General features: G+C 66.7%; 61 protein-coding genes (2 of these 61 running past the window's edge). 27 read left to right on the top strand and 34 right to left on the bottom strand.

Annotated features, from left to right (window positions below):
• Both mshD and A5784_RS03020 read right to left on the bottom strand, forming a co-directional pair.
• Positions 1-107, bottom strand: the start of a protein-coding gene (gene mshD, locus A5784_RS03025; protein ID WP_064942186.1) for a mycothiol synthase. 838 nt of this gene lie to the left of the window's left edge; 107 of the gene's 945 nt are visible here — the first part of the coding sequence; it begins with the start codon at positions 105-107; its stop codon lies beyond the left edge, outside the window.
• Complete coding sequence (locus A5784_RS03020) at positions 104-883, bottom strand: winged helix-turn-helix transcriptional regulator (protein ID WP_197514622.1); 780 nt, start codon at positions 881-883, stop codon at positions 104-106. Before A5784_RS03020 ends, mshD begins: the two co-directional genes overlap by 4 nt.
• A gap of 175 nt (positions 884-1,058) precedes the next feature.
• On the opposite strand from A5784_RS03020, the gene lmeA reads away from it, so the two are divergent.
• The 9 genes from lmeA (at position 1,059) to A5784_RS37350 (ending at position 5,779) form a co-directional block, all read left to right on the top strand.
• Positions 1,059-1,862, top strand: coding sequence for a mannan chain length control protein LmeA (gene lmeA / locus A5784_RS03015; protein WP_064942374.1), 804 nt, complete (start codon positions 1,059-1,061; stop codon positions 1,860-1,862).
• Positions 1,859-2,284 (top strand): thioredoxin family protein, encoded by a 426-nt coding sequence (locus A5784_RS03010; RefSeq protein WP_064942184.1) that lies wholly within the window; start codon positions 1,859-1,861, stop codon positions 2,282-2,284. Before lmeA ends, A5784_RS03010 begins: the two co-directional genes overlap by 4 nt.
• A 29-nt stretch (positions 2,285-2,313) precedes the next feature.
• Positions 2,314-2,406, top strand: a complete 93-nt coding sequence (locus tag A5784_RS39775; RefSeq protein WP_353651897.1) for an Ms5788A family Cys-rich leader peptide — start codon at positions 2,314-2,316, stop codon at positions 2,404-2,406.
• Positions 2,407-2,497: 91 nt separating this feature from the next.
• Positions 2,498-2,965 carry a DUF4395 domain-containing protein gene (locus A5784_RS03005; RefSeq protein WP_064942182.1) on the top strand — a complete coding sequence of 156 codons (468 nt, stop codon included), beginning with the start codon at positions 2,498-2,500 and terminating at the stop codon, positions 2,963-2,965.
• A 37-nt stretch (positions 2,966-3,002) separates the two neighbouring features.
• Complete coding sequence (locus A5784_RS03000) at positions 3,003-3,839, top strand: sulfurtransferase (RefSeq protein ID WP_064942180.1); 837 nt, start codon at positions 3,003-3,005, stop codon at positions 3,837-3,839.
• Between the two features lies 1 nt (position 3,840).
• Positions 3,841-4,143: a DUF1416 domain-containing protein gene (locus A5784_RS02995; protein WP_029369850.1), complete on the top strand. Its 303-nt coding sequence runs from the start codon at positions 3,841-3,843 to the stop codon at positions 4,141-4,143.
• Positions 4,144-4,371: 228 nt separating this feature from the next.
• Entirely contained in the window at positions 4,372-5,049 is a 678-nt protein-coding gene (locus tag A5784_RS02990) for a heme-binding beta-barrel domain-containing protein (protein ID WP_064942179.1), read from the top strand.
• Positions 5,049-5,300: a hypothetical protein gene (locus A5784_RS02985; protein ID WP_064942177.1), complete on the top strand. Its 252-nt coding sequence runs from the start codon at positions 5,049-5,051 to the stop codon at positions 5,298-5,300. Before A5784_RS02990 ends, A5784_RS02985 begins: the two co-directional genes overlap by 1 nt.
• A gap of 68 nt (positions 5,301-5,368) precedes the next feature.
• Positions 5,369-5,779, top strand: coding sequence for a hypothetical protein (locus tag A5784_RS37350; protein WP_082944634.1), 411 nt, complete (start codon positions 5,369-5,371; stop codon positions 5,777-5,779).
• A 241-nt stretch (positions 5,780-6,020) separates the two neighbouring features.
• Here A5784_RS37350 and A5784_RS02980 read toward each other — a convergent pair whose 3' ends face one another.
• Positions 6,021-6,911, bottom strand: coding sequence for an aminodeoxychorismate lyase (locus tag A5784_RS02980; protein WP_064942175.1), 891 nt, complete (start codon positions 6,909-6,911; stop codon positions 6,021-6,023).
• Positions 6,912-6,943: 32 nt separating this feature from the next.
• Between A5784_RS02980 and ygfZ the strand changes: the two genes are divergently transcribed.
• Both ygfZ and A5784_RS37345 read left to right on the top strand, forming a co-directional pair.
• On the top strand, positions 6,944-8,029 hold the full coding sequence (gene ygfZ / locus A5784_RS02975; RefSeq protein ID WP_064942173.1) for a CAF17-like 4Fe-4S cluster assembly/insertion protein YgfZ: 1,086 nt from the start codon (positions 6,944-6,946) through the stop codon (positions 8,027-8,029).
• Positions 8,030-8,171: 142 nt separating this feature from the next.
• Positions 8,172-8,345, top strand: coding sequence for a DUF3073 domain-containing protein (locus A5784_RS37345; RefSeq protein ID WP_072278584.1), 174 nt, complete (start codon positions 8,172-8,174; stop codon positions 8,343-8,345).
• A gap of 78 nt (positions 8,346-8,423) precedes the next feature.
• On the opposite strand, the gene purM is transcribed toward A5784_RS37345, so the two are convergent.
• Positions 8,424-9,515 (bottom strand): phosphoribosylformylglycinamidine cyclo-ligase, encoded by a 1,092-nt coding sequence (purM, locus tag A5784_RS02970; protein WP_064942171.1) that lies wholly within the window; start codon positions 9,513-9,515, stop codon positions 8,424-8,426.
• A gap of 62 nt (positions 9,516-9,577) precedes the next feature.
• Positions 9,578-11,110 (bottom strand): amidophosphoribosyltransferase, encoded by a 1,533-nt coding sequence (gene purF / locus A5784_RS02965; RefSeq protein ID WP_064942169.1) that lies wholly within the window; start codon positions 11,108-11,110, stop codon positions 9,578-9,580.
• 210 nt (positions 11,111-11,320) lie between these two features.
• Between purF and A5784_RS02960 the strand changes: the two genes are divergently transcribed.
• Complete coding sequence (locus A5784_RS02960; RefSeq protein WP_232005920.1) at positions 11,321-12,673, top strand: DoxX family protein; 1,353 nt, start codon at positions 11,321-11,323, stop codon at positions 12,671-12,673.
• Positions 12,674-12,676: 3 nt separating this feature from the next.
• On the opposite strand, the gene A5784_RS02955 is transcribed toward A5784_RS02960, so the two are convergent.
• Positions 12,677-13,057 (bottom strand): sterol carrier family protein, encoded by a 381-nt coding sequence (locus tag A5784_RS02955; RefSeq protein WP_064942167.1) that lies wholly within the window; start codon positions 13,055-13,057, stop codon positions 12,677-12,679.
• Between the two features lie 16 nt (positions 13,058-13,073).
• Between A5784_RS02955 and A5784_RS02950 the strand changes: the two genes are divergently transcribed.
• Genes A5784_RS02950 through A5784_RS02940 form a run of 3 tightly spaced genes read left to right on the top strand, consistent with a single transcriptional unit; the run spans position 13,074 to position 16,035 of the window.
• Positions 13,074-14,282: an MCE family protein gene (locus A5784_RS02950; protein WP_064942165.1), complete on the top strand. Its 1,209-nt coding sequence runs from the start codon at positions 13,074-13,076 to the stop codon at positions 14,280-14,282.
• 45 nt (positions 14,283-14,327) lie between these two features.
• Positions 14,328-14,750 carry a PPOX class F420-dependent oxidoreductase gene (locus tag A5784_RS02945; RefSeq protein ID WP_064942163.1) on the top strand — a complete coding sequence of 141 codons (423 nt, stop codon included), beginning with the start codon at positions 14,328-14,330 and terminating at the stop codon, positions 14,748-14,750.
• Between the two features lie 19 nt (positions 14,751-14,769).
• Positions 14,770-16,035 carry an APC family permease gene (locus A5784_RS02940; RefSeq protein WP_064942161.1) on the top strand — a complete coding sequence of 422 codons (1,266 nt, stop codon included), beginning with the start codon at positions 14,770-14,772 and terminating at the stop codon, positions 16,033-16,035.
• Here the strand turns inward: A5784_RS02940 and A5784_RS02935 are convergent.
• Genes A5784_RS02935 through purL form a run of 3 tightly spaced genes read right to left on the bottom strand, consistent with a single transcriptional unit; the run spans position 15,989 to position 20,624 of the window.
• A complete protein-coding gene (locus tag A5784_RS02935) occupies positions 15,989-16,606 on the bottom strand; it encodes an Rv0804 family intramembrane glutamic endopeptidase (RefSeq protein ID WP_064942159.1) in 618 nt (205 codons plus the stop codon). The genes A5784_RS02940 and A5784_RS02935 overlap by 47 nt on opposite strands.
• Complete coding sequence (locus A5784_RS02930) at positions 16,606-18,330, bottom strand: alpha/beta hydrolase (protein ID WP_064942157.1); 1,725 nt, start codon at positions 18,328-18,330, stop codon at positions 16,606-16,608. Before A5784_RS02930 ends, A5784_RS02935 begins: the two co-directional genes overlap by 1 nt.
• Complete coding sequence (gene purL, locus A5784_RS02925; protein ID WP_064942155.1) at positions 18,327-20,624, bottom strand: phosphoribosylformylglycinamidine synthase subunit PurL; 2,298 nt, start codon at positions 20,622-20,624, stop codon at positions 18,327-18,329. The genes A5784_RS02930 and purL overlap by 4 nt, the downstream gene beginning before the upstream one ends.
• 66 nt (positions 20,625-20,690) lie before the next feature.
• On the opposite strand from purL, the gene A5784_RS02920 reads away from it, so the two are divergent.
• Positions 20,691-21,668: a hypothetical protein gene (locus A5784_RS02920; protein ID WP_064942153.1), complete on the top strand. Its 978-nt coding sequence runs from the start codon at positions 20,691-20,693 to the stop codon at positions 21,666-21,668.
• A 9-nt stretch (positions 21,669-21,677) separates the two neighbouring features.
• On the opposite strand, the gene A5784_RS02915 is transcribed toward A5784_RS02920, so the two are convergent.
• The 3 genes from A5784_RS02915 to A5784_RS02905 are packed head-to-tail and all read right to left on the bottom strand — an operon-like array spanning position 21,678 to position 24,536.
• Complete coding sequence (locus A5784_RS02915) at positions 21,678-22,886, bottom strand: cation:proton antiporter domain-containing protein (protein WP_064942152.1); 1,209 nt, start codon at positions 22,884-22,886, stop codon at positions 21,678-21,680.
• 27 nt (positions 22,887-22,913) lie between these two features.
• Positions 22,914-23,261, bottom strand: coding sequence for a VOC family protein (locus A5784_RS02910; RefSeq protein WP_064942150.1), 348 nt, complete (start codon positions 23,259-23,261; stop codon positions 22,914-22,916).
• A gap of 15 nt (positions 23,262-23,276) precedes the next feature.
• Complete coding sequence (locus A5784_RS02905) at positions 23,277-24,536, bottom strand: M18 family aminopeptidase (protein ID WP_064942148.1); 1,260 nt, start codon at positions 24,534-24,536, stop codon at positions 23,277-23,279.
• Positions 24,537-24,585: 49 nt separating this feature from the next.
• Here A5784_RS02905 and A5784_RS02900 point away from each other — a divergent pair, with 49 nt between their 5' ends.
• Both A5784_RS02900 and A5784_RS02895 read left to right on the top strand, forming a co-directional pair.
• Entirely contained in the window at positions 24,586-25,623 is a 1,038-nt protein-coding gene (locus A5784_RS02900; RefSeq protein ID WP_064942146.1) for a Dyp-type peroxidase, read from the top strand.
• On the top strand, positions 25,620-26,417 hold the full coding sequence (locus A5784_RS02895) for a family 1 encapsulin nanocompartment shell protein (protein ID WP_029369870.1): 798 nt from the start codon (positions 25,620-25,622) through the stop codon (positions 26,415-26,417). The genes A5784_RS02900 and A5784_RS02895 overlap by 4 nt, the downstream gene beginning before the upstream one ends.
• Before the next feature lie 210 nt (positions 26,418-26,627).
• On the opposite strand, the gene purQ is transcribed toward A5784_RS02895, so the two are convergent.
• From purQ to A5784_RS02880, 3 genes are read right to left on the bottom strand one after another with little or no spacing between them, the layout of a single operon-like run.
• Positions 26,628-27,302, bottom strand: coding sequence for a phosphoribosylformylglycinamidine synthase subunit PurQ (purQ, locus tag A5784_RS02890; RefSeq protein ID WP_064942144.1), 675 nt, complete (start codon positions 27,300-27,302; stop codon positions 26,628-26,630).
• Positions 27,299-27,538 carry a phosphoribosylformylglycinamidine synthase subunit PurS gene (gene purS, locus A5784_RS02885; RefSeq protein ID WP_019970485.1) on the bottom strand — a complete coding sequence of 80 codons (240 nt, stop codon included), beginning with the start codon at positions 27,536-27,538 and terminating at the stop codon, positions 27,299-27,301. The genes purQ and purS overlap by 4 nt, the downstream gene beginning before the upstream one ends.
• Positions 27,539-27,548: 10 nt before the next feature.
• Entirely contained in the window at positions 27,549-28,223 is a 675-nt protein-coding gene (locus A5784_RS02880) for an ATPase (protein ID WP_353651896.1), read from the bottom strand.
• A gap of 19 nt (positions 28,224-28,242) precedes the next feature.
• On the opposite strand from A5784_RS02880, the gene A5784_RS02875 reads away from it, so the two are divergent.
• Positions 28,243-28,881, top strand: coding sequence for an MBL fold metallo-hydrolase (locus tag A5784_RS02875; protein WP_064942370.1), 639 nt, complete (start codon positions 28,243-28,245; stop codon positions 28,879-28,881).
• On the opposite strand, the gene A5784_RS02870 is transcribed toward A5784_RS02875, so the two are convergent.
• From A5784_RS02870 to A5784_RS02855, 4 genes are all read right to left on the bottom strand, one after another.
• Positions 28,878-30,521, bottom strand: a complete 1,644-nt coding sequence (locus A5784_RS02870; protein ID WP_064942141.1) for an FAD-binding dehydrogenase — start codon at positions 30,519-30,521, stop codon at positions 28,878-28,880. The two genes, A5784_RS02875 and A5784_RS02870, sit on opposite strands and share 4 nt — an antisense overlap.
• A 21-nt stretch (positions 30,522-30,542) precedes the next feature.
• On the bottom strand, positions 30,543-31,247 hold the full coding sequence (locus A5784_RS02865; RefSeq protein ID WP_064942139.1) for a DUF2334 domain-containing protein: 705 nt from the start codon (positions 31,245-31,247) through the stop codon (positions 30,543-30,545).
• A 69-nt stretch (positions 31,248-31,316) separates the two neighbouring features.
• Complete coding sequence (locus A5784_RS02860; protein WP_502687486.1) at positions 31,317-31,799, bottom strand: glutathione peroxidase; 483 nt, start codon at positions 31,797-31,799, stop codon at positions 31,317-31,319.
• A gap of 24 nt (positions 31,800-31,823) precedes the next feature.
• Positions 31,824-32,369: a TetR/AcrR family transcriptional regulator gene (locus tag A5784_RS02855; protein WP_064942135.1), complete on the bottom strand. Its 546-nt coding sequence runs from the start codon at positions 32,367-32,369 to the stop codon at positions 31,824-31,826.
• Positions 32,370-32,452: 83 nt separating this feature from the next.
• Here A5784_RS02855 and A5784_RS02850 point away from each other — a divergent pair, with 83 nt between their 5' ends.
• Positions 32,453-32,902: a DoxX family protein gene (locus A5784_RS02850; RefSeq protein ID WP_064942133.1), complete on the top strand. Its 450-nt coding sequence runs from the start codon at positions 32,453-32,455 to the stop codon at positions 32,900-32,902.
• Here A5784_RS02850 and A5784_RS02845 read toward each other — a convergent pair.
• The gene (locus A5784_RS02845; RefSeq protein ID WP_064942131.1) at positions 32,828-35,017 is read right to left on the bottom strand and encodes a S9 family peptidase; all 2,190 of its coding nucleotides are present in this window, start codon (positions 35,015-35,017) and stop codon (positions 32,828-32,830) included. The genes A5784_RS02850 and A5784_RS02845 overlap by 75 nt on opposite strands.
• On the bottom strand, positions 35,014-35,901 hold the full coding sequence (locus A5784_RS02840; protein WP_064942129.1) for a phosphoribosylaminoimidazolesuccinocarboxamide synthase: 888 nt from the start codon (positions 35,899-35,901) through the stop codon (positions 35,014-35,016). The genes A5784_RS02845 and A5784_RS02840 overlap by 4 nt, the downstream gene beginning before the upstream one ends.
• A gap of 30 nt (positions 35,902-35,931) precedes the next feature.
• Between A5784_RS02840 and A5784_RS02835 the strand changes: the two genes are divergently transcribed.
• Together A5784_RS02835 and A5784_RS02830 are read left to right on the top strand one after the other, a co-directional pair.
• The gene (locus A5784_RS02835; RefSeq protein WP_064942127.1) at positions 35,932-36,555 is read left to right on the top strand and encodes a hypothetical protein; all 624 of its coding nucleotides are present in this window, start codon (positions 35,932-35,934) and stop codon (positions 36,553-36,555) included.
• Positions 36,556-36,656: 101 nt separating this feature from the next.
• Complete coding sequence (locus tag A5784_RS02830) at positions 36,657-37,556, top strand: type IV toxin-antitoxin system AbiEi family antitoxin domain-containing protein (RefSeq protein WP_064942125.1); 900 nt, start codon at positions 36,657-36,659, stop codon at positions 37,554-37,556.
• On the opposite strand, the gene A5784_RS02825 is transcribed toward A5784_RS02830, so the two are convergent.
• Genes A5784_RS02825 through purB form a run of 4 tightly spaced genes read right to left on the bottom strand, consistent with a single transcriptional unit; the run spans position 37,501 to position 41,609 of the window.
• Positions 37,501-38,082 carry a DUF1707 SHOCT-like domain-containing protein gene (locus A5784_RS02825; protein WP_064942123.1) on the bottom strand — a complete coding sequence of 194 codons (582 nt, stop codon included), beginning with the start codon at positions 38,080-38,082 and terminating at the stop codon, positions 37,501-37,503. The genes A5784_RS02830 and A5784_RS02825 overlap by 56 nt on opposite strands.
• Complete coding sequence (locus A5784_RS02820) at positions 38,063-38,977, bottom strand: tellurite resistance/C4-dicarboxylate transporter family protein (RefSeq protein ID WP_156750343.1); 915 nt, start codon at positions 38,975-38,977, stop codon at positions 38,063-38,065. The genes A5784_RS02825 and A5784_RS02820 overlap by 20 nt, the downstream gene beginning before the upstream one ends.
• Entirely contained in the window at positions 38,974-40,194 is a 1,221-nt protein-coding gene (locus A5784_RS02815; RefSeq protein WP_064942119.1) for a cytochrome P450, read from the bottom strand. The genes A5784_RS02820 and A5784_RS02815 overlap by 4 nt, the downstream gene beginning before the upstream one ends.
• Positions 40,191-41,609: an adenylosuccinate lyase gene (purB, locus tag A5784_RS02810; protein ID WP_064942368.1), complete on the bottom strand. Its 1,419-nt coding sequence runs from the start codon at positions 41,607-41,609 to the stop codon at positions 40,191-40,193. The genes A5784_RS02815 and purB overlap by 4 nt, the downstream gene beginning before the upstream one ends.
• Positions 41,610-41,659: 50 nt before the next feature.
• Here purB and relZ point away from each other — a divergent pair, with 50 nt between their 5' ends.
• Entirely contained in the window at positions 41,660-43,387 is a 1,728-nt protein-coding gene (relZ, locus tag A5784_RS02805; RefSeq protein WP_064942117.1) for a bifunctional ribonuclease/(p)ppGpp synthase, read from the top strand.
• Here relZ and A5784_RS02800 read toward each other — a convergent pair.
• Complete coding sequence (locus A5784_RS02800) at positions 43,384-44,013, bottom strand: TetR/AcrR family transcriptional regulator (protein ID WP_064942366.1); 630 nt, start codon at positions 44,011-44,013, stop codon at positions 43,384-43,386. The two genes, relZ and A5784_RS02800, sit on opposite strands and share 4 nt — an antisense overlap.
• Before the next feature lie 109 nt (positions 44,014-44,122).
• Between A5784_RS02800 and A5784_RS02795 the strand changes: the two genes are divergently transcribed.
• Complete coding sequence (locus A5784_RS02795; RefSeq protein WP_064942115.1) at positions 44,123-44,956, top strand: alpha/beta hydrolase; 834 nt, start codon at positions 44,123-44,125, stop codon at positions 44,954-44,956.
• 111 nt (positions 44,957-45,067) lie between these two features.
• Here the strand turns inward: A5784_RS02795 and purD are convergent, their stop codons facing one another.
• Positions 45,068-46,336: a phosphoribosylamine--glycine ligase gene (purD, locus tag A5784_RS02790; RefSeq protein ID WP_064942113.1), complete on the bottom strand. Its 1,269-nt coding sequence runs from the start codon at positions 46,334-46,336 to the stop codon at positions 45,068-45,070.
• A gap of 92 nt (positions 46,337-46,428) precedes the next feature.
• Between purD and A5784_RS02785 the strand changes: the two genes are divergently transcribed.
• Genes A5784_RS02785 through A5784_RS39020 form a run of 3 tightly spaced genes read left to right on the top strand, consistent with a single transcriptional unit; the run spans position 46,429 to position 49,326 of the window.
• Positions 46,429-47,679 carry a cytochrome P450 gene (locus A5784_RS02785; RefSeq protein ID WP_064942111.1) on the top strand — a complete coding sequence of 417 codons (1,251 nt, stop codon included), beginning with the start codon at positions 46,429-46,431 and terminating at the stop codon, positions 47,677-47,679.
• Between the two features lie 17 nt (positions 47,680-47,696).
• On the top strand, positions 47,697-48,311 hold the full coding sequence (locus A5784_RS02780) for a TetR/AcrR family transcriptional regulator (RefSeq protein WP_064942110.1): 615 nt from the start codon (positions 47,697-47,699) through the stop codon (positions 48,309-48,311).
• Between the two features lie 4 nt (positions 48,312-48,315).
• Complete coding sequence (locus tag A5784_RS39020; RefSeq protein WP_232005919.1) at positions 48,316-49,326, top strand: EspA/EspE family type VII secretion system effector; 1,011 nt, start codon at positions 48,316-48,318, stop codon at positions 49,324-49,326.
• Positions 49,327-49,401: 75 nt separating this feature from the next.
• Here the strand turns inward: A5784_RS39020 and A5784_RS38095 are convergent, their stop codons facing one another.
• The 7 genes from A5784_RS38095 to A5784_RS02740 form a co-directional block, all read right to left on the bottom strand.
• On the bottom strand, positions 49,402-50,115 hold the full coding sequence (locus A5784_RS38095; RefSeq protein ID WP_156750342.1) for a DUF5642 family protein: 714 nt from the start codon (positions 50,113-50,115) through the stop codon (positions 49,402-49,404).
• Between the two features lie 316 nt (positions 50,116-50,431).
• Positions 50,432-51,115, bottom strand: coding sequence for a DUF5642 family protein (locus A5784_RS02765; RefSeq protein ID WP_064942106.1), 684 nt, complete (start codon positions 51,113-51,115; stop codon positions 50,432-50,434).
• Between the two features lie 260 nt (positions 51,116-51,375).
• The gene (locus tag A5784_RS02760; RefSeq protein ID WP_064942364.1) at positions 51,376-52,602 is read right to left on the bottom strand and encodes a hypothetical protein; all 1,227 of its coding nucleotides are present in this window, start codon (positions 52,600-52,602) and stop codon (positions 51,376-51,378) included.
• Positions 52,592-53,035, bottom strand: coding sequence for a carboxymuconolactone decarboxylase family protein (locus A5784_RS02755; RefSeq protein WP_064942105.1), 444 nt, complete (start codon positions 53,033-53,035; stop codon positions 52,592-52,594). The genes A5784_RS02760 and A5784_RS02755 overlap by 11 nt, the downstream gene beginning before the upstream one ends.
• A gap of 11 nt (positions 53,036-53,046) precedes the next feature.
• The gene (locus A5784_RS02750) at positions 53,047-53,895 is read right to left on the bottom strand and encodes an NAD(P)-dependent oxidoreductase (protein WP_064942103.1); all 849 of its coding nucleotides are present in this window, start codon (positions 53,893-53,895) and stop codon (positions 53,047-53,049) included.
• On the bottom strand, positions 53,892-54,644 hold the full coding sequence (locus tag A5784_RS02745) for an SDR family oxidoreductase (RefSeq protein ID WP_064942101.1): 753 nt from the start codon (positions 54,642-54,644) through the stop codon (positions 53,892-53,894). The genes A5784_RS02750 and A5784_RS02745 overlap by 4 nt, the downstream gene beginning before the upstream one ends.
• Positions 54,645-54,727: 83 nt before the next feature.
• Positions 54,728-55,331: the final stretch of an aldehyde dehydrogenase gene (locus tag A5784_RS02740; RefSeq protein ID WP_064942099.1), read on the bottom strand. Its footprint extends 866 nt past the window's final position; 604 of the gene's 1,470 nt are visible here — the last part of the coding sequence; the start codon falls outside the window, past its right edge — the gene reads right to left on this strand; its stop codon occupies positions 54,728-54,730.

Here is a 55,331-nt window from a genome sequence, read left to right as displayed (position 1 = left end):
TCACCGACCGGCGCGATCCCGTCGTGCTCCGTCGCCGCTGTGATCAGCGCACGGATCTGCTGTTGATCGGCGCCGGACAACGACGTGCGCCAGTTGATCTCGGTCACTGGCTGGGCAGCCGATCGGCCAGCGGGCCGTTGGCGACCGGCGGCGAGTAGTCGTCGTCATCGTCACTGTCGTCGGCTGTCTGTCCCACGGCCGGCGCGCGTCCGCGGGACGGGCGGACCGCCTTGTAGCCGACGTTGCGCACGGTGCCGATCAGCGACTCGTACTCGGGCCCCAGCTTGGCGCGCAGGCGACGCACGTGCACGTCGACCGTGCGGGTGCCGCCGAAGAAGTCGTAGCCCCACACCTCCTGCAGCAACTGGGCACGGGTGAACACCCGGCCCGCGTGCTGTGCGAGGTACTTCAGCAGCTCGAATTCCTTGTACGTGAGGTCGAGCGGACGGCCGCGCAGCCGCGCGGTGTACGTGCCCTCGTCGATGACCAGCTCGCCTAGCGAGATCTTGCCGGCGTTCTCCTGGCTGGCCGCGCCGCCGCGGCGCCCCACCAGCAGCCGCAGCCTCGCGTCGATCTCGGCGGGGCCGGTGCCCGGCAACAGAATCTCGTCCAGGCCCCATTCGTGGGTCACGGCGACGAGTCCGCCTTCGTTGAGCACGGCGACCACCGGAACCGATGTCCCGGTCGTGCCCAGCAGTCGACACAGACCACGGGCGGCGGCCAGATCCACCCGCGCATCGACGATCGCCACGTCGGCGTTGCCCGCCTCCAACAGGGACGACACCTCGGTCGGCGCTGTCCGCACGCTGTGTGCCAGCAGCGACAGGGAGGGCAGGACAGACTCCGGATGCGGGTCGAGGGTGAGTAGCAGCAGATCCAACAGGTCCTCCGGCGCACCGGGAATCACTTTGGAACCGCCCGGACGCCGATGTCGGAGGTGGTTACCCGGATTCATGGCTGACACGTGGCCGTTACCGGCCATTTGTCTACTAACGATAACGCCTTGCCTGCGGATCGGCCGCGCCGCGAGAAACGTCCGCCCGGACGTGGGCAACAATATGCCGGTGCGGAAACTGGTGATCGGCTTCGTCGCGACCGTGCTCGCACTCGTCGTGGCGGCCGTCGGCGTCGACTTCGGCGCCGCCATCTACGCCGAATACCGGCTGGCTCGCACGCTGCGCACGGTCGCCGCCCTGAACTGGGACCCCACCGCAGCGATCCTCGGATTCCCGTTCATCACCCAGGCCCGTAGGCACCAGTACAACGAGGTGGAACTGCGGGCGATCGGTGTGGACCACCCCGTGGTCGGCAAGGCGTCGCTGGAAGCCACGATGCACCACATCAACCTGACCGAGGCTTCGTGGCTCATCCGGCCGAACGCGCCCATGCACATCGGCAAGCTGGAGAGCCGCATCATCATCGATTCCACCCATGTCGGACGGTTCATGGGGATCGACGACCTGCTGGTGGAGGCCCCGTCCCGGGAGACCAACGACCCCACCGGCGGCACCACCGAATCGGGCATATCGAGCAACCAGGGCCTGGTCTTCACCGGCACCCCACGGGCCGCGGGCATCGACAAGCGCGTCAGCGTCACCGTGGATCTGTCCATCGCCGGCGAGGACCACAGCACGCTGGTGATGACCGCTACCGGGGTACTCACCGGTGCAGGCACCGCCGACCAGCCCGTTCCCGAGGACAAGACCGCCGCGGTGCTCGCTGAGTTCAGCAGCACCATCACCGGGCAGAAGCTGCCCTTCGGCATTACGCCGACCAGTGAGGGTGCCCGAGGATCGGACATCATCATCGAGGGCATCGCCGAGGGAGTAACCGTCGAGCTGAGCGAGTTCAGACAGACATGAGCGCTTCCATGATCACCGTGGTCGCGGTACTGATCGCCGCGCTGGGCGTGGCGTACGTGATCGGCAGGCTGGTGACGCTGCGCGCCGGAATGCTGCGGGCCGCCGACGAGGCCGCCGCGCAGCTGGACACCTCAGACCTCGGGCTGTCCACCACCGGGCCGACCATCCTGCATTTCAGCGCGGAGTGGTGCGGACCGTGCGCCGGGGTGCGCCGCGTGGTCGACCAGGTGTGCGCCGAGCTGCCCGCGGTGGCGCACGTGGAGATCGACATGGACGCGAATCCGGCGGCGGCGCGGCGTCTTTCGGTTTTGTCCCTGCCGACGACGTTCATCTTCGACGCCGAAGGGCATCAGCGGTACCGCACCAGCGGGGTACCCAAGGCTGCTGACCTGCGCACAGCGCTCGAACCGCTGTTGGCCTGAGTCGGCGGTTATTGGGTAAGCTGTCGCTCGTGTCCGCCCGCATTGAGCTTGTGCTCACCAAGCGCCGCGCAGTCGATCTGTGCCGCGTCGCGGGCTGCTGCTGTTGTTGTTGTTGCTGCTGAGCGCTTCCGCGCGTCTTGACGTGCCCGCTCGGAGTCTTGCCCTCCGGCCTGCTCACCTCCAGCCTTCCAACAACAACAGGAGCTTGTTCACATGTCAGGTCCTCACCTCGAGACCACCGGTCAGGTCGACGTACGCGGCCCCCGATTCGCCGCCTGGGTCACCACCGGTGCGCTGATCCTCACCCTGCTGATCTCCGGGGTCAGCAGCGTCGCGGCGGCCATACTGCTCGGCCTGCAGGCGGTGGTGTTCGCCATCGGTGCCGTCGGCGGTCCCCGCAGGCATCCGTACGGCCGGGTGTTCGCCACGCTCGTGGCGCCACGCCTTGGCCCCGTCACCGAACGTGAACCGGTTGCTCCGCTGAAATTCGCTCAACTGGTCGGCTTTGTGTTCGCCGTCGTCGGTACCGTCGGCTTCGCGCTCGGCGTCCCCGCGCTCGGCTTGGCCGCCACCGCGCTGGCCTTGGTGGCAGCGTTCCTCAATGCCGCGTTCGGCATCTGCCTCGGCTGCCAGATCTATCCGCTGGTGGCCCGTTTCCGTCGCACGCCAAGCCCCGCCTAACACCGCCAAAAACCAAGCAACCGAAAGGATCTCGTCTATGGCACGCTCCGACGTCCTGGTCTCCACCGAATGGGCCGGGAACAATCTCGAAACTCCTGGCGTGGTATTCGTCGAGGTCGACGAGAACACCAGCGCTTATGACGACGAGGGCCACATCCCCGGCGCCGTCAAGCTGGACTGGAAAGACGACCTGCAGGACGCCGTCAAGCGTGACTTCGTCGACCAGCAGCAGTTCTCGAAGCTGTTGAGCGACAAGGGCATCAGCAATGACGACACCGTAGTTCTGTACGGCGGCAACAACAACTGGTTCGCGGCCTACGCCTACTGGTACTTCAAGCTGTACGGCCACGCCGACGTCAAGCTGCTCGACGGCGGCCGCAAGCGCTGGCAGCTCGACGGCCGCCCGCTGGTCAAGGACGCGGTCAGCCGCCCGGAGACGTCGTACTCGGCCAAGCCGCAGGACCACAGCATCCGCGCCTTCCGCGACGACGTGATCGCCGCGATCAACGTCAAGAACCTGGTCGACGTGCGTTCGCCCGACGAATTCTCCGGCAAGATCCTGGCCCCCGCACACCTCCCGCAGGAGCAGAGCCAGCGGCCCGGACACATCCCCGGAGCCATCAACGTTCCGTGGAGCAAGGCCGCCAACGAGGACGGCACCTTCAAGTCCGACGAGGAACTCGCTGCGCTGTACGCCGCGGCAGGCCTGGACGGCGAGAAGGAAACCATCGCCTACTGCCGGATCGGTGAGCGCTCGTCGCACACCTGGTTCGTGCTGCAGGAACTGCTGGGACACCAGAACGTGAAGAACTACGACGGCAGTTGGACGGAATACGGCTCCCTGGTGGGCGCCCCGATCGAGTTGGGAAGTTGATATGTGCTCTGCACCCAAGCAAGGACAGACGTTGCCGGCCGGCGTCGACCTGGAGAAGGAAACCGTGATCACGGGACGCGTGGTCGACGGCTCCGGCCAGGCAGTCGGCGGGGCGTTCGTACGCCTGCTCGACTCCTCCGACGAGTTCACCGCTGAGGTGGTGGCGTCGGCGACCGGCGACTTCCGCTTCTTCGCGGCGCCGGGCACCTGGACCCTGCGCGCGCTGTCGCCCGCCGGCAACGGTGACGCCAGCGTCGCCCCGACCGGTGCCGGGATCCACGAGGTCGACGTCAAGGTCGCTTAGTGCTCTTCGCTCGAACGTGAGCTTGTGCGCGAGGATTCGCCCGTATTTCGCACACAAGCTCACGTTCGGCGAGTGACCGCCGGCACACCACCCGGGGCCACGAGACGTCTGCCGAGGAACTAGACTCATCGGCGTGGTGCTCTTCTTCGAGATCATGCTTGTCGCGGCTGTCGTGGTCATCACGTGGTTTGCGCTGTACACCCTTTACCGGCTCGTCACTGACGAGTCGTGACGTCCGAGCAGGACGTTCCAGCCGACGGTCCTGAGCTGGTCGTACCGGGCTCCGGTGACCGGGCGGTCGCCGCGGCTGCCGAACGGGCCAAGGCCACGGCAGCGCGCAACATCCCGGCCTTCCAGGACCTACCGCTTCCCGCCGATACCGCGAATCTGCGCGACGGCGTGGGCCTCAACGACGCTCTGCTGGCGCTGCTGCCGCTGGTGGGCGTCTGGCGCGGCGAGGGCGAAGGCCGCGACGCGGACGGCGACTACCGGTTCGGCCAACAGATCGTGGTATCCCACGACGGCTCTGACTACCTGAACTGGGAATCCCGGTCTTGGCGGCTCAACGCGGCCGGGGACTACGACTCCCCCGCCCTGCGGGAAACCGGCTACTGGCGCTTCGTCGACGATCCGTCGGATCCGTCCGAGGCCCAGGCCATCGAATTGCTTCTCGCGCACTCCGCAGGCTACGTCGAGTTGTTCTACGGCCAGCCGCTCAATCAGTCGTCGTGGGAGCTGGCCACCGATGCGTTGGCCCGCAGCCGCTCCGGTGTGCTGGTGGGCGGTGCCAAGCGGCTCTACGGCATCATCGAGGGCGGCGACCTGGCGTATGTGGAGGAACGCGTCGACGCCGACGGCGGACTCGTTCCGCATCTGTCGGCCCGGCTGAGCAGGTTCGTCGGCTAGTGCGCCGCCTCGGATATGCGGTGGCCGCGCTGGCCGCCGCGGCAACCCTGGCGTCCTGCTCGACCGACAGTGCTCCGCAACCGGCACCGACATCGACGCCCCCCGAACACGGCTCGTTCGCGCACTGCCTCACCGAGCATGGTGTGCCCGCAGCACCAGGCCCCGTCGCGGGACCGCCTCAAGGGGTCGACCCGGGTACCTGGCAGAAGGCCATGACAGCGTGCTCGGACCTGGCTCCCGGGCCGCGCTAACCGCTCACACAGCGGGCACATAGCTTTCCGATAACCCGCGCCCAGCACGCCCGCATAGCGTCACCGCCATGAGACGGACGATCTTGAAAACGGTTTTGACCGGGGTGGCGGCCGCCGCGCTCATCGGTGGTGTTGCCGCCTGCTCGTCGAACCAACCGCAGACCGGGCAAACCAACTCGGCGTCCGCTGCTGCGTCAGCGGCACCGGAATCGGCGGCACCCGACGCCTACGGCCAGTGCATGCAAGATCACGGTATGCCCGCCCCTCCCGGAGGGTTCGGTCAGCGGCCGCCGGGGCATCCTGACGGCCCGCCGCCCGACGGTGCAACACCTCCCGAGGGAGCGCCTCCTGCCGGGCCGCCACCGGGGCACCACGGTGCCGGTGCGACACCGCCACCTCCGCCGGGAGTAGACCAAGACGCCTGGGACAACGCGTTGCAGGCGTGCGCCTCGTTGGCGCCCACACCGCCTGTCCGGTAACGAGAATTCCGCGCTGGATATGGAGCGGCCCCCGAGCCTTGGTTCCTGGGTTGGACTGACCGAGGGGCTCGGGGGCCGGGTGGCTGCGGGGAATTCGCCAGCGCGCGCAGGCAATTCACCCCGCGCTGCTAGCGGGCAGCCACCTCACATGTCCATAAATCAATCAATTTTTCGGACCACCTCCTTCCCTGTGTACGAGCGACCGTACCCCCGTATCTGCACCGCGACAAGCGATTTAATCTCAGCGATCGCTGACGATGGCCGCGTCCACCAAACCTGCCAGTTCGTCGTGCAGCGGGGCGTCGGGCAGGCGGTGTCCGTCCAGGGTGTGCACGCGCGCGGCGAGCGTGATGCTCGATACCAGCCAAACCCCTTGTGCAGCAATGAGATCTGCTGGTGTGAGTTGGCGGTAATCGCAGTCGTAGCCCTTGTTGCGGGCGACCTCGAAGAGCGCCTGCTGCGTCGTTCCGCGCAGGATCGGGTACCACGGCGGCGGCGTGAGCAGCAGCGGCGCCCCGGATTCGTCCGGGGTCGCGATGACCACCGTGGACCGCGGCCCCTCCAGCAGATACCCGTCGGAGCTGACGAAGATCACGTCACCGGCGCCATGGCGCGCGGCGTGGCGTAGCGCGGCCATGTTGACCGCGTAGGACAGCGTCTTGGCGCCTGCGACCAACCACGGCATGTCGGCGGCGCCGAGTGGCAGTCCCCGATCCAGCGTTATCGCCGCGACCCCGTCCCGCCGGGCACCGGCTACCCGGTCGGCCAGCGCGCCGATGGTCGCGAACGCCGTCGGCGGCCCGCCGCTTTCGCGGCCCCGGCTGTACACCAGGCGCAACACCCCGTCGCCGGCCTGATCGGACGAGTGTTCGGCCACCCAGCGCTGCGCACCGATGCCCACCGCGTTGCGCCAGGCCGGCAGATCGGGCTCGGGCAGGTCGAGCATCCGGGCGGACTGGCTCAGCCGCATCAGATGCGACTCCAGCAGGCACGGTCTGCCGTCGCGGATCAGCAGCGTCTCGAAGACCCCGTCGCCGCGCACCGCAGCCAGGTCGTCAGCGTGCAGTAGAGGTGCCGTCGGATCGTGGAGTTGCCCGTCCAGGGTGACCACCACGGCTGGTTGACTCGCCATGGGGCCTCACCCTAGCGCCGTAGAGTTGGACCATGTCAGAAGTACCGACTGCGGTTCCCGCACCCGACAGCAGCCCTGATGCCGGTGCCGTGTGGCATTACGGCGATCCCCTCGGTGAACAGCGGGCCGCGGCCCGGGGTGCCGTCGTGGTCGACCGCTCCCACCGCGCAGCGCTCACCCTCACCGGGAAAGACCGCCAGAGCTGGCTGCACAGCATCTCGACGCAGCATGTGAGCGCGCTGCCCGACGGCGCCGTGACGGAGAACCTCAGCTTGGATCTGCAGGGCCGGGTCGAGGATCACTGGATTCAGACCGAACTCGGCGGCACCACCTATCTCGACACCGAGTCGTGGCGGGCCGAACCGCTGCTCAGCTATCTGCGCAAGATGGTGTTCTGGGCCGACGTCCAGATCGAGCCGGCCGAGCTCGCGGTGCTCTCGCTACTGGGCCCGGCGCTTGCCGACTCGGCGGTGCTGACCGCGCTGGGCCTCGATGTCCTGCCCGCCGAGCTGTCGGCGGTCCCGCTGGCAGACGGCGGATTCGTCCGCCGCATGCCTGCCGACACGCTCGAACTCGATCTCGTGGTGCCCCGCGATCAGGTCGACGCGTGGAAGCAGCGGCTGGCGGCGGCCGGGGTGCAGCCCGCCGGGGTCTGGGCCTACGAAGCACACCGGGTCGCGGCACGTCGGCCGCGTCTGGGGGTCGACACCGACGAACGCACCATCCCGCATGAGGTTGGCTGGATCGGGTCCGCGGTCCATCTGGACAAGGGCTGCTACCGGGGCCAGGAGACCGTCGCGCGCGTACACAACCTGGGCAAACCACCGCGCATCCTGGTTCTGCTGCAGCTCGACGGATCCTCCGAACGCCCGTCGCCCGGTGACCCGGTGACCGCGGGCGGCCGCACAGTCGGCCGGCTGGGCACCGTTGTCGATCACGTCGACGAAGGCCCGATCGCGCTCGCGCTGCTCAAACGCGGAATTCCGGTCGAGACCGAGCTGCTCACCGGCGGCGAGGTAGCCGTGGCGGCCGTCATCGACCCGGACTCGATGCCTGCCGCGGACACCAGCGCGGGCGCCGGACGAGCTGCGGTGGATCGGCTGCGCAGCGGGACATGACGGCACTCACGCCCCCTCGGAGGCAGGGCCTGCCAGCACTTCGCCGCCGGGCACGGTAAAGTGTTGGCAGGACAATAAAGACACACAGATCGGAGCCGCCTAGCAAATGGGCCGCTCCGTTATTGCGCGAGGGGGTCCCCCCATGGGCCGCGGCCGGGCTAAGGCAAAGCAGACCAAGGTTGCACGTGAGCTCAAGTACAGCTCACCGCAGACCGATTTCTCCCAGCTCCAACGTGAGCTGTCGGGTGCTCCCGATTCCGAGGATGCAAACGACGACGCCGACGAGTGGGCTAACGAGGACGACTGGCGGCGCTGAGCTGACCGGCATTCCGGCCCCACGGCACCTTGTCCGCAGGGCCGGATTCCTCTATCCGCGAGAAGAACCCTTTCCGGGTTAGAAGCGCGGGTGCTGACCGACGAGTTGGGCGCGCAAACTGTCCTTCCCGCCCTTCTCGACGGTTCCCAGCGTCCAGCAGTTCAGGTGCCGCGCAGTCAGGATCGCCAGCGCACGGTCGGTGTCCTCCGGCGCGACGACGGCGACCATGCCGACGCCCATGTTGAACGTCTTCTCCATCTCGACGCGTTCGATGCGGCCACGCTGGGCGATCATCTGGAACACCGGAGCGGGCGTCCACGTGCCGCGATCCAGTGTCGCGGTCAGGCCGTGTGGGATGACCCGTTCCAGGTTGCCGGCCAGGCCGCCGCCGGTGACGTGGCAGAACGTGCGGACCTGTGTTTCGGCCGCCAGTGCCAGGCAGTCCTTGGCGTAGATGCGCGTCGGCTCCAGCAGCTCTTCACCGAGGGTTCTGCCGAACTCCTCGACGTGGCCGGCCAGGTTCATGCGGTCGATCTCCAGCAGCACCTTGCGGGCCAGTGAGTAGCCGTTGGAGTGCAGGCCACTGGCCGCCATGGCGATGATCACGTCGCCAGGCTTGACCCGATCAGGCCCCAGCACATCGTCTGCCTCGACGATGCCGACGCCCGTCGCGGAGATGTCGTAGTGGTCGGGCTCCATCAGGCCCGGGTGCTCGGCCGTCTCGCCGCCGAGCAGCGCGCAGCCGGCCAGCACACACCCGTCGGCGATGCCGGACACGATGGCGCTGACGCGTTCCGGGACGGTGCGCCCGACGGCGATGTAGTCCTGCAGGAACAGTGGCTCGGCCCCGCACACGACGAGATCGTCGACGACCATCGCGACCAGGTCCAGTCCGACGGTGTCGTGCTTGTCCATGGCTTGGGCCACCGCCAGTTTGGTGCCCACTCCGTCGGTCGACGAGGCCAGGACCGGCTCGCGGTAACCGCCGCGCAGTGCGAACAGTCCGGCGAAGCCACCCAGACCACCCCGGACCTCGGGACGGGTTGCTTTGGCAGCGAGCGGTTTGAAGAGTTCTACAGCGCGGTCACCGGCTTCGATGTCCACCCCGGCCGATGCGTAGGAAATGCCCTGCTGATCGGCGATGCCGTGCTGTGCGGCGCCTTTAGTCATCGCAAATAAGGCTACCGCCCCGGAGATCGGCGCGATACAGCGCCAGCGCGCTGACGGTCTCCTCAGGGCCTGCGCAGCGCCGAGACGTTGTCGTTCTCGGCGCTCACCGGGATGCCGCTACGCGCCGCGGTGGCCAGCATGTGCTCGACGACGTTCTTGCCGAGCGCGGCCTCACCAGGCAGTTCGATCGGGTAGTTGCCGTCGAAGCAGGCCGAGCACAACCGGGTGGCGGGCTGCTCGGTGGCCGCGATCATCCCCTGCTGGGAGATGTAGCCCAAGGTGTCGGCGCCGATGGCGTGGCGCACGGCCTCCAGCATCTCACCCTCGTGTTCCTTGGGCGCGGCGTTGGCGATCAGTTCCGCCGGGGTGGCGAAGTCGATGCCATAGAAGCAGGGCCATTTGACCGGCGGGGACGCGATCCGGACGTGCACCTCGACGGCGCCGGCTTCCCGCAGCATGCGGACCAGGGCGCGCTGGGTGTTGCCGCGGACGATCGAATCGTCGACGACGATCAGCCGCTTGCCCCGGATCACCTCTTTGAGCGGGTTGAGCTTGAGCCGGATGCCCAGCTGGCGGATGGTCTGCGACGGCTGGATGAACGTGCGGCCCACGTAGGCGTTCTTCATCAGGCCCTGCCCATACGGGATGCCCGATTCCTGCGCGTACCCGACCGCCGCCGGGGTGCCCGATTCGGGCACACCGATCACCAGGTCGGCGTCGATGGGGTGCTCGCGGGCCAACCGCCGGCCGATGTCGACGCGCGTGGCGTGCACCGAACGGCCGACAAGCGTGCTGTCGGGGCGGGCCAGGTAGACGTATTCGAAGACGCAGCCCTTGGGTTCCGGGTTGGCGAAGCGGGTGGAGCGCACCCCGTCGGCGTCGATGGCCAGCAGTTCTCCTGGCTCGATGTCACGGACGAACGAGGCGCCCACGATGTCGAGGGCCGCGGTCTCGGAGGCGACCACCCAGCCGCGGTCCAGCCGGCCCAGCGACAGCGGCCGCACCCCGTGCGGGTCGCGGGCGGCGTAGAGGGTCGTCTCGTCCATGAAGGTCAGGCAGAACGCGCCGCGCACGGTCGGCAGCAGGTCGAGGGCGGCCTGCTCCAGCGTGGCGTCAGCGGCGCCGTGGGCCAGCAGTGCGCCCAGGATGTCGGAGTCCGTCGTGGCCGCCGGGGCACCCTTCATGTCGATGAGGCCCGCTTCGCGCGCCCGGCGGGCGAGTTCGGCGGTGTTCACCAGGTTGCCGTTGTGCCCGAGCGCCACGCCCGTGCCTGCGGCGGTGTTGCGGAAGACGGGTTGGGCGTTCTCCCACGTGGTGGAGCCGGTGGTCGAGTAGCGGCAGTGGCCGACGGCGACGTGGCCCGGCATGGCGGCCAGGGTCTGCTCATCGAACACCTGGCTGACCAGGCCCAGATCCTTGAACACAAGGATCTGTGAACCGTCGGTGACCGCGATACCCGCGGCTTCCTGACCACGGTGCTGCAGCGCGTACAAGCCGTAGTAGGTGAGCTTCGCGACGTCTTCTCCCGGGGCCCAGACCCCGAATACACCACACTCTTCGCGCGGTTCGTTGTCGTCGAGTTCCTGACCAGTCACGATAGGGCTGCTCCCGGGGCGGCGGTTGGAGACATCACAGAGTCTACGGTCCAGATGGGCCTGAAAAAGAATCGAATGGCCGCTTCTGGTATCGGGAACGTTCAACAACGGACGCCGCGGCCGCATTTCCGGCCCACTCCGGTGGTGTGGACAACCCCACCCCGATCCGTCGGGATAACCCCATCGATTCGCCACTGGCCAACGGCAAGGATGACTTTCGTGACCAGTCAACTCTCGGAGAAGCCAGATACCGGTCCTGCCGATTCCGTCGGCGAAGCTCAACGGCACCCGTGGTCCAACGTGACGAAGACCTCATTTCGATTCTGCTTCATCTACTTCGGCCTGTTCTGTCTGCTGTTCGCGCAGATCACGTTCGCCTTCCTCGGCATCGTCGGCCGGTGGTTGCCGGAATCGGCCGTGATGTGGCAGATGACGGTGCTCGGCCCGGTGTTGAGCTGGGTCGGCAGGAATGTCTTCGGTGTCGAGGCGGTGTTGCATCGGGATTCGGGCAGCGGCGATCAGGCCGCCATTTGGGTAATGGTGTTCTGCCTGCTGGTCATCGCCGTCGTCGGCACCGCGGTGTGGTCGCTGGTCGACCGGGACCGCCGCGACTACTCGCGACTGTGGGCGTGGTTTCTGACGTTCGTGCGGTTGTGCGTCGCGGGCCAGATGCTGTTCTACGGGTTCGCCAAACTCATCCCGACACAGATGCCGAGCCCGCCGTTGACCGCGTTGCTGCAGCCCTACGGCAACTTCAGCCCCGCGTCGGTGCTGTGGCTGCAGGTGGGCACGTCGCAGCCCTACGAGATGGCGTTGGGCGCCGCGGAGGTGCTGGCCGGGGTGCTGCTGTTCCTGCCGCGCACCGCGACGCTGGGCGCGTTGGTCGGCCTGGTGAGCATGGCGCAGGTGTTCCTGTTGAACATGACGTTCGACGTGCCGGTCAAGATCCTGTCCGGCCACCTCCTGCTGATGAGCCTGGTCGTGCTCGCCCCGCAGCTGCGCCGGTTGACGAACCTGTTTGTGCTGCAACGCCCGTCGGAGCCGGTCAGCCAGCCCGAGCTGTTCGGCACCGAGCGCGCCAATCGGAGAATCGGCACGGCTCAAGCAGTGCTCGGCGTCTGGGTGGCGATCGGCTGCGTCTGGACCGGTTGGCAGGCCTGGCACCAATACGGTGGCGGTAGCGCCAAACCCGAGCTGTACGGCATCTGGTCGGTCGGCGAGTTCAGCGTCGACGGCACGCCGCTGCCGCCACTGACCACCGACCAGACCCGTTGGCAACGTGTGGTTTTCGACAAGCCCGGCGCGATGACCTACCAGCGGATGAACGGCGACCTGGTGGACGCGACCGCTGAGATCAGTGCGGACACCATCCGGGCCTCGGAACCGGGCGGCCACGTGCTGGCCGAACTGACCGTGTCACGCCCGACTGCGCAGCAGCTGCACCTGGTAGGCACCGTGCAGGGCCGTCCCGTTGCGATGACGCTCAACCAGGTCGACCTGACCGGATTCACCCTGCGCAACAGAGGTTTTCACTGGGTTCAGGACTATCCGTTCTTCCGCTGAACGCTATAGCGCGACCAGTGGTAGCCACCGCGCGACCTCGGTGGCGCGCGAACCCGACAGCTGCACGACGCCCGTGGCGTCGTCGAGCGACAACAGCCCCGTGGCAAGCAGCAGCCAGGTGCGGGCGTCGGTTTCGACGACGTTCGGCGGCGTGCCGCGGGTGTGGCGCGGCCCCTGGATGCACTGCACCGCCACGAACGGGGGTACCCGCACCTCGACGCTCGCGCCTGGTGCAACCGCGGCCAGCGTGCGCGCCGTGAGCCGTACCGCGTCGGCAAGCTCGGCCCGACTTGGCTCTGGGGCGCCTGCGTCGCGCAACCAGTCGGCTACCGCCGACACGGCGACCCGGGTCTTCACCGGATCTGCACTACCGCGCGCTGCCATACCTTAGTGTCTCAAAGTGTTTGCCGATCGCCACAATCCGCCGTACAAGACGGCCGGAGCCGCTCTCCTTGCGGTCGTGGCGCTTCTGCTGATGCTGATCGCGCTGCAGTTCCGCGGGGCTTTCCAGCCGAAAGCCCAGCTGACCCTGTTGTCCTCACGCGCCGGCCTGGTGCTGGACCCGGGATCCAAGGTCACCTACAACGGTGTCCCGATCGGCCGGGTCGCGGGTGTCAGCACAGTCAACGGCGATGACCTCAAAGCGCGGGTCATGCTCGACATCGACCCGCGTTATCTGAACCTGTTACCTGCCAACGTGGAAACCTCGATCCAGGCCACCACCGTGTTCGGCAACAAGTACGTCGCCTTCCGCTCGCCGCAAAAGCCAAGTGCAGAGCGGGTTTCCACCACCACGCCGGTCGAAGTGTCCGCGGTGACCACCGAGTTCAACACGCTCTTCGAAACCATCACGGCCATCTCCGAGCAGGCCGACCCGATCAAGCTCAACCAGACCCTGTCAGCCACCGCGCAGGCGCTGTCCGGTCTCGGCGACAAGTTCGGCCGTTCGCTGGTCGACGGGAACGCCATCCTCGACGACCTGAACCCGCGGATGCCGCAGTTGCGCCACGACATCAGCGCGTTGGCCGATCTCGGCGATGTGTACACCGATGCGGCGCCGGACCTGTTCGACGGGTTGACCAGCGCGACCCGCACCGCAGCCACGTTCAATGCCGAGCGCGAGAACATCGATTCGGCACTGATGGCGGCGATCGGGTTCGCCGGGACCGGGGCCGACATCCTGGAACGCGGCGGACCGTACCTGCAGCGCGGCGCGCAGGACCTGATTCCGACGTCGAAGCTGCTCGACGAGTATCAAGGCGAAATCCTGTGCATGATCCGCAACTATCACGACGTCGCGCCGGAGCTGAACCTGGCGCTCGGCGGAGACAACGGCTATTCGCTGGCGTCCTCCGGCACGCTGTACAGCATCGGTTCGGCCAATGCCTTCGTCTATCCGGACAACCTGCCGCGCGTGAACGCCCACGGCGGTCCCGAGGGCAAGCCGGGCTGCTGGCAGAAGATCACGCGCGACCTGTGGCCCGCTCCGTATCTCGTGATGGACACCGGGCTGTCGATCGCGCCGTACAACCACCTCGAGCTCGGCTCACCGATGTTCACCGACTACGTATGGGGCCGTCAGATCGGGGAACCGACCATCAACCCGTGACGCAGGCGTTGACATCAACTTTCGTTGAGGTTCTACCGTGACGACATGTTGTTCAAACCGCACGAGATCGCATTTCTGCGCGATGCCGACCTGGGTAGGTTGGCCACCATCCAACCCGACGGCACGCCGCAGAACAGCCCGGTGGGCTTCACGTACAACGAGCAGCTCGGCACGATCGACATCGCCGGTTACCGCATGTCGCACAGCCAGAAATTCCGCAACATCGCCGGCAATCAGAAAGTCGCATTCGTGGTCGACGACATCGCCTCCCGCAACCCGTGGCGCGTTCGCTGCCTGGAGATCCGCGGCACCGCCGAGCAGGCCCAGGTGCCTGCCGCCCGCGGGGCCGCGGGCGATGAGTTGGACACCGCCATAATCCGGGTGACGCCGCGCAAGATCATCAGCTTCGGCATCGACGATCAGGAAACCGAACCGCACCAACTGATTCCTGACGTCAGGACGATGTAGGCGGCCTTACCATCGAACGATGCCGAAGCGGACGGTGTCCGAGACCGACGATATCGGCTACTTCGTGCCCGGGGTTTTGCCGATGTGGCGAGCGGCCGGCCTGTCGCTCGCAGTAGCCGGAAGCGCTGTGTTCAACGGAATCGGCGCTCTCGGTGCCGTACTGATCGCCGCGGTGGTGGTCTACGCGCTCGAGCGGTTGCATCGTCAGGCACCGCAAGCGCCCTCGACCGGCGATCTGGTCGGATCCACGCTCGGTCCGTCGGCCGCGCGATTCACCGGCATGATCCAACTGGCGGCCTACGCCGTCATGGCCGCAGGCGTCGCGGTGTCGCTGGGCGGCCTGTCGTTCTATCACTCGGCGGACCCGGCGTCAGCGATGGCCAGCTGGTGGTGGCCGACGTTGTCACTGGCCTTCGTCGGCCTGGCCGCAACCCTGGTTGCCGTGCTGCCGACCCGGACCATCGGCGCGGCTGCCGCGGCGCTCGCGGCTGTGGGTCTGTTGGTGTACTTCTACGTCGGCCTGGCCATCATCGCCAAGATGCTCAGCGGCACCGCGCCGCTCGACATCGGCCCGCAACGCTTTCCGTCAGCGCTGGTCACGTTGGCCACCGTGATTCCACTTGGTCTGGGACTGGCCGGGTTTGAAGTGGCCAGCGCCGCCAACGGCAGGCTGCGCTCGGTGGGCCGGCCCCTCGGCGTGGTGTTGGCCGCCGTCGCCGTCTGCACGGTCACGCTGCTGGTGGCGGTGAACCTCGCTACGGCAAGCGGTTTCCAGTACCAGGCCAGTTCGTTCTCGTCGATCGCGATCGAAATCTTCGGTGAGCCAAGTCGTCTCTGGCTGCTCGCGGGTCCGGTACCGCTGTCATGTGCGGCCGTCCTTGCGCTGCTGTGGGCAGCGACGCGGGTCGCCGGCCGGCTGTTCGGCGGCGGGGTCGCGACCTCCTGCCTGGTAGCGGCGGGCACCGCCGTCGTTGCCGTGGCGCTCTGCCGCTATCAGCGCGATATCGGCGGCCTGCTGTCCATCGTGGCGGCACTGCTGCTGCTCGCGGTGTACGTCCTTGTCGCCGAAGCAAACTCGCGCGTATCGGGGACACCCGCCGCGATGCAGGGGCCGCGGGTCGTGATGTTGGCGACGGCAGCTGCGGTGGTGTTCATCCCGCTGCGGGCCAGGGACTTCACGATTGCGGCATGGTGGCCGCTGGGCGTCACGGTCCTGATCGTCGGTGTTGCAGCGCTGCTCAGCGGCGTCGGACGAACAGGACGGCCAGCGCCCCAGCCTCGTTGAGTGCCAGATGCGTCAACATCGACGCGGCCAGACCACCGGAGCGGTCGGCGAGCCATCCGAACACCCAGCCCGCGCCGCCGGTCACCAGCACGGTGCCGATGACCGGTGCCCCTGTCGCCCGGGCATCGGCGATGTGCGACAAGCCGAATGCCACCGCCTGCAGCAGCCGCCCGCCACGCGGACCGAATGCACCGGAACCCAGGTTCGCGAGCGCCGCGCGGTAGGTCGTCTCCTCCGCCCACACCGTGCCGATCGGAATCCGCAGCGCCAGCCATCCGACCGGATCGGAGGGAAGTTCCCGCCGACGCATCGCGGCGCGGACCGCGGGCACCGCCGTCGTCGCCGCAGTCCCGGCGGTGACCGCGACGGCGGCGGCCCCGCCCCAGCGCAGGCCGGGCCGGGCCCGGGCGGGCTGTAGGCCGGTCGGGGCGCGAGTGAGCGCGACCAGGCCGGTCCCCAAAGCCGCCCGCAGCACGGGCTGCCAGCGCGCCGGCAGCCGGGGATCGACCAGGGTGCTCCAGGCCACCAGCCCACCGGCCAGCAGCAGTGCCCGTAACTTGTTCGCGGGCATCAGTTTTCGGGGCCGTCCTCGGCCATCGTCTTCTGCAGCGCGATCCGGATCCGCTCGGTGTCATGCGGTGTCCAGCCGGCGGGCGGCGCGACCGCCGCCCAGCCGTCCAATACCGATTCGCCGTAGTTGTGCCCGTGCCCGGCCGGCACCCCGGAGGCGTTGGTGATGTCCGCTGCGACCTGCCAGAACGTGATGATCGGATACCAGCGCATCGATGCCGTGCGGTCCCGGCCCGGTGGCTCGACGAGCCAATCCGGCCGGGAGAACAGCAGATCCGTCGACCACCAGACGATGGGGTCCGATGGATGCTGCAGGAACAGCACCCGCGTCCCCTCCCAGGGTCCTGCCGTGTCGGCGGCGATCTCGCCGGGATCGACAGCCTCGGAGAACCGGACCGTGCGACCGTTGTCGTAGCGCGGTCTGACCGCCGGGCTTCCCGGATCGCGTCGCACCAACAGGCCGTGCCACAGCGTGCTGGCGTTCGGTGGGCCCACCCACAACACCGCGGAGAAACCCATTCTCGCGATGTCGGGCAGCCAGCTGAATGCTCCCTGCCCCGCCAGCGAACCCAAGCTCTCGCCGTAGAGCACCAGTTCGGGCCGGTGGTCCGCGGGCAGTTGGGCCCAGCGCTCCTGGATGGCATCGATCATGGTCCGCCCGGAATCCACCGATTTCTCCCGGTCCGCCATGAACGAAATCCAGCTCGGCAGATAGGAATACTGCATACCGACCATCGCGGTGTCGCCGTTGTACATCATCTCCAGCGCCCGCGCGGCGACCGGGTTGACCCAGCCGGTGCCCGTGGTCGGGACGATCACCAGCAGCTTGCGGTCGAACGCGTGGGTGCGCTCAAGTTCGCTGAGCACCACCGAAATCCGCTCCTCATCGCTGTCGCCGGTCTGCAATCCGGCGTAGACGCGGATGGGCTCCTTGGCAGGCCTTCCGTTGAGCTTGGTGAGCTCGTCGGCGTGCGGTCCGGTGGCGACGAAGTTGCGCCCCTGGAAGCCAAGTGTGTTCCATTGCGCGAAAGAGCTTGGGCTTCCCGACCTTTCAGGTTCATCGGGCTGACTGACGCCTTCGCGGGTGGTGGTGTTCTGCGGCTGGAACACCTGGCTGGCCCCGGCCAGGAACCCGCGGTAGAGCACACCGTTGACCAGCGTGATCACCAGCACCACCACGATCGCGGTCCCGATGAACTGGGCGACCTCACGGTGCAGATGCCAACGGCGGATGAACAGCCGGGCCAGCAGGCGCACGGCGTCGCGCAGAACCCGTGCAGTGGAGATCAACGCCGTCCCGACGGCGACGGCGATGATCAACGTGCGCAGATAGCCTGCAGTACCCGGCCCTTCCATGCCCATCACCGCCGACACCTGCCGTTGCCAGGCGGCAGCCGGGATCAGCATCAGAATGCATGCCGTGATCGCGCCGGCGACGACGACGACCTTGAGGCCGTAGAGCACCCGCTTGCCCGGGGGCCACCACGTTCTGCGTCGCAAAAGCAAGCGGTACAGCACTTTTCCCAGTACGACGCCGATGCCGTAGCCGATCGCGGCGTTGATCCCGCCGATCAGCCCGGCGAACAACCAATCCCTGGGCAGCAGCGACGGGGTCAGCGACAGACAGAAAAACAGGGCGCCGACGGCGATGCCTGCGAAATCGAGCCGGACCAGATTCCAGGCCCAGACCAGTAACGGATGTCGGTTTGTGGTCTGTTCAATCACCCGAACAACCCGGGTAGCACGCCCTCCGACGTGCTCCGCAGCTCGGACAAGGTGACGCTGAACTGGCCCTGCACTTCGACCGAATCACTCCCCTGGTCGACCACGCCGATGCGGGTTACCGGCAGGCCGCGTGCCTCGCACATCGACCGGAACCGGCTCTCCTCGGTGCGCGGCACGGCCACCAGGACGCGGCCCGCCGACTCGGAGAACAACGTCACGAAGGGATCGTCTCCTTCGGGAAGGATTACCCGGCAACCGGTTTCGCCCGCGAGCGCCGATTCGACGACGGCTTGGATCAGGCCACCCTCGGACAGGTCGTGGGCGGCGGAGATCAGCCCGTCGCGCGACGCCGCCACCAGCACCTCGGCCAGCAGCTTCTCGCGGTCGAGGTCGACCTTCGGCGGCACCCCACCCAGGTGGTCGCCGGTGACCTGTGCCCAGATCGACCCGTCGAACTCGTCGCGGGTATCACCGAGCAGCATCAGGGTCTCGCCGGGCTCGGTGCCCAGGCCGGTGGGGATGCGGCGCTTGACGTCGTCGATCACGCCGAGCACACCGACCACGGGGGTCGGCAGGATCGCGGTGGTCCCGGTCTGGTTGTAGAAGCTGACGTTACCGCCGGTCACCGGAATGCCAAGGGTCGCACAGCCATCGGCGAGGCCGCGGACAGCCTGGCTGAACTGCCACATGACGCCGGGGTCCTCGGGGGACCCGAAGTTGAGGCAGTTGGTCACCGCGACCGGTGTGGCACCGGTGACAGCGACGTTGCGGTAAGCCTCGGCGAGCGCAAGCTGCGCGCCGGTGTAGGGATCCAGCTGGGTGTAGCGCCCGGAGGCGTCGGTGGACAACGCGATGCCGCGGCCGGTGGACTCGTCGATGCGCAGCACGCCGCCGTCGGCATGCTCGGCGAGCACGGTGTTACCCCGCACGTACCGGTCGTACTGCTCGGTGATGAACGCCCGGCTGCACAGGTGCGGGCTCCCGACCATCGTCAGCAGGGTCTCGCGCAGCTCGTCGCCGGTCGTGGGTCGCGGCAGCTTGGCCGAGGTGTCGGCGATCAGCGCGTCCTGGCTGTCGGGGCGCGCCACCGGACGCTGGTAGACCGGGCCCTCGTGGGCGACCGTGCGAGGCGGCACGTCGACGACGGTCTCGCCGTTCCAGGTGATCTGCAGCCGATCGCCGTCGGTGACCTCACCGATGACGGTGGCCAGCACGTCCCACTTGCGGCAGACGGCCATGAACGCGTCGACGTTCTCCGGCGCCACGACGGCGCACATGCGCTCCTGCGACTCGCTCGACAGGATCTCGGCAGGCGTCATGTTGGCCGCGCGCTGCGGTACCCGCTCCAGCTCCACCCGCATGCCGCCGTCGCCTGCGGAGGCCAGTTCGGATGTGGCGCAGGACAATCCGGCGCCGCCGAGATCCTGGATACCGACCACGAGGCCTGCGGCGTAAAGCTCAAGACAGCACTCGATGAGCACCTTCTCGGTGAACGGGTCACCGACCTGTACCGCGGGCAGCTTCTTGCGGCCGGGTCCGGACCCTTCGTCGCCGCCGAAGGTCTCCGACGCGAGCACCGACACACCGCCGATGCCGTCGAGGCCGGTGCGAGCACCGAACAGGATGATCTTGTTGCCCGTGCCGGACGCGAAGGCCAGGTGCAGGTCTTCTTTGCGCAGTACGCCGACACACAGCGCGTTCACCAGAGGGTTGCCCGCGTAGGACGCGTCGAAGACGGTCTCGCCGCCGATGTTGGGCAGGCCCAGCGAGTTGCCATAGCCGCCCACACCGCGCACCACGCCGTCGAGCACCCGGCGGGTGTCGGGGGCGTCGGCCGCACCGAAGCGGAGCTGGTCCATCACCGCGACCGGGCGGGCACCCATGGCCATGATGTCGCGGACGATGCCGCCGACACCGGTGGCCGCGCCCTGGTAGGGCTCGACGTAGGACGGGTGGTTGTGGGACTCGACCTTGAAGGTGACGGCCCAGCCGTCGCCGATGTCGACGACGCCGGCGTTCTCGCCGATACCGGCCAACATGCCTGCGCGCATCTCGTCGGTGGTGGTCTCACCGAAATAGCGCAGGTGCACCTTGGAGGACTTGTAGGAGCAGTGCTCACTCCACATCACCGAATACATGGCCAGTTCAGCGTCGGTGGGACGCCTGCCGAGGATTTCCCGGATCCGCTGGTACTCGTCGTCCTTGAGGCCGAGTTCGCGGTAGGGCTGGGGGTGATCGGGGGTGGCGGCTGCCCGCTCCACCGAGTCGATGTCGTGGGTGAGCTCAGACGTCACGCTCAGAGTGTATCGTTGCCGGCCCTGCGGCTCTGACCCCGAGCAGGTCAGCGGCATACTCGGCGGATGCGCAAGCTCGGGTCCAGGGGGCGGCTCGTCGTTGTCGTCGTGGTGTTGGTGCTCGTCGCCACCTGTTACCAGTTCAGGGGGTCGTGGTCGGCTGGCCTGATCGACACCGTGTTGCGACGGCAACCGGGTGTGACGTTCGTGACTCACACCGTCTCGAGCAACGACGGATTCGGGGTCCGCACCGCCAGCTTCAACGTGCACGTCAGCCCCGATGCGACCGCCGACCAGTTGTCAGCGTTGGGCCACACCCTCGCCACGCAGATCCACGATTCCTGGGTGTACGGCGGGCTGGGAGCCAGCTTCGTTGTCATGCGCAGCGCGCAGTCCTACCCCGCCCAGTCAGGTTCGACGATGTATGTCCGCTTCGAACCGTCGCGTTCCACCCCGGAAGCGCCGTGGGCGGACTGGCTCACCCTGTCCAAGGGCGACTATGCCTACGACATCACCGGGTCGGCCTCACCCGACAGCACCAGCCTCGACGTCGGACTGCGCAGCATCGAACATTGGCAAGACCCTCTTAGTGCTTCGGAGTTCGCGACGTCGGTCCGGCGGCTCGCCACGGACTTCCCCGATTCGACCGTCGCCTGGACCGTCTTCGACGCCGACACCAACAAGGCACCGCGCATCCGGTCCAACCACGGCCTGCCCAACCGGGCTCAACTGGCTCTGTGGGAGGCACTCGATCAGATTGCGCCGATCGACGGCGCGTTCAATCTCGACCAGGACGACCAGAACGCCTTCACTCTGGATGCCCTGCCCCCGGGTCCAGCGTCAGACGTGGATCGCGTTGTCGTTGCTCAACTTCAGCTCATCAAGGACTCGGGGCTGCCCGCGGCGTACGACGTCGAGGACGCACAGATCACGGTGCGGCCCGGGGGTTGTTCGAAGGACGTCCGAGAACCTCAGCCACGGACACCGGCGGATTTGGAACTGCAAGCCAGGCTGCGCGCGCAGTTCGAGCAGTGCCGTGGCTGAGCCCGGCCGTCATGTGACCACCTTCGTTTGTGAGCGCTGATAGGCGCGAGCGGCCGCCGGTGCGCTCGCCCCGTGCACGATGACGCTGCCCAGCACCGCGATCACCAGCACCTGTACGACGGTGTCCTCGGCCACGCCCTCGAGGGCATTGAACGCCAGCAGCCCGAACACGATCGAGCTGGTGCCGCGCGGTCCCAACCAGCCGAGCAGCAACCGTTCCGGCCACCCGACCGATGAGCCGAGCATTGCCAGCAGCACCGTGACGACGCGCACCACCGTGAGCACCAGCAGGCAGAACACAACCATCCCCCACGGCACGCCGAAGCCGAGCGCCAGCACTGCGGTGAGGCCGAAGACGAACCACATGCCGGAAGCCAGCAGGAACCCGACATCGTCGACGAGCTCCAGTTCGGTGGTGAACGTCGGCGAGTTCCGGAAGTAGTTGAATGCCATGCCGCAGACGAAGGCCGAGACGAAGCCGTTGCCGCCGATGCCGAGGCTGGCGCCGAACGACAACAGGGGCGCGGTCACCAGGATCACGCGTTTGGCCTGGCCGGTCATCAGACCACGGCGTTCGGCCGCGTTGGTCGCCACCGCCAAGACGGCGCCGACGACAGCGCCGATCAGCAGCGCTTTGCCTGCCTCGGGGATGGCCCGGCCCAGGGCGTCCAGCGGAGTCTCGGCGTGGGTCCGGTCGGAGGCCAATACGACGGCGAAGATGAAGACCGGCGAGACGATGCCGTCGTTGTAGCCTGCCTCGACGTTGAGCAGGCCACGGACCCGTTCGGGAATCCGGTCATCCCGCAGCAGCGAGGATGCCGGCGCGAAGTCGGTCGGCACCACCACGCAGGCGATGACCAGCAGCACGGCCCACGGCAGGCCCGGCAATAACCACAGGCCCAGTAGCACCGACGCGGCCATGCCGAGGGGCATCGCGATGAACAGCAACCGCAGTGCCGAACGCGGGTCAGCACCGAGATACCCGCCGCGCACATCGGTGGCATCGACGAAAAGCAGTACGGCAAGGATGATTTCGACCACGTGCTGGGCGGCTACGGCATTCAGCGTCGACGCCAGCGCATCCTTGGTGGTGAAACCGGTCGCGATCCCGGCCAGCACAAGCACCATGGGTGACGTGAGCCGCAGTCGCTCGAAGCCACGCGAGAAGAGCGACCAGCAGGCCAGCACCACCGAGACCGAGACGAGCGACAACAGCATGGCCGGAATCCTGCCAGCTGACGGCTGCTACTGACCGGCGATGCAGAACGCGTTGCCCGCCGGGTCGGCGAGCACCACCCAGGAGAACGCGTCGCCGAAACTGTGCCGCCCGGTTTCGCTGGCACCCAGCCCGACAAGCCGCGCCACCTCGGCTTCCATGTCGGCGGCATGGAAGTCGAGGTGGACCCGGTTCTTGCCCGGCGTCGGATCCTCGACGTGCTGGAATCCCAGCTTGGGGCCGTCTGGCGACTCGACAATGATGAATTCGCCTGGCATCGCGGCGTTTACCGTGCCGCCGAGGGCCTGTGCCCACCACTGGGCCAGCGACTCGGGTTCGGCACAGTCGACGGTGACCATCTCCACATGCAGCGTCATGCGGCCGACGATAGATCAGGCCGGTGACAAAAACGCCTGCAGCGCCGCCGAGTAGGCCGCGACGTCGTGGGCGCCCATGAACTCCCGCGCGGAATGCATCGCCAGCTGCGCCGCACCGACGTCGACGGTGGGGATACCTGTGCGGGCCGAAGTCATCGGTCCGATCGTCGATCCACAGGGCAGATCGGCCCGGTGCTCATACCGTTGCAGCGGCACGCCTGCCTGCTCGCACGCGAGCGCGAAGGCTGCCGCGGTGCGGCCGTCAGTGGCGTAGCGCAGATTCGGTTGCACTTTGAGCACCGGCCCGGCGTTGACCGCGATCTGGTGGGACGGCTCGTGACGCTCGGGATAGTTCGGGTGGGTCGCGTGCGCCATGTCGCCCGACGCCACCATCGATCCGGCCACCCGGCGTAGATAGTCCTCCCGGCTGCCCCCTGCGGCCAGGGTGATGCGTTCCAGCACGGTGGGCAACAACTCGGACTGGGCGCCGTGGTCGGAGGTGGAGCCCACCTCCTCGTGATCGAACAGCGCCAACACCGGGACGTGATCGGAGTCGGCCGCGGCGAGGAAGGCCTCCAACCCGGCGTAGCACGTCACCTGGTTGTCCAGCCGTGGCGCACTGACGAACTCGTCGTCGACGCCGGTGACGGCCGACGGGTTCGTGTCGTGCGTCATCAGGTCGAACCCCAGCACATCAGCCTCGGCGACACCGGCTCGCTCGGCCACGAAGCCGAGAAACGACCCCGGCCGCTCCCCCAACCCCCACACCGCGTTCACGTGTCGCTGCGGGTCGGGGCTGACGCCTTTGCGGTCGTCGGACAGGTGGATCGCCAGCTGCGGCACCCGCAGGATGGGGTCGTCGACGCAGACCAGGCGGTGTTCGACGCGGTTCCCGACGCGGACCGCCAGCCGGCCGCTGATGCCGAGGTCACGGTCCAGCCAGGAGTTCAGCCAGGCACCGCCGTAGGGCTGCAGCGCCACCACCTGCCAGCCGGCCACCACGCGGTCGGGATATTGCTTGACCCGCAGATTCGGGCTGTCGGTATGCCCGCCGACGATGCGAAACGGCCTCACCGCGCCGGGCCCGTCGGCCCGCCACGCCACCAGCGAACCGGCCCGCACCGTGAAGTAGCGCCCGCCGGCGGGCCACGCGTCGGTTTCGGCCAGCTCTGTGAAACCTGCTGCGGTCAGCCGTTGTGCGGCGTGAGCGCACACATGAAACGGAGACGGCGAGGCATCGATGAACTCACACAGACCATGGGGGCTAGCTGCCATATCTCTATCTTGGCCTGGATTTCGCGGCGGTCCACGCTAGGGTCCTGATGTGCCCGCACCACAACCCCAGCCGGTTCTGGCCCCGCTGACACCGGCTGCCGTGTTCATGGTCTCGACGATCGACGAAGGTCAAGAAGCGGTAGTCCACGACGCTCTTGCCGACATCTCAGGCCTGGTCCGCGCAATCGGATTCCGCGATCCCGCCAAACATTTGTCGGCGATCGTGTCGATCGGGTCCGAGGCCTGGGACCGACTGTTCTCCGGCCCACGCCCTGTCGAACTACATCCCTTTGTCCCCCTCGACGGTCCGCGCCACCACGCCCCGGCGACTCCCGGAGACCTGCTGTTCCACCTGCGGGCCGAGTCCATGGACGTATGTTTCGAACTCGCAACCAAACTCGTCGATGCGATGGCGGGGGCCATCACCATCGTCGACGAGGTGCACGGCTTCAAGTTCTTCGACAACCGGGATCTGCTCGGATTCGTCGACGGCACCGAGAACCCGAACGGGCCGGTGGCCAGCAACGCCAGCCAAATCGGCGACGAGGACCCCGCTTTCGCGGGCGGCTGCTACGTGCACGTACAGAAATACCTGCACGACATGACGTCGTGGAACTCGTTGTCCGTCGAGGAACAGGAGCGGGTGATCGGCCGCACGAAACTCGACGACATCGAGATGCCCGATGCGGTCAAGCCACCCAATTCGCATGTCGCCCTCAACGTCATCGAAGACGCCGAAGGCAATGAGCTGAAGATCATCCGCCACAACATGCCGTTCGGCGAGATCGGCAAGGGCGAATTCGGTACGTACTACATCGGATATTCCCGCACACCGAACGTGACCGAGCGGATGCTGCGCAACATGTTCATCGGTGATCCCCCGGGCAACACCGACCGCATCCTCGACTTCTCCACAGCCGTCACAGGCGGCTTGTTCTTCAGTCCCACCATCGACTTCCTGGACGATCCACCGCCTCTTCCGGCGGACCGGGCAGAAGAACCGCAACCGGTTTCGGTCGACGAGCCGGCGGCGAGCAGCAATGACACCTCACTTGCGATCGGCAGCCTGAAAGGAACACCGCAATGAACAATCTCTACCGCGAACTAGCTCCGATCACCGAGTCCGCCTGGGGCGAGATCGAAACCGAGGCAACTCGGACGTTCAAGCGCCACATCGCCGGGCGGCGCGTCGTCGATGTGACGGGGTCTGGCAGTCCGGTCGAGGCGGCGGTGAGCACCGGTCATCTGCTCGACGTGGAAGCGCCCGCCGACGGAGTGCAGGCCAATCTGCGAGCGAGCCAGCCACTGGTGCGGTTGCGCGTGCCGTTCACGGTGTCGCGCACCGCAATTGACGATGTCGAGCGGGGCGCGCAGGATTCGGACTGGGATCCGGTCAAGGACGCCGCCAAAAAGCTGGCGTTCGTGGAAGACCGGGCGATCTTCGAGGGCTACGGCGCGGCATCCATCCAAGGCATCCGCAGCGCCAGCTCCAATCCCGCACTGGCCCTTCCCGACGACGCCCGCGAGATTCCCGACGTGATCGCCCAGGCACTTTCGGAGCTCCGCCTGGCCGGTGTCGACGGCCCGTACTCGGTGCTGCTGTCGGCGGCGACCTACACGAAGGTCAGTGAGACCACCGCACACGGCTATCCGATCCGCGATCACCTGAGCCGGCTGGTCGACGGGGACATCATCTGGGCCCCCGCCATCGACGGTGCGTTCGTGTTGTCCACCCGCGGTGGCGATTTCGATCTGCACCTCGGCACCGATGTGTCCATCGGCTATCTGTCGCACGACGCCGACAGCGTCAAGCTGTACATGCAGGAGACCCTGACGTTCCTCTGCTACACCGCCGAGGCATCGGTCGCGCTCACCGCCTGACGCACCTTGCACCGCGAGCGTGCGTGTCTGCTTCGGCGACACGCCGCTCGCGGTCGGCATTTTGCGCACGGTTGCGGTCGGCCGAGGGTGGTGCCTACTTCGGTCGCGACGCTGAGCAGTCGACTAGCACCACATCGAGTCTGCGGTGAAGGCGCAAAACATCGAGAAGCGAACGCCCTCAGTGCAGACTCAACGCGTCCGCAACAACGGTCAGGCTGTGAGGACGGCGTCCAACGCAGAGTAGAAGAGGCCGAGGCCGTCGTCGGACGGACCGGTCAAGGCCTCCGTCGCGTGTTCAGGGTGCGGCATGAGACCGACGATGCGGCGGTTGGCCGAGCAGACGCCTGCGATGTTGCGCATCGAGCCGTTGAGGTTCTCGCGGTAACGGAAGACCACGCGATCCTCGGCTTCGAGCTCGTCGAGCACCGCCTCGGACGCCACATAGCGGCCTTCGCCTGACTTGAGCGGGATCAGCAGATCAGCGCCCTGCTCGTAGCGGGTCGTCCACGCCGTCGAGGAGGACGCCACTTCCAGCCACACGTCGCGGCAGATGAAGTGCAGTCCGGCATTACGGGTCAAGGCGCCCGGCAGCAAGCCCGCTTCGCACAGCACCTGAAAACCGTTGCAGATGCCCAGGACCGGCATTCCCTTTTCAGCTGCGGAGACGACGGACGCCATCACGGGGGCGAACTTGGCGATGGCGCCGCAGCGCAAGTAGTCGCCGTAGGAGAAGCCGCCGGGTACCACAACGGCGTCCACGCCGTGCAGATCCGCGTCGGCGTGCCAAAGGTTGACCGCTTCACCCCCGGCCAGTCGCACCGCACGCGCGGCGTCGACGTCGTCGAGGGTGCCGGGGAAGGTGATGACGCCGATTCGGGCGGTCACGAATCCTCCCGGCTCACCGCGAAGTCTTCGATCACGGTGTTGGCCAACAGAGACTCGGCGATCTCGGCCAGCGTCTCGTCGGCCACGGAATCGTCGACTTCAAGCTCAAAACGCTTGCCCTGTCGAACATCTGAGATACCCGCATGCCCGAGACGGCCGAGCGCCCCGACAATGGCCTGCCCCTGGGGGTCCAGGATCTCGGCCTTGGGCATCACATGCACAACTACCTTTGCCACGGCGCACACTCTACCGGCACGACCCCAGGTAGGCGTCGCACAGTGGCCTGGTCATCGCGTCGAACACCTGGCTATCGGGAATCGTCGGCCACGGAACCTGCGGCGGGGTCGTTGACCACATCGCGAGCTCCACCACGGTGCTGTTGCGGGTGTCGGCCAGCAAATACTGGTGCAGCACCCGGTTGCCGTCGATGCTGAGCACCGCCGCCAGCTGGCCGGGCACATCGGTGGTGATCGACGGAGAGCTCTGCGGCGCGGTCAGCTGGCAGGCCCGCAGCGCGCCGGCCGCCACTCGGATGACGCCGAGCGCGATGTCGGCGCCGCGCCAGGTCTCGCCCCGCCAGTGCACCACCTGTGCTTGCACCTGCCACTGGCCGGCCGGTTCAGGGATGAGGGCCCGGGCGCTCACCGCGTAGCCGCGCGCGTCACCCGGCAGCGGCGGCGTCGCGCAGTCGTCCTCGAACCGGAACCGCGGGCCCGCGGTCGCCACGGCCAGTCCGGCCGGCTCGCCCCAGTGGTAGGTGCGGTACAGGGGGATGTCCGACGCGGCGATCCATGCCGAAGCGGGGATCTGATCGCACATCGGCGGACAGGTCGAGGGCTGCGACGAGGCCGCCCCAGGCGTGGCCGCCAGCCCGAAGACCGCGAGCAACATCGCCCACATCATCCGCATGATTGCAGCCACTGAGGGCAACAATATAGGCATGCAATTGACGCATTTCGGACATTCATGCCTTCTGGCCAGCATGTCGGGCACCACGGTGTTGTTCGACCCCGGCAATTTCTCGCACGGATTCGAGGGCATCACCGGCCTGTCGGCGATCCTGATCACCCATCAGCACCCTGACCACGCCGACCCGGCCCGTCTGCCCGCGCTGGTCGACGCCAACCCGCAAGCGGCCCTGTATGCCGACCCCCAGACCGCGGCCCAACTGGGCGGAGAGTGGCAGGCCGTGCAGGTGGGTGACCAGTTCCAGGTCGGCAACATCACCGTGCGCGGGGTCGGCGGCAGGCACGCGGTGATCCACCCCGAAATCCCGGTGATCGACAACATCTCGTATCTGCTGGGCGACGCTGAACATCCGGCGCGGCTGATGCACCCGGGCGACGCGCTGTTCGAGCCCGGCGAGCCGGTCGACGTGCTGGCCACCCCGGCGGCCGCGCCGTGGATGAAGATCTCCGAGGCTGTCGAATACCTGCGCGCCGTGGCGCCGGCCCGGGCGGTGCCGATCCACCAGGGCATCATCGAACGCAACGCGCGGGGTATCTACTACGGGCGGCTCAGCGAGATGACCACCACCGATTTCCAGGTCCTCGAGGAGGAAAACGGCACCGAGTTCTAGGCGATGTCGGCTGCCGCGCCCCGACCGGCGGCGCGGCCGGAGAAGATGCAGCCGCCCAGGAAGGTTCCCTCCAGCGACCGGTAGCCGTGCACACCCCCGCCGCCAAACCCGGCTGCCTCGCCGGCGGCGTACAGCCCGGGCAGCGCCGTGCCGTCCTCGCGCAGCACCCGGGAGTCCAAGTCGGTTTCCAAGCCACCCAACGACTTTCGGGTGAGGATGTGTAGTTTGACGGCGATCAGGGGACCGGCTTCCGGATCGGTGAGCCGATGCGGTGCGACGACGCGTCCCAACCGGTCGCCGAGGTAGCCACGTGCTGCGCGGATCGCGGTGATCTGTCCGTCCTTGGTGTAGCGGTTGGCCACTTCCCTGTCGCGCGCGGTGACTTCGGCGGCCACCGTCGCATAGTCGAGTTCGACCACATCGGGGACCGTGTTCATCGCAGATACCAACTCGCGCAAGGTCGGTGCGCTGACGAAGTCGACACCGCGGTCCACGAACGCCTGGATCGGAGCGGGCGCGCCCCGCCTGACCCGCGCCAGCACGTCGCGCACGCTGCGGTCGGTCAGATCGGGGTTCTGTTCCTGGCCCGAGAGCGCGAATTCCTTGGCGATGATCCGGGCGTTGAGGATGAACCACGTGTAGTCCTGCCCGGTTCGGCAGATGTGTTCCAGGGTGCCGAGGGTGTCGAAGCCGGGATAGAGCGGCACCGGCAGCCGTCTTCCGTTGGCGTCCAACCACAATGACGAGGGCCCGGGCAGGATGCGGATACCGTGTGCGGGCCAGACGGGATCGTAGTTGGTGATTCCCTCGGTGTAGTGCCACATCCGGTCGCTGTTGATGACGCGCGCGCCCGCAGCCTCGGAGATCCCGATCATGCGTCCGTCGACGTGGGCGGGCACACCGCTGAGCAGCTGTTCGGGCACCCGGCCCATGCGGGCAGGCCAATTCTTGCGGACCAGGTCGTGGTTGCCGCCGATGCCCCCGCTGGCCACGATCACAGCTGACGCGTGGAACTCGAAGCTGCCCACTATGTTTCGCGATGACGCCACACCGCGGGCCGCCGATGACGGCTCCAGCACCGAGCCTCGCACCCCGGCCACCAGACCGTCGGACACGATCAGCTCGTCGACGCGGTGCCGGTGGGCGAATCGGACGCGCGTGTTGTTGCGCACGCGGCGGGCAAACATCTCGACGAGCGCAGGGCCGGTGCCCCAGGTGATGTGGAACCGCGGTACCGAATTGCCGTGCCCGAGCGCGTCGTAACCCCCACGCTCGGCCCAGCCGACCAAAGGGAAGGTCTGCAACCCGCGGGCCCGCAACCAGCTGCGCTTCTCCCCCGCCGCGAAATCCACGTAGGCATGCGCCCATTCGCGCGGCCAGTGGTCTTCGGGCCTGTCGAATCCCGCGGTGCCCAACCAGTCCTGCAGTGCGAGCGCCTCGCTGTCGCGGATGCCGAGCCTGCGTTGTTCGGGGCTGTCGACGAAGAACAGCCCGCCGAACGACCAGAACGCCTGGCCCCCGACGTTGGCCGCGTTCTCCTGGTCCACGATGAGCACGCGGTGTCCACGCTCGACGAGTTCGCAGGCGGCCACCAGTCCAGCCAGACCCGCTCCCACGACGATGACATCGGCGTCTGCCATGAGAGGCAAGACTAGCGCGAGTCAGGCGGCGTCGGTCAGTACCGAATCGACGTTCCAGTGGTAGACGGCGGGCGCGCTGCTGTGCAGCAAAGCCAGGTCGATGGCGTCGAGCATGGCCTGTCGCGGACCGGGCCGGTGGAGATGCCGCGCGGCGACGGCGACGCGGACCACGCCGTCGCGCCGGGCAGTGCGCTCAGCAGCCAGAACCAGGGTCCGGCACCACCACGGTTCGGTGAGAAAGCCCTCACCGATACCGAGCACGCGCGCCCTCAGCGTGGTCTGACGGACCAGGTCGGTAACCCCGCTGAGCCCGGCCAGCAACCGAAAGCCGTTGCGCGGTAAAGCGGTCACAGTGCCTTGCGACACCGTCCAGCCCGGGGCGGCGAAGAGCCTGGTGCGTAGGCCGAGGTGCTCGAGCACCCGGTCGGCGCCCATGATCCGCAGGTTGGCCTCGTGCGCGGGCAGGCTCGCGAACTCGCCGCGACGCTTCTTGGTGGCGGCCTCGTCGTACCCGTGCAGGACCACTGCGTCACCGGCGGCGCGGCGGGCGGTCAGCCATTCCACCGTCGCGGCGTCGCGGTCCAAGCGGTATCCGCCTTTGAGTCGTGGTGCGACCAGAAGCGAGGCCGGCACGCCCCGGCTGTCGAGTTCGGCGCAGAATGATTCGACGTCGCCCAGCGTGCGGTCACTGATCTGTGAGATCGAGACGAAGAGTTGTCCGGCCACCCCATCAGTGTGACAACGTCACATGACGCAACGGTTTCCAACACTCTGCCGCCAAATGTCGATTGGGGGCTATCGCGGCACGACCGCTTCGATGGCCGCCACCACTTCGGGCGCATCGGGCGCGGTACGCGGCCGGAACCGGTTGACCACCACGCCACCGGGCGCCAGCAGGAACTTCTCGAAATTCCACTGGATGTCGCCGGCCGCACCGTCGGCGTCGGCGGCCGTGGTCAGGGCGGCGTACAGCGGGTGCCGGTCGGGTCCGTTGACGTCGGTCTTGGCCAGCAGCGGGAAGGTGACGCCGTAGGTGGTCGAGCAGAACGTCTGGATCTCCTCGGGCGTGCCGGGTTCCTGCCCCATGAACTGGTTGCAGGGCACTCCGATGACGGTGAGCCCGCGGTCACCGTAGTCTTGCGCGAGCTTCTCCAGCGCCGCGTACTGCGGGGTGAGACCGCATTTCGATGCCACGTTGACCACCAGCGCCGCGCCAGTTGCCAACGCGCTCAACGTGGTCGGGGTGCCGTCGAGGGTGGTCAGCGGAATTTGGTCGATGCTCACACGTCGACGCTACCGCACCTATGCGTCGAACAGGATCAGGCCCAATCGCTCGACGACACCGAGCGGGTCGGCTCCTGTGTCGACGGCATCGTTGAGCCAGAGCAACGAAAAGCCGTGTACCAGTGACCATGCGGCCAGCGCGGCCGCTTCGGGGTCGGCGTGGGCTCTGGGGTCGACGAGAGTGCCGACTCCGCTGTCGAGCTCGGCCCGCGCGGCCGCGGCGGCCACGACGAGTTCGGGGTTGCTCTCGTCATAGAGCGACTTGTCGAACATCACCGCGTAGTGGCCTGGATGGTCCAGCGCGAACCGGACATAAGCCTTGGCGGCGTCGATGAACTGGGGACGGGCGTCAGTCAGCGCAGCGGCCAGCAACTGGAAGCCTTCCGTGGCCAGCGCGGTGAACAGTCCGCGCCGATCGGTGAAGTGATGCGCCGGTGCGGCGTGCGAAACGCCGGCTGCACGGGCCAGCTCGCGCAGCGAGACACCGTCGGCCCCGCGCTGCGCCACCAGGGTGGCGGCCTGGGCAAGGATCACGGCCTTCAGATCACCGTGGTGGTAGCTCATGCGGTCATCCTAGCCCGCGATCTTGACAGCGACTAGATTAGCGGTACGGTACCAACTAGACAATGACAAGATTGAGGTGTGCGATGGCCGTGTTCCTGACGTTGGTTCTGGGCAGCGTGGCGGCTCGCGTCGTCGGTTGGGCAGGGGTCGACTACGTCGACAGCTGGCCTCGCGCCGTGGCCGTCGGCCTCGCGGCGATGTTCGTGATGACGGGCGTCGCACACTTCGTCAACCCGTTGCGCGCAGACATGATCGCGATCGTGCCGCCGCGGCTTCCCGCGCCGGCACTGCTGGTGACCGTCACCGGTGCGCTCGAGCTGGCCGGCGCGCTGGGCCTGCTCTACCCGCCGACGCGGGTGGCCGCGGCGGTATGCCTCTTCCTGCTGATGCTCGCCATGTTCCCGGCCAACGTCTACGCCGCCCGGATGCCGAACCCGCCGAAGTCGATGACTACCCGTCTAGGTCTTCGGACCGGCGAAGAGGCTGTCTACCTGGCCGCTGCCATAGTTGTCGCGATCGGCGGCGGCCAGTAGCCACGCGTACTGGAAGGCCGCCTCTTTCCAGCGTTCGTAGCGCCCGCTGATTCCGCCGTGACCCGCCACCATCTCGGTCTTCAACAGCACCTTGTCGGCCTCGTTCACCGGATCTGACTGGACATGCCGTAGCGCCGCAACCCATTTCGCGGGTTCGACGTAATACACCCGGGTGTCGTTGAGTGAGGTCATCGCCAGGATCGGCGGGTAGTCCCGGGCCGCGACATTCTCGTACGGCGTGTAGGACTTCATGTAGGCGTAAACCTCGGGGTCCTCCAACGGATTTCCCCACTCGTCCCATTCGGTGACGGTCAACGGCAGCGATGGATCGAGAATCGTGGTCAGTGCGTCGACGAACGGCACCTGGGCCAGGATGCCTGCGAACAGCTCCGGCGCCATGTTGGCGATCGCGCCCATCAGCAGACCACCGGCGCTACCCCCTAGGGCGACCAGGTTCTGCGGCCGCGTCAGGTCGATATCGATGAGATGCCTTGCCACCGCGATGAAGTCGGTGAAGGTGTTCATCTTCTCCAGCAGCTTGCCGTGCTCGTACCACGGCCTGCCGAGCTCACCGCCGCCGCGTACGTGGGCGATTGCGAACACCATGCCGCGGTCCAGCAGCGACAGCCGGGCGATCGAAAACCGGGGATCCTCGCACGACTCATAGGCCCCGTAGCCGTACAGCAGGGTGGGAGCAGGGAATTGCAGGCCGGCCCGGTGGATGATCGAGATCGGCACCCGCGCGCCGTCGGGGGCCGTCGCCCAATCCCGGCGCTCCACATAGTCTTCCGGTCGATAGCCGCCCAGCACCGGCTGTTCGCGTAGCAGTGTCCGATGGCCAGCGCGCACGTGAGGAGCACCATCGGGTCGGGCGAGATCCAGGTCATACACCCGGGCCGGCGTGACGAACGAGGTTGCGGCGATTCGCAGTTTCGGCGCAGACCAGTTGGGGTTGCCGGCCAGGCCCGCAGCGGTCAGCTCGGAGTCGAAGGTCAGTTCCTCGGGTGTGCCGTACCCGCCGTTGGCGTTCACGGGCCACAGCTGAATCTTCGGCAACGCCTCACTGCGGTAACTGATCACCAGAAAACCGTCGAAGGCGTCGACCGCGTCGAGACGCACATCGGCCCGGTGAGCGATCAGCGGATGAAAAGCATTGGGGTCGTTGACCGGTGCGTCGACGAGCGTGAAGTTCTCGGCGCCGTCGTTGTGCAGGATGAGGAAGCGGTCCTCACCGCCGATGACGGCATGCTCGACGGAGTACTCGACCAGATCCCGCCGCTCCCAGACCGGGATGAACTGGGCTTCCGGATCGTTGGCATCGGCATAGCGGACCTCCGTGGTGACCGCACTGCCCGCCGCGATGAACAGGTACTTGTTGCTGCGGCTGCGTCCGACGCCGACCCAGAACCGTTCGTCGGGTTCGTGATACACCTTCTCGGCAGGCAGGCCCGCAGCGAGGCGGTGCCGCCACACCGTGTCCGGCCGCCAGGCGTCGTCGACGGTGGTGTAGTAGATCGTCCGGCTGTCGGCTGCCCAGGTTGCGCCGGAACCGATGCCGACGATCGTGTCGTCGTACTCCTGGCCGGTGCGTAGGTCCCGGAATCGCAGGGTGTAGCGCTCGTCGCCCTTGACGTCGACCGAATACGCCAACACGTTGCCGTCCAGGCTGACCGAGGCCGCACCGAGCGCGAAGTAGTCGTGGCCGTCGGCTTCGACGTTCTCGTCGAGCAGCACCTGCTCACCCGGAACATCGGTGTGCTCGTCGAACTCGGGCGGGGTCCAGTCGTCGGGGTCCGTGACCGGGCAGCGGCAATGCACGCCGTACTGCTTGCCCTCGAAGGAGCGGGCGTAGTACCACCAGTTGTCCCGGCGGGTGGGGACCGAAAGGTCGGTCTCCTTGGTGCGAGCCTTGATCTCGTCGAAGATCTTCTGCCGCAAGGGCTCCAGATACTCCGTGGCATGCGTGGTGAACGCGTTCTCGGCTTCGAGATGGGCGATCACCTCGGGATCGTTCTTGTCGCGCAGCCACTCATACGGGTCGATGAACACGTCGCCGTGGTGCTCGCGACGGTGGTTGCCTCGCTTGGCGATCGGCGGAGTCACGGGCTGGCTCATGCGCCGATCCAATCGGCGAAGCGCAGCCCCGAAATCCGTTCGTACGCCTCGATGTAGCGCTCTCTTGTCGCCGCCACGATCTCATCGGGCAGCGGTGGTGGCGGCGCGTCGCCGTGGCGGTCCCAGCCCGACTCCGGCCCGGTCAGCCAGTTGCGCACGAATTGTTTGTCGAAGCTGTCCTGCACCACACCCTGCTGGTAGGAATCCGCCCGCCAGTACCGCGACGAGTCCGGGGTGAAGACCTCGTCTGCGAGCACCACGTCGCCGTTCTCGTCGACACCGAATTCGAACTTCGTGTCCGCGATGATGATGCCCTGAGTGAGCGCGTGGTCGGCGCCCTGCAGGTAGGTCTGCAATGTGCGCGCCTTCAGCTGATTGGCCAGCACCGGCCCCACCAGATCGATCACCTGGGCGAAGGAGATGTTCTCGTCGTGCTCGCCCAATTCGGCCTTGGTGGCCGGGGTGAACAACGGCTCGTCGAACTTGCTGGCCTCCCCGAGCCCGGGCGGCAGCGGGATACCGCACACCGAGCCGGTCTTCTGATAGTCGATCAGGCCCGATCCGGTCAGGTAGCCGCGCGCCACGCACTCGACCGGCAGCATCTTGAGCTGACGCACCACAAGTGCGCGGCCCAGCACCTCCTCGGGGATGCGGGGATCGTCCGGTGGCCCGGCGAGATGGTTGGGCGCCTCGACGTGGTCGAAGAAGAACACGCTCATCGCCGTGAGGATCCGGCCTTTGTCGGGGATCTGCGAGTCGAGGATGTGGTCGTAGGCCGATATCCGGTCGGACGCCACGAACAGCAGGTGGTTGTCATCGACGCGGTACAGCTCGCGGACCTTGCCGCTGGCCAGGTGCTGGTACTCGGACAGAGCGGGACGCATCCGGTCAGCCTATGTGTTGGGATCGATGCCATGAGATCGCGGTACCTGCCGTACGCCCACCGACCCGGCCGATTGCTGGCGCAACTGTTCAGCGACGTCGCGGTCCTGGCGTGGATAACGGTGTGGGTGCTGGTCGGTATGGCCGTGCATTCGGCCATCGCCACCATCGCGACGGTGGGCCGCCAGGTGCATGACGGCGCCAACGGCGTGGCCGACAATCTGGACTCAGCCGGTGACAGCGCCCACCACATACCGCTGGTCGGCGACACCCTGAGCAAGCCGCTGCGAGCTGCCAGCGAGGCGGCGCTGGACATCGCCGGAGCAGGCAGCAGCCTCGACTCCACGGCCAGCTGGCTGGCCTGGGTGTTGGCGCTGGCCGTCGCCGCCGCGCCCATCCTGTTCGTCGCGATGCCATGGCTGTACCTGCGCGTGCGGTTCTTCCGGCGCAAGTGGACTGCCATCACGCTGGCCTCGACGGCCGCGGGCGAGCAACTGCTGGCGCTTCGCGCCCTGGCCAACCGGCCGCTGGCCAAGCTCACCGCGGTGTCCGACGACCCCGTAGGTGCCTGGCGCCGCGAGGAACCACGCGCCATCCGAGGCCTGGCCGCGCTCGAACTGCGCTCAGCGGGCATGCGACTGCGCCGCCTCGACTGATTCGAGGGATTTGTGTGCGTTTGGCGGCGCCCACCGCCGGTAAATGCACACAAATCACTGGGGTGGGAACCGGTTGACAGCCATACCCCGTCCAATCGGATGTGCTTGACGACTTTCTGCGGGATCACGACGGCGTGATCACCCTGTCCCAGGCCAAGCAGGCTGGCCTGAGTCAAGACGCGGTGAACCGCAGAGTCCGCTCCGGGCGGTGGCTGCGTTGCTTCCCGGGCGTCTATTTCGTCGACGATCGCCAGTTCACGGATGCCGCGCGGGTGCGCGCAGCGGTGTGGGCCCTTGGTCCCGACGCGACGGCAAGCGGGCTAGCCGCGGCGTGGTGGCATGGCGTCACAAAATACCCGCCGGAAGACGTCGAGGTGACCGTCCCCAGGGACAGCCATCACCCTCGTAGGCAGGGTATTCGCATGCGCCGCCGCGACCTCTGGCCCACCGACATCGTCGAGCGCCACGGTCTGCGCGTGACGTCGCTGCCGCTGACCGTTGTCGAAGCCGCGGCCAGGCGAGGCGGTGGCGCCAAGCTGATGGATTCTGCCTTGCAGCGCCATGTCGAACTCAAGGACCTGTGGCGGGTACACCTCCGCAACAAAGGAAGACATGGCTCGCCCGCCGCCCGCATACTGCTGCAGGCCGCGGCCGACGGAGCCCGGTCCGCTGCGGAGCGGTTGCTGGTCAAATTGCTCAAGGACGCCCGGATCGACGGATGGAAAGCCAACTACCGTCTCGGGCGCTACGTGGTCGATGTCGCGTTTCCGCGGCACAAGATCGCGATCGAAACCGACGGCTGGGCCTTTCACCACGACCAGGACGACTTTCAGAAGGACCGCGTCAAGCAGAACGAGATTGCGTTGATGGGCTGGCAGGTGCTGCGCTTCACCTGGCTTGATCTCACCGAGTACCCGCAACGGGTGCTCGCCGAGATCCGCTTCGCTATCGAGTCCCGTGCAGCCGTCGCAGCCAGCTTCCGAACGGGTGGCGCACCGTGACCGCGCCCATCCGGACGCGGCCGCGGACAACGAGATGCAGCTGCTGTGACGGCGGGCTGGTCCGCACCTTGACCGTCGCACTACCCGCGACGGCGTCGACGCCGTTGAGGTCGGCGGTCGCGGTGGCCGGGACGATGAGCTCAGTCGAACTGCAGTAGTCGTCGATGAGGACCTCCACGACGGGCCCGGGCAACACGGCCGAGGTGAAGTCGAGCGTGGTGCTGCACATCCGGGTGTTGAGTTGCAGAACCGGGGCCACCGTCCATTGCCCGCGCCGCACGATCGACGCCATGCGGCCCCGCAACACTTCGGGTGCCGGGCGTGGTGCGGCCGTGCCCGTCATCGGCAGGTCGGCGAGCACGACCCGCAGTTCGCCGCGGGTGCGTGCGGCCAGTGCGGCGTCGTAGCGCTCGGTGAATTCGTCGAGCGTGAGCATTCCTTCGCTGACCGCGCGCTCCAGCAGTTGGCCTACCTTGGCCCGCTCGGCGTCGGAGACGCGGAGGTGGTCATTCTGGCCTGAGTCCATGCTCCGAGGTTAGGCGAATGAGCCGACGGGTCACGATGACCGCGACGGCAAGCCACGCCGCGAGCGCAATCCAGAAGAACACCAGCGAGACGACGGACAGTGGCTGCCAACCGGTTTCGAGCGTCATGGCAAAGGTGGCCGCCGAGTACATGCCGAGGGGGAACACTGCGGGCCAGTCGAGCATCTGCCGCCAGCTGGTGACGGCCAGGGGCACGATCTGCACCGTCGCGACCGCGAGGGTCGCGATGGTGACGATCCGCACGGTAGCGGCGAGCGGGCCCGGATGCAGTGCGGCGTGGATGTGCTCGCCGGCCAACGTGGCGATCGCGAGACCGCCCATCAGGATCCAGTGATCGGGTGGCACGTTGCGCCGAGCTTCCGGTTGCCCCAACGCCCGCCACGCGATGAGCAGCGTCATCACGCCGTAGGCCACCAGCGCACAGACCCAGAAGATCAATGCCCAGAACATGATTCCCTCGGCCACGAACACGATGGCCAGTCCGGACGTCGCGACGCTGGCGAGTTCCCAAGTGCCATGCGCCCGGTCGCGCAGCCCTGTCGGGCCCAGTCGCCACATTCTCTTCAGCAGCATCGGAACGAGGGATAACCAGCCCGCAAGGCCCATCGCTCCGAGGCCCCACACTGCGACCGGGTACTCGGCGAATCGCGAGGCCAGCACCGCACAGGCCGCTACATACGTGAAAAGCCCGACCACCGTGTCGATGTCGCGTAGATCGAACGTCCGCCATCGCGCGGCAGCCAGATACATCAATACCGGCAGTGCGACGGCAGCCAGCGCCGCCAAGAGAACGCTGATGACGCCGAAACCGTGGTCCGCGGCGGAGATCGACACGATGCCGGTCGCCATGACTATCGCGAACATCTCAGGTTTCACGCCGCGAGCTCCACCACCAAATGCCGGATGCCGGTGTGCCGGTTGCTGCGGGTCCATTCGACCGGCTGAACCAGTCGGGCCGACGAGAACCGCTCGAGCAGCTCCTCGAACAGCACGCGAAGTTCCAACCGGGCCAGATTGGCGCCGAGGCAGTAGTGCACGCCGTACCCGAAACCCAAGTGCGGATTGGGTTTACGCGTGACGTCGAAAACGTCCGCGTCGGCGAACACCAATTCGTCGCGGTTGGCCGAACCTTCCCACACCTGGACCTTCTGCCCGGCCTCGATATCGCAGCCGCCCAGGGTCACCGAACGGGTCGCCGTACGACGCTTCGAGGGTGACGGCGAAGTCCAGCGCACCATCTCTTCGATCGCGGTCGGCAACAGCGCCGGATCTGAACGCAACAACTGCAGTTGATCGGGATGCTCGATCAGCGCCAACAGGCCGCCCGCGACCGCATTGCGCGTGGTCTCTGCACCCGCACTGAACAGCAGGCTAAAGAACAGGTACAGCTCCATGTCGGACAGTGCCGCGGCTTCATCGTCGCGAAACGCGTTGGCCACCAACGACAGCATGTCATCGGTGGGGTGTGCCCGCTTGGCGGCGATGAGTTCCTGCCCATAGGTGAACATCCGGGTGCCGGCTTCCTCGGCCGACAATTGCCCCACCGACGCGGTGCGGGCCGAGCCGAAGTCGAACTGCGGCTCGATGGCTTCGAAGAGCCAATGCCGTTCAGACTCAGGAACTCCCAGCAAGATGCAGATCATCTGCATGGGCAGTTCCGCGGCCACGTCGACCAGGAAGTCGAATCCTTCACCCATCGAGACGGCATCCAGCAGCCTGCGCGCCCGCGCCCGCAGATCTTCCTCGACGCGCCGGATCATCCTGGGAGTCAGCCCCGAGCTGACCAGCCTGCGGATCTCGGAGTGCCGTGGGTCGTCCATCATGTTCAGCACCTGCCCCGCGATGGACAGATCCTGCAGCAGGGTTCCGCCGAACGGCCGCGAACCCCCGGTCACCGACGAGAACGTCGACGGATCCCGCAGCACCGCAAGGGTTTCAGCGTGGGTAGCCACAGACCAGAACCCCTCGCCGTCGGGCGTGTGTTCCGTCGGCGGGTGCCAGTACACCGACGCCACCCGCCGGTGCTCGGCGAACAGCTCATTGGGAAACCCATGCGCGAAATTGTCCAGATCGGTCAGATCTGCCAATGTCACAAGATGGCACCCGAGGTGTACTTGGCTGCCTCAGGGTAACGGCTGACCAGTTCGTCGACGGCCGCGACAACTCCGTCGACCTGCGCACCCGCGGCTCCGGTGAACGCCTGGCGGTCGGCCAGGGCCGTCTCGAGAGCGACCCGGTCCAGGGGCAGTCGCGGGTCGGCGGCCAACCTGTCCAGCAGGTCTGGTTCCTTGCCCTGCTCGCGCATGGCGAGCGCCACCGCGACCGCGTGTTCCTTGATCACCTCGTGGGCGGCTTCGCGGCCGACTCCGGCGCGCACCGCGGCGATCAGGATGCGGGTGGTGGCCAGGAACGGCAGGTAGCGGTCCAGTTCGCGCTGGATCACCGCGGGGTACGCGCCGAATTCGTCGAGCACCGTCAAGAAGGTCTCGGTCTGCCCGTCGATGGCGAAGAACGCGTCGGGCAGCGCGACCCGGCGCACCACCGAACAGAACACGTCGCCCTCGTTCCATTGCGCTCCGGCCAGTTCCGCCGCCATCGACGCGTAACCACGCAGCACCACCTGCAGGCCGTTGACCCGCTCGCAGGAACGGGTGTTCATCTTGTGCGGCATGGCCGACGATCCGACCTGCCCCGGCGCGAAGCCCTCGGTCACCAGTTCGTGCCCGGCCATCAGCCGGATGGTGTGCGCCATCGACGACGGCCCCGCGCCCAGCTGAACCAGCGCAGACACCACATCGTGATCCAGCGACCGCGGATACACCTGCCCGACACTGGTGAAAACATCGGTGAATCGCAGGAATTCGGCAACCCGGCGCTCCAGCTCGGCCAGCTTGCCGGTGTCGCCGTCGAACAGGTCGAGCATGTCCTGCGCGGTGCCCATCGGCCCCTTGATGCCCCGCAGCGGGTACCGGTCGATCAGCTCACGGACACGTTGCAGGGCCACCAAGCTTTCCTCGGCCGCCGAGGCGAACCGCTTGCCCAGCGTGGTTGCCTGCGCGGCGACGTTGTGACTGCGCCCGGCCATCACCAGGTCGCGGTACACCACGGCACGCTCGGCCAACCGGGCCACCACCGCGACCCCGTGGGCGAACACCAGTTCCAGGGAGCTGCGGATCTGCAGCTGCTCGACGTTCTCGGTGAGGTCGCGGCTCGTCATGCCCTTGTGCACGTGCTCGTGGCCGGCGAGGGCGTTGAACTCTTCGATGCGGGCCTTCACATCGTGGCGGGTCACGCGTTCGCGCGCGGCGATGGAAGCCAGGTCGACGTTGTCCAGGACGCGTTCGTAGTCGTCGATCACGCCGTCGGGCACGCCGACGCCCAGCTCGGCCTGGGCACGCAGCACAGCCAGCCACAGCCGGCGCTCCGCGACGATCTTGGCCTCTGGCGACCAGATCGCGACCATCTCCTCGCTGGCGTAGCGGTTGGCCAGAACATTCGGAATCGTCACGAACACACAGCTTACGGGCCAGCCGGGCACACCAATGAGACAGTGGACGGATGCACTTCGTCGGGCTCGACCTCGCCTGGGGCGAGAAGAATCAGACCGGTGTCGCGGCGATCGACGCGGACGGGCGTGTGCTTCACGTCGGCGTGGCACAGGACGACGACAGCATCGCAGCAACCATCAAGCCGTACGTCAAGGACGACTGCCTGGTCGCCATCGACGCACCGCTCATCGTCAAGAACGCCGAAGGCTACCGACCGTGCGAACGGGAGCTCAACCGGGACTTCCAGCGGTTCGACGCCGGTGCGCGCCCCGCGTTCACCGAGCGGCCCGAGTTCAAGCATCCGCGCGCCGCGCGCATCGCTTCCGCCCTCGACCTGGACATAGACCCCGCCTCGTCGTCCCATCGACGGGCGATCGAGGTCTACCCGCACCCCGCCGCGGTCGTGCTGTTCGGCCTCGACAAGACGCTGAAGTACAAGCGGGGCTCGTTCGAGGATCGCCAACGCGAGCTGCTCAAGTTGATGACCCATGTCGAAGAGCTCGACAAGGCGACACCGCGGCTGCGGGCAAACCGCAGCGTCAGCTGGGTCGAGTTGCGCAAGCGGGTCGAAGCCGCGACGCGCCCCGGCCAGCTGGACCGTGACGAAGACCCCGTCGACGCCCTGATCTGTGCCTACATCGGGTTGTACTGGTACCACCGGCCGGAAGACGTGACCATCTACGGTGACGTCGCCTCCGGTTACATCGTCACCCCGTCACTACCCGCCGACAGGCTCCCCCGCCCCCGAAAAGAACCCACGAACGAGCCGGCACCCCCGGCCGTGCTGACCGCGCAGAACGCGGTGGCCGAGTACCGGCGACGGCGTCCCGCTCTGGTCACCGCCACGGAGCACTACCTGCGACTGGTGACCGACCTGCTCGACGACGCCGGCATCAACTACCTCAGCATCACGGCACGGACCAAGAGCGTCGAGTCCTTCGCCGCCAAGGTCGACCGGACCGTCGACGGGCGTCGGCTCTACACCGACCCGCTGGTGGAGATCACCGATCAAGTCGGGCTGCGGGTCATCACTTACCTTCGCGAGGACGTCGACACGGTGGCCCATCTGCTGGCCACGGAGATGCGGCTTTTGGACGACCAGGACATCGGCCTGCAGACCGCGCGCAAAGGTCGCTGGGGTTATGCCAGCCGGCACCTGCTGGTCGGCGTCGAGGGCGAGACGCAGCCTGCCTCGATCCAGGTGCGCACGGTGCTGCAGCACGCATGGGCGGAATTCGAGCACGACATCCGCTACAAGGGTTCCATTCCCGCCGAGCACGGCGCCGATCTGGACCGCCGCTTCACTCTGGCGGCGGGACTGCTCGAGCTGGCCGACCGGGAGTTCACCGCGATCCGTCAGCGGCTGCGCACGACGGTCACCGACGAGGATTCCGATTGGTCTACCGATTCGCGGATCGCCACGGCCGTGCTGGCGACGTATCTGGGCAACCGTTACCCCGATGCGGGGTGGTCGCGCACCGATCACTACAGCTGGATCTCGGGGCTGTTATTGGAACTCGGGATCACGTCGCTGGACGCGCTGAGCGGGCTGCTCGACTCGGTCGACGCCGACAAGGTGAACAACGCTATGGGATACCGGTTCCCGCCGGGAGCGGTGCGCCGCCTGGACGACGTCCTGCTCGCGGTGTACGGCGAGCGCTATATCGGCCTGGAGGGCAATGCGCACCGAACGGAGTTGTTGCAGAACAGGATTGAGAAACTGCGCGACAATTCTTAGATGTGCACGGGCCGCTCGTCGACCGGGGCGAGCACATCGATCACATCGATGAGCGTCGCGCGGGCGCTGGCGCGGGGACCGTCGCCCTCGTCCATGAGCGACGCGACCACCGCACCGTCCACCGCGCACACCAGCGCGGTGAGCAATTCGGAACGCACCGCTCGGCCGGACCGCTCGACCGCTTCGACCACCGCGTCGGTGCGTTGTTGGCGGATTCGGCGCTGGATGTCGCGCAGTCCGGGCTGGCGCGCGCACGCGATGTAGCGCTCGTAGCGGGAGATCAGCTGCTCGGTGACCCGGGTTTCCGGAGAGTCCCCGACCAGGAGGTCGACCAGCACGTCGGCCGTCGATTCTGCGCCGCGACGGCGACGGCTCAACGCGGCCACTCCGGCCTTCAACTGCTCGGCTTCGCGGATTCCGATGTCCTCCACGGCCTTGGCGATCAGATCGTCGAGCGAGGAGAAATAGTAGGTGGTCGACGCCAGCGGCAAGCCGGCACGGCGGGCCACGGCACGGTGACGGACGGCATCGAATCCGCCCTCACACAACAGGTCAGCGGCCGCCCTTACGAGGGCGTACCGCCGACGCTCCCCCTTCGGAGTGACTGCTGCTGTCACCATTAGCATGCTGCCAGTCGAGCCCACCTGCCATAGGGCTTTCGGCCAATCATCAGTCTTTACTCAGGTTTATTCGGACGACGGAGCCATTGGTGGGTGGCGGCGGCACGATGGCAAGATGGCCGCCATGCCTGACTTGAACCGTCGCGCCCTGCTGCGCCTCGGTGCCGGTGCGGCCGGTGCCTACACGCTGGGGGCAGCCCTGGGGTCCGCTCCCGCGCTGGCCAGCCCGCCCGCCGCTGCGCCGACCTACGTCAGCGGATCGTTCACGTCCGCAGCCCGCGGCGGCGTCGACACCAATTGGGCCATCGCCCGCCCGCCCGGCCAGACCGGGAAGCTACGCCCCGTCATCGCCCTGCACGGCAAGGGTTCCGACGCTGCCGAGGTGATGGCAGGCGGCGTGGAAAACGGTCTGGCACAAGCGGTTGCGGCCGGCCTGCCGCCGTTCGCGGTGGTCGCCGTCGACGGCGGAGGCGGCTACTGGCACAAGCGCGCATCCGGTGAGGATTCGGGCGCAATGGTGCTCAACGAGCTGATCCCGATGCTCGGCGACCAGGGTCTGGACACCTCGCGAGTGGGCTTCCTGGGCTGGTCGATGGGCGGGTACGGCGCTCTGCTGCTCGGTGCACGACTGGGGCCTGCGCGCACCGCGGCGATCTGCGCGGTGAGCCCGGCGCTGTGGACGTCGTCAGGGGCGACCGCGCCGGGCGCCTTCGACGGCGCCGACGACTATGCCGCCAACACGGTGTGGGGACTGCCCGCGCTGGGATCGATCCCGATCCGGATCGATTGCGGCAACAGCGATCCGTTCTATTCGGCCACTCAGCAGTTCATCGCGCAGCTGCCCAACCATCCGGCCGGCGGCTTCTCCCCCGGCGGCCACGACTCCGGATTCTGGAGTCAGCAGCTGCCCGCCGAGATCTCCTGGATGGCTCCGCTGCTCGTCGCCTGATCCGGCGTCACCTTTTTCCGGCGACACCCTTTTCCGGCGAGCAGACGCGGCGGTACGCGACACGCCGCGTTTCGCGTACCGCACTGCCTGCTCGCGCCGGAAAGGCGAGCCCTACAGGCTGATGCGTCCCTCAGCCGCAGCCAATGCGATGTCGGTGCGGAAGTGGCTGCCCGGCAACTTGATTGACTTGACCAACGAGTACGCGGCATCGCGGGCGGCCGAGAGGTCAGGGCCGGTGCCCACCACCGACAGCACCCGGCCGCCAGACGAGACGACGGCACCGTCGTCGCGACGAGCAGTACCGGCGTGCAGCACGCCGTCGGCTTCCGATCCGGCAATCACGTCACCCAGCCGAGGCCGGCCCGGGTAGTTCTCGGCGGCCACCACCACGCTGACGGCATAACCGTCCTGCCACTGCAGCTCACCGAACGACGCCAGTTGCCCGGTTGCCGCCGCACGCAACAGCTGCCCCAGCGGTGACTCCAGCAACGCCAGCACCGCCTGCGTCTCGGGATCGCCGAAGCGGCAGTTGAATTCGACCACCGCGGGCCCGTTCGACGTGATGGCCAGCCCCGCATAGAGCAGGCCCGAGAACGAACTGCCCCGCGCAACCAGTTCGGCGGCAACGGGTTTGACGATCTCGTCGACGATCTGTGTGGTCACGGCCTCGTGCAGCCACGGCAGCGGTGAGTAGGCGCCCATGCCACCGGTGTTGGGTCCCGAGTCACCGTCGCCGACGCGCTTGAAATCCTGCGCCGGCAGCAGCGGGACCACCGTCTCCCCGTCGACCACACAGAACAGCGAGACCTCGGGACCGTCGAGGAACGACTCCAGCAGCACCGGGTGGCCGGAGTCGAGCAGGCTGGCCGCGTGCGCCCGCGCGGTGTCGCGGTCGGTGGTAACCACAACACCCTTGCCCGCGGCCAGGCCGTCGTCCTTGACCACCCACGCGGCCTGCCCTGCCGGCGGGCCGAACCGGTCCAGCGCCGCGTCGAGGTGGCCGGGGTTGTCGACGATTTCACTGCTCGCGGTGCGAACTCCGGCCTTGGTCATGACGTCCTTGGCGAACGCCTTGGAGCCTTCGATGCGGGCGGCGTCCTTCGTCGGGCCGAAGCAGGCGATGCCTGCCGCGCGCACGGCGTCGCCGACACCGAGCACCAGCGGCACCTCGGGGCCGATCACCACGAGGTCGGATTCGAGCCGCTGGGCAAGTTTGACGACCGCTTCGCCGGAGGTGACGTCGACGTCGTACTGGTCGGCGATGATCGCCGTTCCCGCATTGCCGGGGGCGATTGCCAGCTCTTCGACCTCTGGGTCCCGGCGCAGCGCCAGGAGCAGAGCGTGTTCACGGGCACCGGATCCGATCACGAGGACGCGCACGGAGGTAAAGCGTAGCGGCACGCCTTAGGGCATACAGTTGACACCGAGGTGTATGGTCAAACCCGAGAAAGTGTTCGACGTCACATGAGGAGATGGTCGGTTTGACGACACTGAGCGCCTGTCCGTTCGGGCAGGGATACGACTTCACCGACCCCGAGGTGCTGCTCCACGGCATCCCCGTCGCCGAGTTCGCCCAGCTGCGCAAGACCGCCCCGGTGTGGTGGAACGAGCAGGGCGAATCGATCTTCAACGACGGCGGCTACTGGGTGGTCAGCCGGCACGAGGACATCAAGACCATCTCCCGCAACGGCGGGGACGTGTGGTCCACCAACGCCAAGGGTGCGGTGATGCGACTGCCCGAGGGCGTCACCAGTGAGCAGTTGGACCTGACCAAAGCCCTGCTGATCAATCACGATGCACCCGAGCACACCCGGCTGCGCAAGATCGTGTCGCGTCTCTTCACTCCGCGGGCCGTGGCCACGCTGGAGGAGAAGCTCGCCGTCGCCGCGCGCGACATCGTCGCCGCGGCCGCCGAGAAGGTCAGCGGCAATTTCGTCGACGACATCGCGATGAGCCTGCCGCTACAGGCCATCGCCGACCTGATCGGCGTGCCGGAAGCCGACCGGGAGAAGTTGTTCCACTGGACCAACGCGATCATGAACACCGACGACCCCGACTTCGACAGCGATCCGACGATGGCCAACGCCGAGCTGATGGGCTACGCGTACAACATGGCCGAGCAGCGTCGTCAGTGCCCGGCCGATGACATCGTCACCAAGCTCGTGCAGGCCGACCTCAGCGATGGAGGCGGCGAGTCCATCAGCGACGTCGAGTTCGCGTTCTTCGTCATCCTGCTTGCAGTGGCCGGCAACGAGACCACCCGCAACGCCATGACGCACGGCATGAACGCGTTCTTCGAAAACCCCGACCAGTGGGAGCTTTTCAAGCGCGAGCGCCCCGCCACCGCCGTCGACGAGATCGTCCGTTGGGCCACCCCCGTGCACTGCTTCCAGCGCACCGCCCTGGTCGACACCGAAATCGGCGGTGTCACAGTGCGCGCCGGCCAACGCGTCGGACTCTTCTACAGCTCCGCCAACTACGACGAAGACGTGTTCGAGAATCCGTTCACATTCGACATCCTGCGCGATCCCAATCCGCACCTCGGGTTCGGCGGCAACGGTGCGCACTATTGCATCGGCGCCAACCTGGCCCGCATGGAGATCAAGCTGATCTTCAACGAGATTGCCAACCAGATTCCCGACATCTCCAAACGTGCTGAACCGCAACGGCTTCGGTCGGGATGGATCAACGGCGTCAAGGATCTGCAGGTCGCCTACCGGTAGCTGGCTACAATTCCCGGGTGCGTACCCACGGCTGGGCCGGCTCAGCGCCCGCCACCGACGACGAGGCCGTCGCGCGCATTCTGACCGCCGCCAGCAAGGCGATCGACGAGCGCGGCGCCGACTTCTCGATCGCCGACGTCGCCCGCACCCTCGGCGTCACCCGCCAGACCGTGTACCGGTACTTCCCCAGCACCGACGCCCTGTTGGTGGCCGCCGCGGTGCATGCGGCCAGCGATTTCCTCGACCGGCTGGCCGCGCACCTGCAGGGCATCACCGATCCCGTGGAGGCTGTCACCGAGGCGATCGCCACCGCGCTGGAGTGGCTGCCCAAGGACAAGCACATCGGTCTGCTGATCGCTCCCGGGCGCGCCGACGCCCACACCGAGTCGGTGACCTCGGATGTGGCGGTCGATTTTGCCCGGGCCGTCCTGCGCCGGTTCGACGTCGACTGGGCGAACCTGGGGTTCACCGACGACGACCTCGACGAGCTTGCCGAGCACCTGCTGCGGATCATCCAGTCGTTCGTCATCGACCCCGGACGTCCGCCCCGCACCGGCGAGGCGCTACGCGCCTACCTGCGACGATGGGTCGGATCTGCTGTCATTGCGCCCGCTGCATCGCCCTTAGACTGATGGGATGAGCGCGCTCGACGCCTTCTACTCGACCTGGGATCAGGCCCGCAACACCTTCGGATCCGGCGCACCGCAAACCGGCGCAGAGTTCGACCGCAGCTCCCAACTGCGTGACATGCAGTCGGCCGTCCAGGCAGCGACCCCCGATTCCCGCTGGCAGGGATCGGCCGCCGACGCCTACACCGCCAAAAACGAGAAGCACGCGGCCGTCTACGGCAAGCTCGCCGACCTCGACCAGCGGATGGCCGCCGAGGTCGACCGATCCGCAGCAGTCGTCACTGCCGGGCGGCAGAACCTCGATCAGGTCCGCGACTGGGTCACCACCGCCGCAGCATCCGCCCCCAACGACAAGTCCGGCGAATACGTCAAACTCGCCATCGCCAGCAAGGGCCTGAGCCAGATCAGCGACATCATCCAGCAGTCCAACAGCGAGATGAGCGCGATCGGTGAACGCGTCCGCGGCATCGGCAAGGAATACGACGAAATCGGCGGGGACGACAAGAAGAAGGCGCCCGACGCCAAAGAGATGTCGAACTTCATGGGTCCGAAGTTGACGCCGCAGTTGCCCAAGTCTTTTCCTCTTGACCAAGACGACATCAGAAGACCCATTGACGGTGACATAATCCCGCCCAACTACATGGAATTGGTACCCAACTCGGGCGTGTGGGTACCCAATCCGAGCGATCCGAGAACGATACCGCACCCACCTAAGCGCCCAGTCAACGTAAGTGATCTTATTATCGATGACAGCATTAGTCGCCCCAATCGCCCATACGGACCAGGGCAACTAGTACCTGGCGTATGGATCCCAGATCCGAACGATCCTAATCACACGCCAAAAGAGCCCTTCGTGCCGCTGGATCTCGGTAAAATAATTCGCGTCACACCGGGCAGTGGAACTCTCGTCCCTCAAGGATATGTAGAACTGGGCACAGGCAGCGGAGTATGGGTTCCAGGCCCACCGACGATATGGCCTCAACCAGGGATCAGTAGTCCACGAGGGACCGGAGGATGAGCTGATCCGGACTCGCAGAACATTCAGCGGCCTTCGCCGCGAGAATCGGTATAGCCAGGAGGGCAACCGAGCGTTTCACGCGCCCCGTACTGCGGCAACCGCTCGGCCTAGTAGATCCGAAAATGCCTGCTCTGTTTGCGAACTCGGTTCGAGTACACCACGAATATCGATGAATATGCGATCGCTGAGAATCGCGGCGTAATAGTAGCGAACCCCGCTGCCCAACTCGCCGTCGGATTGAATCTTGTATGCCCGAGTAGTAACGCCGTCAATGACGGGAGCTGCAACCGTCTCGATCGTGCCCTGCTCTCGATCAGCCTTGTACGAGACACGGTCGCATCCAGGGCTTGGCTGACTGATGGCGAACGGCTCAGTGGCTCGGATCGCGCCGACGAACGCCTGGGGTCCACTTTGCTCATGCGCCTGCAGACCAATCCAGTCATATCCATCCGAAGCTAAAACCACCTGAAGACCGGGTTCGCATTGCGCTGGATCAACTTCACTCGGCGTCATCCCAAGAACACGACCGTACTTCGACGAGCGATCCGCGCCGTTATGTTGCAGCGGAACCACATTGGGTATCAGTCCAGATGGAAAGAAATTTTGGATGTTCGTTATTCGGGATATGTCTAAATTTTCCGAATTGGTTGTCGGTGCAGATGGTTGCGCAGGCGCCGCTGACGTTTGCGATTGCGCTGGGTGCGGCTCCGATGACGGAGAACAGGCACCAATTGAGCAGACTCCTGCACAAATTGCGATCGTCAATGCAACGGTTTGTAGCCTGATCATTGATAGAGCCTAACCGCATCTGAGACTGATCCGGTGCGCCAATACACCCGCGTTGCGGGTTGTGCCCTGATCGGTTAGCGCGCTAGGCAATTCAACCGGTAGAGACCATCGGCAACTATCTTTCAGCCAGCACAACTATCTTCATCGAAGATCACCACAGCCCTGGGCCGCCGGAGAGCATAGAGTCGGCCAAACCACGAGCCATGAGGCGAGATAACGGCTCTCCCACGCGAATCGGCGGGGCCAAATCACATGGGTGCGGGTCAGCAGGCGCTCGATAGCTTGCAGCCCCTGTGGACAGTCGTGCGCGGAACGGTCAGCTGGCTTTGACGGCCGCCACGGCGTGGGTGAGAAGATCGGATAGATCCTGCTGTGGTCGAGAATTTTCGTCCGTGCGCTCGTGGACGCTGACAATGATCCGGTCACCGACAAGGGCGTAATAGGTGTAATCGACAACACCGGGACCTCCGTCGACCCGACTCTTGACCGCCGCCGTCGTTGCACCATCAATCGTCGGGGCACTCAATCGTTCCGCCGTGCCGGTTCCGCGCGGGTCCTCTGCCGTGAAAGACAGTCGATCGCAATCTGCCGAAGGAATATCGACACTAAATGGATCAGTGGTTTGTTGTGCTGCCACGGATAGTTGCTGTCCACTGGGACCGTCGGCACGGAATGCAACCGACTCAGTTCCCGCGCCAGCGTGTATCGGCTTAAGCAACACCGCGCACGCCTGCGGCTCCACCGTAACGGGATCGCCGTAACCGACCACATCACTGACACTCTCGGCCTGACGCTCGTCGAGTCGCCTCAGCGCAAACCACTGAGCTGTGTACCCCTGCGGGAACTTATCCTTCAGACTCTCCAGCCGCGAGATGTCATAGTCCGCGGCCTTCGCCGTCGTGGTCGTCGGAGCCGCGTCGTGCGAACTCGGCGAGCAACCAACAACGGCAACGACAGCTGTACAACCCGCCACAACGCACGCGGCTACCCGTGACCCCATTACCCAAGCCTAAGCGACGTTTTGGCGCGACCGAAACGTCAATCAAACTGCCGACTGAACGCCCTACGACCAGCCCATAAACTGAAGCGAACACGCTGATCCTCAACGGCGACATGGTCACTGCCGGGTACCGGGTTGTGGACACCACCCTTCTTGGAGTGTCGACACTGGTACCAAGCGAATTCGCCTCACTAGACGCACTCAGTCTTCTTGAGCGGCTCCAGGATGCACAGCCGTGAGACGCGCAGACAAGAACCCCCTCACTTCACCGTCAACGGCAGTGACTTGCGTGGTTCGAAGACGAACGACGCCCCGCCACTGAACTTGACCACCGCAACCTCACCGAATTCCTTGGCTGCCGTGTCGGTTTCAACAACGTGAGCCGTCCATTCAGTATCCGACCCAGTCACCTCGACAGAAAGATGCGGGTCGACCGCCGCGACGATGGCCTGCAGGGGCCGGGTTTCGTGTGGCCCGGTCAACGACACCCAGGCCCCGTCCTCGTGCGCCGGCGAGCGCCGTACCGACACCACATCTGGCCCGAACTCCGCGTCGACGTAGGCGGCCGGGTTCAGGAGAGGATGCAGTTCGAGCACACGTACCGCGCCCTCGATTCCCCCGGGCAACCCGAGCGCGCGGTGAATGCGTTCAGCGCCGACGCCTGCCACGCCGATCAGCTGTTTGACGCAGATATCGGCGGCCAGCGCCGTGTCGGTACCGGCCCGCTTTCCGACCGCCAACACGAATGCCAGATTCAGCAGGTGCATCTGCAGGCACACCTCGTCGGCCATCCGCACCAGAGCGGAGTGCGAGAAGGCGGCGAAGTCGAAGTCCGACACGAGCGGACCCGAGTAGTCACTCTGCCCGGACTGAGACACGTCGATGTCATCGAGAACCGTTTGCGCAGCGTGAGTTCGGCGAATGATATCGGGTACCGGGATGTCGGGGACCTCAGGGTGGGACTCGTCGATGATGACCGTCCACGCGCAGTGCGGCTGTCGGTCGGCGGGAGTCCGGGGCGGGCGGTGGATCGGCCGGACCTGCGCACGCCGGTTGGTGGCCAGCGCCGTCGCATCGAAGGTCGGATCCTCGATGTCGTGGCACATGCCACGCACGTAGTCGTCGCCCATCGGCTCGACGTCGAGCAGTGCCCCGCAGTGGTCGAGCTGGAACTCACCGTGCCAGCGGTCGTGCACGGTGTAGCGGAAGTCCATGAACTGCGGCGGCGCACCGATGTCGAGTTGCAGCCCCTTGAAGATGGTGATGACGTCGATGCCCTCGTAGTTCAGCGCCTGCTGCATCCGCTTGGTGTAGATGGGGCTCGACGCCATCCATTCCTCGATGGCGATCTGCAGCATTTCTTCGCGGCCGAATGATGATATGCACCAGGCCATTCCGGAGCGGTCGATCAGCTGCCCCATGAGCAGCAGCTCGGGAACCAGCTTGACGAGCTCAGCGTGCGACAGCGACGCATACCTACTTGCCATCGAGCTCATTCCCGGTGTTCATCTTCACGGCGGCGTTCACATTGGCCCGCTTGTCCTCATCAAGCCCTTGCTCGGCGGCCTTGCGCCGCTTGGCCGCAACCTTCGACACGGTCCCGTTGAGACCGGACCCGAGCGGGAAACCGACGTAGTGGGTGAGGAATATGGCGATGTCCTTGAGTTCCTCCTCGGTGAACTCCCCGTTGAGCAGCGCGGCATTCACCTGAACCTCGGCAAGGTCCTGCAAACCGAGTGCCGTCACGGCCGACAACGTCATCAGCCGCTTCTCGCGCATCGACAGTCCGGGCTTGGTCCAGATGGTGCCGAACAGGTGGTCGACGGTCAGATCGAAATATGGATCGCCTTCGATGTTCGGCATCTCCCAGCCGTAGACCTCGTTCATCTTGGCCAGGCCCTTGGCGCGCAGCTCATCCATAGACAGTTCTCCTAGTCGTTCTCGTGCGGCACGCCGAGGCCCTCGGCAAGCCGCTGCAAGGCCACCTGGGCCAACGGAAGATCCACTCCCACAGCCTCGCCCAAGCCGAGCGCCAGGCTGAGATCTTTCTCGCCGAGTCCGCGGGTGTGGGTGAAGGCGTCATAGAGCCAGTGATCCGGCGTCAGCTCGGACATGTTGTCGCGCAAGATGATGGCACCTGGACCGCTGGTCAGCGCATCGGTGTGACGTACCACCCGACCGAGTGCCTGCAGATCCAGCCCGGCCGCCTCGGCCAGCTTCATCGCCTCACCCGCCGCGGCATACGAGGTGAAGGTCAACATGTTGCGGGCCAGCTTCATCCTGGTACCGGCCCCGGGTTCACCTGCGTGGATTACCATCGAGCCGAACTGCTTGAGCGCGGGCTTGATCCGTTCGTAGACGGGCCGCTCGGCGCCGACCATGATGGCCAGCTCACCCTTCTCGGCAGCTCCCCCACCCCCGCTGACCGGCGCATCGACGATGTGGATGCCCTGCGGCTTGTACTGCTCGGCGAGCTCGACGGCGGTAGTGTCGCTGATGGTCGAGTGGATCACAATCACCGTGTCGGGCTTGGCCTTTGCGGCGAGCTCTGCGACGACCGACCGCACCTGCTCGTCGTTGAGCACTGTGACGCTGATGATGTCGGCGTCGGCGATGTCGCCCACACTCTCTGCCAACGACGCGCCGAGTTCGGCAAAGGGCTCGAGAGCTTCGGCCCGCACGTCGTACACGATGAACCCGCCCGGCCACTCTGCCAGGCGCTTAGCCATCGGAGTACCCATGTTGCCCAGGCCGATGTATCCGTATCTCAGATCGCTCATGAGCGGATGATCTGTCCGCCGTCGACATTGAAGATCTGGCCGGTGATCCACTTGGCCTGGTCACTGAGCAGGAAGAGACACATGCCGACGAGGTCTTCCGGTTGGCCCATGCGGGACAACGGGATTCCCCTGATGATGTCGTCCACCATCTCCTTGGGCGTGGTGGTCCGATTGGCCTCGGTGTCGATGGGGCCGGGTGCGATCGCATTGATGCGGATGTTCTGCCCACCAAGCTCGCGGGACAGCTGCTGGGTGAGGCCGTTGATGCCGACCTTGGCCAGACCGTAGTAGTTGGCGTACAGCCAAGCCGCCGTCGACGACTGGTTGACGATCGCGCCGCCGCCACGCTTGGCCATCTTGCGATACACCGCACGGGTGCACACCAGAGCACCGTCGAGGTTCACGCTCATGAACTTCTTGTAGTAGTCCCAGTCGACCGTGAGCAGAAAGTCGAGCTTCATACCCCCGAAGATCGCGGCGTTGTTGACCAGGTAGTCGATCCCGCCGAACTCCGAAAGTGTCTGTGCTGCCATATCTTTGGCCGAGTCGATGTCGGATACGTCCACCCGTACCGCGAGCGCCGAGCCACCCTCGCCCTTGATGCCGTCGGCGACCTTCTGCGCGCCTTCGGTGTTGATGTCGGCCACCACGACCGCCGCCCCCTCACGCGCGAGCGCTTCGGCGTAAGCCTGGCCGATGCCGCCACCGGCCCCGGTGACAATGGCCACCTTGTCGTCGAACTGTCCCATGTCTCATCCCTTTCCCGCCGAATGGCCAGTTAATGCCCGGTTCTCGTGAGATTGCGTGTCACAACTGGCCGCTCGACACCGTCTCAACTGGCCAGAGTGGCAATGCATTTGATCTCGGTGTACTCCTCGAAGCCGGCCACACCCATCTCCCGGCCGACTCCGGACTGCTTGTAGCCGCCGAACGGTGCGTCCGCCGAGTACCAGACGCCGCCGTTGACGTTGACGGTGCCGACGCGCATCCGCGCGGCCACGGCCTGGGCACGGGAGTCGTCGGCGGAGAACACCGTGCCGGACAGGCCGTACGGCGAGTCGTTGGCGATGCGCACCGCGTCGTCGTCACCATCGTGGGCGATCACGGTCAGCACCGGCCCGAAGATCTCCTCGCGCGCCACCCGCGCCGAGTTGTCGAGTCCGGCGATCACCGTCGGTTCGATGAAGTAGCCGGTATCCAAATCCGCGGGGCGCCCACCGCCACACGCGAACCGGCCACCCTCCTGCAGAGCCAGGTCCAGGTAGGCCTGCACCCGATCCCGCTGCCGCGCGGAGATCAGCGGCCCGCATACCGTGCGCTTGCTGTTGGGATCGCCCGGCTTGATGGACCCGAGCGTCGCGGCGGCGGCCTCGACGGCCTCGTCGTAGCGGGATCGCGGCACCACCAAGCGGGTGGTGATGGCGCAGCCTTGCCCG

The organism is Mycobacterium sp. 852013-50091_SCH5140682 (genome assembly GCF_001665685.1).
GTDB lineage: Bacteria > Actinomycetota > Actinomycetes > Mycobacteriales > Mycobacteriaceae > Mycobacterium.
This window is presented reverse-complemented; position numbering and strand designations above follow the sequence as displayed.

What these genes read in the sequence shown, in the direction of transcription:
- lmeA (WP_064942374.1), top strand. Translation starts at nt 1,059, where the DNA reads ATGCCGGTGCGGAAACTGGTGATCGGCTTCGTCGCGACCGTGCTCGCA.
- A5784_RS03010 (WP_064942184.1), top strand. Translation starts at nt 1,859, where the DNA reads ATGAGCGCTTCCATGATCACCGTGGTCGCGGTACTGATCGCCGCGCTG.
- A5784_RS03005 (WP_064942182.1), top strand. Translation starts at nt 2,498, where the DNA reads ATGTCAGGTCCTCACCTCGAGACCACCGGTCAGGTCGACGTACGCGGC.
- A5784_RS03000 (WP_064942180.1), top strand. Translation starts at nt 3,003, where the DNA reads ATGGCACGCTCCGACGTCCTGGTCTCCACCGAATGGGCCGGGAACAAT.
- A5784_RS02995 (WP_029369850.1), top strand. Translation starts at nt 3,841, where the DNA reads ATGTGCTCTGCACCCAAGCAAGGACAGACGTTGCCGGCCGGCGTCGAC.
- A5784_RS37350 (WP_082944634.1), top strand. Translation starts at nt 5,369, where the DNA reads ATGAGACGGACGATCTTGAAAACGGTTTTGACCGGGGTGGCGGCCGCC.
- A5784_RS02980 (WP_064942175.1), bottom strand. Translation starts at nt 6,911, where the DNA reads ATGGCGAGTCAACCAGCCGTGGTGGTCACCCTGGACGGGCAACTCCAC.
- ygfZ (WP_064942173.1), top strand. Translation starts at nt 6,944, where the DNA reads ATGTCAGAAGTACCGACTGCGGTTCCCGCACCCGACAGCAGCCCTGAT.
- A5784_RS37345 (WP_072278584.1), top strand. Translation starts at nt 8,172, where the DNA reads ATGGGCCGCGGCCGGGCTAAGGCAAAGCAGACCAAGGTTGCACGTGAG.
- purM (WP_064942171.1), bottom strand. Translation starts at nt 9,515, where the DNA reads ATGACTAAAGGCGCCGCACAGCACGGCATCGCCGATCAGCAGGGCATT.
- A5784_RS02960 (WP_232005920.1), top strand. Translation starts at nt 11,321, where the DNA reads ATGACTTTCGTGACCAGTCAACTCTCGGAGAAGCCAGATACCGGTCCT.
- A5784_RS02955 (WP_064942167.1), bottom strand. Translation starts at nt 13,057, where the DNA reads ATGGCAGCGCGCGGTAGTGCAGATCCGGTGAAGACCCGGGTCGCCGTG.
- A5784_RS02945 (WP_064942163.1), top strand. Translation starts at nt 14,328, where the DNA reads ATGTTGTTCAAACCGCACGAGATCGCATTTCTGCGCGATGCCGACCTG.
- A5784_RS02940 (WP_064942161.1), top strand. Translation starts at nt 14,770, where the DNA reads ATGCCGAAGCGGACGGTGTCCGAGACCGACGATATCGGCTACTTCGTG.
- A5784_RS02935 (WP_064942159.1), bottom strand. Translation starts at nt 16,606, where the DNA reads ATGCCCGCGAACAAGTTACGGGCACTGCTGCTGGCCGGTGGGCTGGTG.
- A5784_RS02920 (WP_064942153.1), top strand. Translation starts at nt 20,691, where the DNA reads ATGCGCAAGCTCGGGTCCAGGGGGCGGCTCGTCGTTGTCGTCGTGGTG.
- A5784_RS02915 (WP_064942152.1), bottom strand. Translation starts at nt 22,886, where the DNA reads ATGCTGTTGTCGCTCGTCTCGGTCTCGGTGGTGCTGGCCTGCTGGTCG.
- A5784_RS02910 (WP_064942150.1), bottom strand. Translation starts at nt 23,261, where the DNA reads ATGACGCTGCATGTGGAGATGGTCACCGTCGACTGTGCCGAACCCGAG.
- A5784_RS02905 (WP_064942148.1), bottom strand. Translation starts at nt 24,536, where the DNA reads ATGGCAGCTAGCCCCCATGGTCTGTGTGAGTTCATCGATGCCTCGCCG.
- A5784_RS02895 (WP_029369870.1), top strand. Translation starts at nt 25,620, where the DNA reads ATGAACAATCTCTACCGCGAACTAGCTCCGATCACCGAGTCCGCCTGG.
- A5784_RS02875 (WP_064942370.1), top strand. Translation starts at nt 28,243, where the DNA reads ATGCAATTGACGCATTTCGGACATTCATGCCTTCTGGCCAGCATGTCG.
- A5784_RS02870 (WP_064942141.1), bottom strand. Translation starts at nt 30,521, where the DNA reads ATGGCAGACGCCGATGTCATCGTCGTGGGAGCGGGTCTGGCTGGACTG.
- A5784_RS02855 (WP_064942135.1), bottom strand. Translation starts at nt 32,369, where the DNA reads ATGAGCTACCACCACGGTGATCTGAAGGCCGTGATCCTTGCCCAGGCC.
- A5784_RS02850 (WP_064942133.1), top strand. Translation starts at nt 32,453, where the DNA reads ATGGCCGTGTTCCTGACGTTGGTTCTGGGCAGCGTGGCGGCTCGCGTC.
- A5784_RS02845 (WP_064942131.1), bottom strand. Translation starts at nt 35,017, where the DNA reads ATGAGCCAGCCCGTGACTCCGCCGATCGCCAAGCGAGGCAACCACCGT.
- A5784_RS02840 (WP_064942129.1), bottom strand. Translation starts at nt 35,901, where the DNA reads ATGCGTCCCGCTCTGTCCGAGTACCAGCACCTGGCCAGCGGCAAGGTC.
- A5784_RS02835 (WP_064942127.1), top strand. Translation starts at nt 35,932, where the DNA reads ATGAGATCGCGGTACCTGCCGTACGCCCACCGACCCGGCCGATTGCTG.
- A5784_RS02825 (WP_064942123.1), bottom strand. Translation starts at nt 38,082, where the DNA reads ATGGACTCAGGCCAGAATGACCACCTCCGCGTCTCCGACGCCGAGCGG.
- relZ (WP_064942117.1), top strand. Translation starts at nt 41,660, where the DNA reads ATGCACTTCGTCGGGCTCGACCTCGCCTGGGGCGAGAAGAATCAGACC.
- A5784_RS02800 (WP_064942366.1), bottom strand. Translation starts at nt 44,013, where the DNA reads ATGCTAATGGTGACAGCAGCAGTCACTCCGAAGGGGGAGCGTCGGCGG.
- A5784_RS02795 (WP_064942115.1), top strand. Translation starts at nt 44,123, where the DNA reads ATGGCCGCCATGCCTGACTTGAACCGTCGCGCCCTGCTGCGCCTCGGT.
- A5784_RS02785 (WP_064942111.1), top strand. Translation starts at nt 46,429, where the DNA reads ATGGTCGGTTTGACGACACTGAGCGCCTGTCCGTTCGGGCAGGGATAC.
- A5784_RS39020 (WP_232005919.1), top strand. Translation starts at nt 48,316, where the DNA reads ATGAGCGCGCTCGACGCCTTCTACTCGACCTGGGATCAGGCCCGCAAC.
- A5784_RS38095 (WP_156750342.1), bottom strand. Translation starts at nt 50,115, where the DNA reads ATGATCAGGCTACAAACCGTTGCATTGACGATCGCAATTTGTGCAGGA.
- A5784_RS02765 (WP_064942106.1), bottom strand. Translation starts at nt 51,115, where the DNA reads ATGGGGTCACGGGTAGCCGCGTGCGTTGTGGCGGGTTGTACAGCTGTC.
- A5784_RS02760 (WP_064942364.1), bottom strand. Translation starts at nt 52,602, where the DNA reads ATGGCAAGTAGGTATGCGTCGCTGTCGCACGCTGAGCTCGTCAAGCTG.
- A5784_RS02755 (WP_064942105.1), bottom strand. Translation starts at nt 53,035, where the DNA reads ATGGATGAGCTGCGCGCCAAGGGCCTGGCCAAGATGAACGAGGTCTAC.
- A5784_RS02750 (WP_064942103.1), bottom strand. Translation starts at nt 53,895, where the DNA reads ATGAGCGATCTGAGATACGGATACATCGGCCTGGGCAACATGGGTACT.
- A5784_RS02745 (WP_064942101.1), bottom strand. Translation starts at nt 54,644, where the DNA reads ATGGGACAGTTCGACGACAAGGTGGCCATTGTCACCGGGGCCGGTGGC.